Annotated in this window: 45 protein-coding genes, 1 other RNA gene and 2 pseudogenes (2 of these 48 running past the window's edge); 15 read left to right on the top strand and 33 right to left on the bottom strand. The window is 44.1% G+C overall.

The features are described from left to right. From C3V43_RS01160 to C3V43_RS01125, 7 genes are all read right to left on the bottom strand, one after another. A protein-coding gene (locus C3V43_RS01160; protein ID WP_106068249.1) for a biotin/lipoyl-containing protein crosses the window boundary here: on the bottom strand, nt 1-700 show its 5' end (the start). It extends 1,133 nt beyond the left edge of the window; only the first 700 of its 1,833 coding nucleotides appear in the window; the start codon lies at nt 698-700; the stop codon falls past the left edge of the window. Between the two features lie 39 nt (nt 701-739). Further along, the gene (locus C3V43_RS01155; protein ID WP_106068248.1) at nt 740-1,000 is read right to left on the bottom strand and encodes an OadG family protein; all 261 of its coding nucleotides are present in this window, start codon (nt 998-1,000) and stop codon (nt 740-742) included. A gap of 267 nt (nt 1,001-1,267) precedes the next feature. After that, nucleotides 1,268-2,068: a TrmH family RNA methyltransferase gene (locus C3V43_RS01150; RefSeq protein ID WP_106068247.1), complete on the bottom strand. Its 801-nt coding sequence runs from the start codon at nt 2,066-2,068 to the stop codon at nt 1,268-1,270. 99 nt (nt 2,069-2,167) lie between these two features. Continuing rightward, the gene (locus C3V43_RS01145; RefSeq protein ID WP_394336157.1) at nt 2,168-4,801 is read right to left on the bottom strand and encodes a transglutaminase-like domain-containing protein; all 2,634 of its coding nucleotides are present in this window, start codon (nt 4,799-4,801) and stop codon (nt 2,168-2,170) included. 501 nt (nt 4,802-5,302) lie between these two features. Continuing rightward, nucleotides 5,303-5,716: a DUF2141 domain-containing protein gene (locus C3V43_RS01140; protein WP_106070394.1), complete on the bottom strand. Its 414-nt coding sequence runs from the start codon at nt 5,714-5,716 to the stop codon at nt 5,303-5,305. A gap of 56 nt (nt 5,717-5,772) precedes the next feature. Next, nucleotides 5,773-7,698 (bottom strand): TonB-dependent receptor plug domain-containing protein, encoded by a 1,926-nt coding sequence (locus C3V43_RS01135; protein WP_106068246.1) that lies wholly within the window; start codon nt 7,696-7,698, stop codon nt 5,773-5,775. Nucleotides 7,699-7,836: 138 nt separating this feature from the next. Continuing rightward, nucleotides 7,837-8,739, bottom strand: coding sequence for a LytTR family DNA-binding domain-containing protein (locus C3V43_RS01125; RefSeq protein ID WP_106068244.1), 903 nt, complete (start codon nt 8,737-8,739; stop codon nt 7,837-7,839). A 219-nt stretch (nt 8,740-8,958) separates the two neighbouring features. Between C3V43_RS01125 and C3V43_RS14735 the strand changes: the two genes are divergently transcribed. Continuing rightward, nucleotides 8,959-9,099: a hypothetical protein gene (locus C3V43_RS14735; RefSeq protein WP_164996205.1), complete on the top strand. Its 141-nt coding sequence runs from the start codon at nt 8,959-8,961 to the stop codon at nt 9,097-9,099. A gap of 87 nt (nt 9,100-9,186) precedes the next feature. On the opposite strand, the gene C3V43_RS01120 is transcribed toward C3V43_RS14735, so the two are convergent. The 3 genes from C3V43_RS01120 to C3V43_RS01110 all read right to left on the bottom strand — a co-directional run bounded on the left by C3V43_RS01120 (nt 9,187) and on the right by C3V43_RS01110 (nt 11,635). Next, a complete protein-coding gene (locus C3V43_RS01120; protein WP_106068243.1) occupies nt 9,187-9,561 on the bottom strand; it encodes a YccF domain-containing protein in 375 nt (124 codons plus the stop codon). Nucleotides 9,562-9,791: 230 nt separating this feature from the next. Continuing rightward, nucleotides 9,792-10,502, bottom strand: a complete 711-nt coding sequence (locus C3V43_RS01115; protein ID WP_106068242.1) for a murein L,D-transpeptidase catalytic domain family protein — start codon at nt 10,500-10,502, stop codon at nt 9,792-9,794. A gap of 86 nt (nt 10,503-10,588) precedes the next feature. Then, nucleotides 10,589-11,635 (bottom strand): L,D-transpeptidase, encoded by a 1,047-nt coding sequence (locus C3V43_RS01110; RefSeq protein ID WP_106068241.1) that lies wholly within the window; start codon nt 11,633-11,635, stop codon nt 10,589-10,591. Between the two features lie 342 nt (nt 11,636-11,977). Between C3V43_RS01110 and C3V43_RS01105 the strand changes: the two genes are divergently transcribed. After that, nucleotides 11,978-13,918, top strand: a complete 1,941-nt coding sequence (locus C3V43_RS01105; RefSeq protein WP_106070393.1) for a heavy metal translocating P-type ATPase — start codon at nt 11,978-11,980, stop codon at nt 13,916-13,918. 17 nt (nt 13,919-13,935) lie between these two features. Beyond that, complete coding sequence (locus C3V43_RS01100) at nt 13,936-14,382, top strand: Fur family transcriptional regulator (RefSeq protein ID WP_106070392.1); 447 nt, start codon at nt 13,936-13,938, stop codon at nt 14,380-14,382. Between the two features lie 555 nt (nt 14,383-14,937). Here C3V43_RS01100 and C3V43_RS01095 read toward each other — a convergent pair. From C3V43_RS01095 to C3V43_RS01065, 7 genes are read right to left on the bottom strand one after another with little or no spacing between them, the layout of a single operon-like run. Beyond that, complete coding sequence (locus C3V43_RS01095) at nt 14,938-15,252, bottom strand: hypothetical protein (RefSeq protein WP_106068240.1); 315 nt, start codon at nt 15,250-15,252, stop codon at nt 14,938-14,940. Nucleotides 15,253-15,254: 2 nt separating this feature from the next. Next, entirely contained in the window at nt 15,255-18,473 is a 3,219-nt protein-coding gene (locus C3V43_RS01090; protein WP_106068239.1) for an efflux RND transporter permease subunit, read from the bottom strand. 11 nt (nt 18,474-18,484) lie between these two features. Further along, complete coding sequence (locus tag C3V43_RS01085; RefSeq protein WP_106068238.1) at nt 18,485-19,567, bottom strand: efflux RND transporter periplasmic adaptor subunit; 1,083 nt, start codon at nt 19,565-19,567, stop codon at nt 18,485-18,487. Between the two features lie 17 nt (nt 19,568-19,584). Next, nucleotides 19,585-20,895, bottom strand: coding sequence for a TolC family protein (locus C3V43_RS01080; RefSeq protein ID WP_106068237.1), 1,311 nt, complete (start codon nt 20,893-20,895; stop codon nt 19,585-19,587). A gap of 43 nt (nt 20,896-20,938) precedes the next feature. Beyond that, nucleotides 20,939-21,352 (bottom strand): thioredoxin, encoded by a 414-nt coding sequence (gene trxA, locus C3V43_RS01075; RefSeq protein WP_235655873.1) that lies wholly within the window; start codon nt 21,350-21,352, stop codon nt 20,939-20,941. 26 nt (nt 21,353-21,378) lie between these two features. Further along, nucleotides 21,379-21,618 (bottom strand): hypothetical protein, encoded by a 240-nt coding sequence (locus C3V43_RS01070; protein ID WP_106068236.1) that lies wholly within the window; start codon nt 21,616-21,618, stop codon nt 21,379-21,381. Next, entirely contained in the window at nt 21,608-21,814 is a 207-nt protein-coding gene (locus C3V43_RS01065) for a hypothetical protein (protein ID WP_106068235.1), read from the bottom strand. Before C3V43_RS01065 ends, C3V43_RS01070 begins: the two co-directional genes overlap by 11 nt. A gap of 133 nt (nt 21,815-21,947) precedes the next feature. Here C3V43_RS01065 and C3V43_RS01060 point away from each other — a divergent pair. The 9 genes and pseudogenes from C3V43_RS01060 to C3V43_RS01020 all read left to right on the top strand — a co-directional run bounded on the left by C3V43_RS01060 (nt 21,948) and on the right by C3V43_RS01020 (nt 37,998). Continuing rightward, nucleotides 21,948-22,922, top strand: a pseudogene (locus C3V43_RS01060) (IS982 family transposase). A gap of 50 nt (nt 22,923-22,972) precedes the next feature. Further along, entirely contained in the window at nt 22,973-23,869 is an 897-nt protein-coding gene (locus C3V43_RS01055; protein WP_106068234.1) for an IS5 family transposase, read from the top strand. A 147-nt stretch (nt 23,870-24,016) separates the two neighbouring features. After that, complete coding sequence (locus tag C3V43_RS01050) at nt 24,017-24,742, top strand: UpxY family transcription antiterminator (protein ID WP_106068233.1); 726 nt, start codon at nt 24,017-24,019, stop codon at nt 24,740-24,742. Nucleotides 24,743-24,936: 194 nt separating this feature from the next. Continuing rightward, a complete protein-coding gene (locus C3V43_RS01045) occupies nt 24,937-28,053 on the top strand; it encodes a hypothetical protein (RefSeq protein WP_235655872.1) in 3,117 nt (1,038 codons plus the stop codon). A gap of 3 nt (nt 28,054-28,056) precedes the next feature. After that, nucleotides 28,057-34,164, top strand: coding sequence for a DEAD/DEAH box helicase (locus C3V43_RS01040; RefSeq protein WP_106068231.1), 6,108 nt, complete (start codon nt 28,057-28,059; stop codon nt 34,162-34,164). A gap of 113 nt (nt 34,165-34,277) precedes the next feature. Next, nucleotides 34,278-35,846, top strand: a complete 1,569-nt coding sequence (locus C3V43_RS01035; RefSeq protein ID WP_106068230.1) for an RNA-binding domain-containing protein — start codon at nt 34,278-34,280, stop codon at nt 35,844-35,846. Between the two features lie 11 nt (nt 35,847-35,857). Next, complete coding sequence (locus tag C3V43_RS01030; RefSeq protein ID WP_106068229.1) at nt 35,858-36,163, top strand: helix-turn-helix domain-containing protein; 306 nt, start codon at nt 35,858-35,860, stop codon at nt 36,161-36,163. A 197-nt stretch (nt 36,164-36,360) separates the two neighbouring features. Next, nucleotides 36,361-36,757, top strand: a transfer-messenger RNA (tmRNA) gene (gene ssrA, locus C3V43_RS01025). Between the two features lie 185 nt (nt 36,758-36,942). After that, nucleotides 36,943-37,998: an IS5 family transposase gene (locus C3V43_RS01020; RefSeq protein ID WP_106068228.1), complete on the top strand. Its 1,056-nt coding sequence runs from the start codon at nt 36,943-36,945 to the stop codon at nt 37,996-37,998. 142 nt (nt 37,999-38,140) lie between these two features. Here the strand turns inward: C3V43_RS01020 and C3V43_RS14880 are convergent. After that, nucleotides 38,141-38,652, bottom strand: a pseudogene (locus tag C3V43_RS14880) (response regulator transcription factor); the annotation flags it as partial. Nucleotides 38,653-38,656: 4 nt separating this feature from the next. On the opposite strand from C3V43_RS14880, the gene C3V43_RS01005 reads away from it, so the two are divergent. The 3 genes from C3V43_RS01005 (at nt 38,657) to C3V43_RS00995 (ending at nt 41,882) form a co-directional block, all read left to right on the top strand. Next, nucleotides 38,657-39,304, top strand: a complete 648-nt coding sequence (locus C3V43_RS01005; RefSeq protein ID WP_235655893.1) for a chitobiase/beta-hexosaminidase C-terminal domain-containing protein — start codon at nt 38,657-38,659, stop codon at nt 39,302-39,304. Between the two features lie 333 nt (nt 39,305-39,637). Then, nucleotides 39,638-40,759, top strand: coding sequence for a lactonase family protein (locus C3V43_RS01000; RefSeq protein ID WP_106068224.1), 1,122 nt, complete (start codon nt 39,638-39,640; stop codon nt 40,757-40,759). A 73-nt stretch (nt 40,760-40,832) separates the two neighbouring features. Next, on the top strand, nt 40,833-41,882 hold the full coding sequence (locus tag C3V43_RS00995; protein WP_106068223.1) for a DUF4831 family protein: 1,050 nt from the start codon (nt 40,833-40,835) through the stop codon (nt 41,880-41,882). A gap of 1 nt (nt 41,883) precedes the next feature. Here the strand turns inward: C3V43_RS00995 and C3V43_RS00990 are convergent, their stop codons facing one another. The 15 genes from C3V43_RS00990 to C3V43_RS00920 form a co-directional block, all read right to left on the bottom strand. Continuing rightward, a complete protein-coding gene (locus tag C3V43_RS00990; protein WP_235655871.1) occupies nt 41,884-42,246 on the bottom strand; it encodes a PqqD family protein in 363 nt (120 codons plus the stop codon). Nucleotides 42,247-42,250: 4 nt separating this feature from the next. Further along, nucleotides 42,251-43,915 (bottom strand): MFS transporter, encoded by a 1,665-nt coding sequence (locus C3V43_RS00985; RefSeq protein WP_106068222.1) that lies wholly within the window; start codon nt 43,913-43,915, stop codon nt 42,251-42,253. Nucleotides 43,916-44,107: 192 nt separating this feature from the next. Then, nucleotides 44,108-44,467 (bottom strand): preprotein translocase subunit SecG, encoded by a 360-nt coding sequence (gene secG / locus C3V43_RS00980; protein ID WP_106068221.1) that lies wholly within the window; start codon nt 44,465-44,467, stop codon nt 44,108-44,110. Between the two features lie 4 nt (nt 44,468-44,471). Continuing rightward, nucleotides 44,472-45,296: a DUF8458 domain-containing protein gene (locus C3V43_RS00975; protein WP_106070389.1), complete on the bottom strand. Its 825-nt coding sequence runs from the start codon at nt 45,294-45,296 to the stop codon at nt 44,472-44,474. 4 nt (nt 45,297-45,300) lie between these two features. Then, on the bottom strand, nt 45,301-45,825 hold the full coding sequence (locus C3V43_RS00970) for an LptE family protein (RefSeq protein WP_106068220.1): 525 nt from the start codon (nt 45,823-45,825) through the stop codon (nt 45,301-45,303). Next, the gene (locus tag C3V43_RS00965; RefSeq protein ID WP_106068219.1) at nt 45,812-47,062 is read right to left on the bottom strand and encodes a sigma-54 interaction domain-containing protein; all 1,251 of its coding nucleotides are present in this window, start codon (nt 47,060-47,062) and stop codon (nt 45,812-45,814) included. The genes C3V43_RS00970 and C3V43_RS00965 overlap by 14 nt, the downstream gene beginning before the upstream one ends. Before the next feature lies 1 nt (nt 47,063). Next, nucleotides 47,064-48,161 (bottom strand): 4-hydroxythreonine-4-phosphate dehydrogenase PdxA, encoded by a 1,098-nt coding sequence (pdxA, locus tag C3V43_RS00960; RefSeq protein ID WP_106068218.1) that lies wholly within the window; start codon nt 48,159-48,161, stop codon nt 47,064-47,066. A gap of 5 nt (nt 48,162-48,166) precedes the next feature. Beyond that, a complete protein-coding gene (locus C3V43_RS00955; RefSeq protein ID WP_106068217.1) occupies nt 48,167-49,222 on the bottom strand; it encodes a DUF4837 family protein in 1,056 nt (351 codons plus the stop codon). Between the two features lie 69 nt (nt 49,223-49,291). After that, nucleotides 49,292-50,332, bottom strand: a complete 1,041-nt coding sequence (gene rlmN, locus C3V43_RS00950) for a dual-specificity RNA methyltransferase RlmN (protein WP_106068216.1) — start codon at nt 50,330-50,332, stop codon at nt 49,292-49,294. A 295-nt stretch (nt 50,333-50,627) separates the two neighbouring features. After that, the gene (locus tag C3V43_RS00945; protein WP_106068215.1) at nt 50,628-52,766 is read right to left on the bottom strand and encodes a SurA N-terminal domain-containing protein; all 2,139 of its coding nucleotides are present in this window, start codon (nt 52,764-52,766) and stop codon (nt 50,628-50,630) included. Nucleotides 52,767-52,888: 122 nt separating this feature from the next. Next, complete coding sequence (locus C3V43_RS00940; RefSeq protein ID WP_106068214.1) at nt 52,889-54,145, bottom strand: hemolysin family protein; 1,257 nt, start codon at nt 54,143-54,145, stop codon at nt 52,889-52,891. A gap of 12 nt (nt 54,146-54,157) precedes the next feature. Further along, nucleotides 54,158-54,784, bottom strand: a complete 627-nt coding sequence (gene lptC / locus C3V43_RS00935) for an LPS export ABC transporter periplasmic protein LptC (protein ID WP_106068213.1) — start codon at nt 54,782-54,784, stop codon at nt 54,158-54,160. A 4-nt stretch (nt 54,785-54,788) separates the two neighbouring features. Then, complete coding sequence (locus tag C3V43_RS00930) at nt 54,789-56,111, bottom strand: tetratricopeptide repeat protein (RefSeq protein WP_106068212.1); 1,323 nt, start codon at nt 56,109-56,111, stop codon at nt 54,789-54,791. Nucleotides 56,112-56,159: 48 nt separating this feature from the next. Continuing rightward, nucleotides 56,160-57,422, bottom strand: a complete 1,263-nt coding sequence (locus tag C3V43_RS00925) for a BamG family beta-barrel-assembly machinery protein (RefSeq protein ID WP_106068211.1) — start codon at nt 57,420-57,422, stop codon at nt 56,160-56,162. Next, nucleotides 57,409-57,671, bottom strand: the end of a protein-coding gene (locus tag C3V43_RS00920) for a type III pantothenate kinase (protein ID WP_106068210.1). 469 nt of this gene lie beyond the right edge of the window; the window shows 263 of its 732 coding nt (coding positions 470-732); its start codon lies beyond the right edge, outside the window; it ends in the stop codon at nt 57,409-57,411. Before C3V43_RS00920 ends, C3V43_RS00925 begins: the two co-directional genes overlap by 14 nt.

Here is a 57,671-nt window from a genome sequence, read left to right as displayed (position 1 = left end):
GCTCCATGCCAACGTCGATGTAGTCGCAACCGGCCTCGCACACTTCGAGGATGCTTGCCATATTGAAGCCCGGCCCGGCATGGCTGTGATATTGCACGGGGATGTCCTTTATCTGCTTGATGCCTGCCACAATCTTGCCCAACGACACCGGCCGGCCGATGCCTGCCATATCCTTGATGCAGATTTCATCAGCACCCGCTTCAATCAGGGTTTTCGCCATATCTACATAGTATTCCACCGTATGCACCGGAGAGAAAGTGATGCAGAGCGAACATTGCGAAATCATGCCGGCCTCATGAGCATAAGTGATGGACGGAATGATGTTGCGGGTGTCGTTCAATCCGCAGAAAGTACGCGTGATGTCCGTACCCTGAGCTTTCTTTACCTTATAGAACAGTTGACGTACATCAGCAGGCACGGGACTCATGCGGAGTCCGTTCAACGCGCGATCCAGCATGTGCGTCTGTATGCCTGCCTCATGGAACGGCTTCGTCCACTCGCGCACAGCTTTATTCGGGTTCTCTCCAAACAGAAGATTTACTTGTTCAAAACCTCCGCCATTGGTCTCTACACGTGCAAAACAACCCATCTCAATGATGGCGGGAGCCACTTTCACCAGCTGGTCGACGCGGGGCACGTATTTTCCGGCACTTTGCCACATGTCCCTGAATACCAAACTGAACTTAATTTCTCTTTTCATGCTAAATGATTCAGTGTGTTTTATATTATAAGATTATTATCATCGGATTTTCTCTACTTTGGCCACTTTTCCCTTGCCTTGCGTCACCACTGTGACGGCAGCACCAATGGCCGCCAGAATGTTTCCGGAAATGGGAGCAGCTCCGTCAGCCGTAGTCTTGACAGACTGCGCTTCTTCGGGTGCATATTTATTCACAAGTGCAATAAGCCCTTTCCCTAAGTATATAACAATCAACAGGATGGCAAAGACAGTAGCCATACCTATTACCATAAGCAGAAGTGCAATATTCAGGTTTTCCATATATAATAAATTATTAGTTATTCAGTTGTTTTTATAAAAAAACGCTCGAAATTAGCGATAATCAGTGAAAGGAAGGCAGTAAAAAATAATAAAAGATGCTAAAAGAAAAGTTTCTCCTATTTCGGAAAGAGAACAGACATGGGCTTTATTTTCCGATTTCTCTATGAATTGTCGCACATAGGAACTAAAAACAATCGTTTTATCAGCTCCTCATCCCATCATCCGATTGTATTTTTACTCAATTCAGCGTTTCCTCGCCGAACTTCCTTAACGAGCACGCAGTTCCCAAAAAGCCACCGCTGCCGCCGCTGCCACGTTCAGCGAATCGACTCCGTGCGACATGGGAATGCGTACCACGTAGTCGGCTTCGGCTATCCTCGCAGGCGGAAGCCCGTCGCCTTCGTTACCCACTACAATGGCCAGCCGCGATTGAGATGCCAAGATAGGATCGTCAATGGAAATGGATTTGTCCGTAAGAGCCATTGCCGCCGTGCGAAAGCCGAAATCCGCAAGAGTGCCGAGAGGACCGTCCATCCATGTCCAAGGAACAAGGAAAACGGAACCCATCGACACCCTGACGACACGACGGTTGAAGGGATCGCAAGCGTTACGCGCAAGCAGCACGCCATCCATGCCGATAGCGGCTGCCGAGCGGAAGATGGCACCTATATTGGTGCTGTCCGTCACTCCGTCGATGACAACGATACGGCGGGCTCCGCCACAAACCTCCGCAAGGCCGGGCAGAGCAGGTCTGCGCATGGCACAAAGCACTCCTCGCGTCAAGACATACCCCGTGAGACGGGCAAGCAGTTCCCTTTCGCCGGTATAGACAGGCACATCGGCGCAACGTTCAATAATCGCGGCCGCATCACCATCGATATGTCTGCGCTCACATAAAAGGGAAACAGGTTCGTAGCCGGCATCCAAAGCCACTTTTATCACTTTGGGGCTTTCGGCAATGAACATTCCTTTGTCCGGCTCGATGCGGTTGCGCAACTGGGCTTCGGTCAGAGTACTAAAGATTTCCACTCCCGGATGGGACAAAGATGATATTTCAACAATCGGCATATTTCACGTCTACAGAGTCGGTTTAAACTTTATACGGTCTCCTATCGATACTGTTTTAATGCGTCTTTTCATTCTTGTGGAGAGCCGGCTTCCTGTTTCTCACAGGTTTTCGACAGTTTTCATCAGCTGTTCGCCTAATCCGATGGTATATCCTTGCGATACAAAGACCACGCGATTGAACGTATCGGCAATAATGAATATAGGCAATGCCTCCTTGTGTTTCAGCTTCATGTTATTCACAATCTGTTCAGCTATGCCGTCGGTGTCGATGCCATAGCAGATGGTGGAGGGCAGGCCGGGGAAGGAAGCGGGAGCGAACTTTGCGGCTTTGGCCTCATCGGGGAAGAGAAGCACCATCGGGCGCCCCCACTTCTCCAACTTGTCCTTAAAGGCGGCAATGTCGCGCAACGCATGATTGGTGGGTTCTTGATTGACGCCCAAGATGCCTACAACGAAATAACCTCTTCCGCAAGCCTGCAACAGGCTTCGTTTATCTGTTCCGCCATCGCCGGAGCGAGGAGTAAAGAGCGATTCGGAATTGAAGCTCCCGATGACCTGCACCTCATCCTTGCGCTCGCGCATCACCAGTTCAATCTCCGTCGTCTGCCCCGGAACGATACTGAAGAAAACAATCCGGGAAAGCACACCACCGCCGGCAAGGCGCGTGCCTGTCACCAACACATAGCTTCCGGCATCCAATGCCGTGCCGTTTTTCAAAAGGCCGGCCCATGTAGTGCCGCCTCCCATATCCGCATCGCCCTCATCATAAGAGAGTAATTGCAGACGCCCTTGCGAAGTCAGCTTGGAGAGCGTGAAATGGGAGTAATATTTCGGATCGTCCAATGAGGCAACAGAACGGTATCCGGCCACAAGACGGCCTTTTTGCAGCATTTGGCTTTCAGGTTGCACTTGGTCGAAATTCACATCTACAGCACCGTTTGCCGTCATCAGTTGCACTTTTCCGGTCACTTCGTCGATGCGAGCCGGTATCGCCATGCTGCGTGCCATCGAAACGAAGAATATATCGCGACTGTGGGCATCTGCCACTCGAGCCTTCCACACGCCTTCAGGGGTGATGGGCGCTCCTCCCAGATTACACTCTTTCTCTATCCGGATATGCTCGGCCACCCATGCCACCAGTTTCATCGGTTCAGCCTCATAAGCCTCGGCATCGGCTTTCGACACCACATTCTTGAAAAAAGTCTTATAAGACGTAAGCATCTCATTGCTCACGCGCGGATTGCGTACGTACTTGCTGAAAAGGCTGTTATCCTTGCACATGGGAGAGAGCATGTGGTCTATCAGCACCTCTTTACGGACATCGCGAAGGTCTTTGGCCGAAATTTGCTGCAAGAGGTCGAAACCACCACGCTTTGACTTTTCAGAACGCAGCCGGGCCATGAAATCGGATATAACCCGATGATTGCCCCGGGAAGCAACCAACAAGCGGGAAGCAAGTTCTTCATCTAACTTGTAGCGTTTGGCAAACTCACGTGCCGTTTCATCGGTCATAAACGTTGATACATACGCATTTCGGATGGAATCTTCGCGAGCCATGCGGCGGTCGTTCTCAGCCCGTTGTTCGGGAGTCACCTCAGGCAAGTCGGCACTTTCGGGAGGCGGAACGATATCAAAGTCTACGGTATGGGCTTCGCCGGCCACCTTATCTATCTTCACCGTCAGTTCACTCTCCTTGCCGAAAGAAAGTTTGGCATAACCGAACTTGCCGTCTCTGGAAACCCACACCAGCATATCTCCCTTGCCTGCCGTCAGAAAGACTTTTCCTTTCTCATCGGTCTGCTTGCGGGCCACGGTATAAAACTCCGCATAGTTATAGAGCTTGAATTCCACACATGCATCAGTCACCGGATTTCCCTGTTCGTCCTCCACCGTAACGATAGCCTTAGCCGTCGGCGCATAATTTTCCACTACATTGATTTCGGTATAATTGGGTGTGACGGACATCACCTCTTCTGCTCCCTCGTAACGTCCGAATACTTTGGTGTGCATCAGCATGCCACGACTGGCAGGCGCATTGAACCAACCGAGATTCAGCACCGGTTCCGGTTCGCAAGCGCCGAGGAAGTACCATCGTCCGTCGGCCCATGCCTCTACCCAAGCATGGTTGTCGTCCGTATGCGCCCAACGGGGAGTGTAGACCTGACGGGCAGGAATGCCCACCGAACGCAGGGCGGCCACCAGCAAAGTGGACTCTTCGCCGCAACGCCCGTAGGCTGTTCGCACCGTAGCCAAAGGCGAACTGGTACGAGAATCGGAAGGGGTATAGACGGCATTTTCGTGACACCAGTGATTTACTTCCAAAATGGCGTCATATAGGGAAAGAGATTTCACCCGGTTTTTCAGTTCTTCATAAAACACCACCCGTGCGCTGTCCAATTGCTCATTGTTCACCCGCACCGGAAGCACAAAATGGCGGAAAATGTCTTCAGGAATGGTCTTTCCCCAAGGCATCTCCTCTGCCGCCTTCCGAGAGGCACGTATATTCATCAGATGGAACTCGCCGGGATAGTCGGCTATGTCGGCCAAAGGCATGTAAGCATAAAGAAACTCCAAGGCTTCACGCTCATATGCAGGCAAATCCATATCGAACACGGCAAACAAATCGCCTTGCGGCAACATTGCCTTTTTCCGGCTGAAATCCTGTTCCACACGCCGACGATAAGCAGCATCAGTGATGAAAGAACGTCCGCCGCAAGCGGCCAGCAAGCACATCAGTACTAAAAGAAAAGAAAATCGTGTAATTCGCTTCATCATAATCTATTATTAAGGTTGGGTCACAAAAATAGTATAAATCAGGAATAAAATAAAATTTAAAGCCCGCTTATTCTCTTCAATGCAAATTAAAACAACCCTTTAAATAGAAGAATGAACAGCAGAGGAGGAAGCCATAAAAGCAGATTATCCCAAGAAATCCGAGTCTCATCCCACATTGAAAAATCACACCAAAAAGAAAGCATAAACAGATCTTGAAAAGCCAATAAAAAAAGAAAAGCCAAACAGGATCTTATATCGAGGCAAGCTAAGTAATATACTTAGGATACCTAAGTCCTATACTTAGGGCATCTAAGTCGTATACTTAGGTATACCCCCGTCAGAAGCTATTCTGACAAGGGGTATGCGGTCTTTCATTTTCATAGTCGGAAAGGATCTTTGAAAAAGTAAACGAATATTACATCACCAACACCTCTACGACTGAATCATGGAGGCATGCTTCTATCTCAAATGTATCACCAAAGTCGTATCTGCCGAAAAGATGAAACTGCATTTGTCGTATGACGGGGGACCCATAACACCCTCGGCATCATTGCTGAAACCATACTTCTCCGTAGGAATGCCATAAGCTCCGGTATCCAGACTTCCGTTTCCATTTTCATCCTGAAAGAGAGAAACAGCATACGTCCCGACGGGTAGTCCCCGACAGGGAATAGAAAGTATTTTATCTTTCACATCTACCCTGAACGTCGCTATAGGCTTTTTCATAAACGCCTCCTCCGAATTGTAGATGGCTACATAAAGATGCCCCTCCGCCTTTTCAATGTCACGAACCTCAATGGTCAGGTTTTGGGCAAACAACAGTGTCACCGTGCCTTGAAACAGACACACTAAAAAAACAATCATTGCTTTCATTTTCTTCATTCTTTTAACGTTAATACTCGATAATATGTTTTACACTATCTGCTATCTTAAAAATTAGACACATCATAAGCCGCTTTCTTTCCCAAAGTGACATACACGCCCACATAGAAGAAATGGTCTGCCGATGCCAAAATCGCTTTACCGTCCACCTTGCCGAATTCGTTCTTCCTGCACAGAATATTGGTGGCGGAAGCGTGTATAATGACTTTTTTATTTGCCAGAAAAGTCACACCCACATCCAGACTGTTGTAGGGCTTCACTTCATCATTCATCAACCCCGGCAATGCGGGGTTGTGATAAGGCCGCCCACTGCTGAAACGATTGGTAAGGCCTATGATGGAACGCAGTCGGGGCAAAGAATACTTCACAACCAATGCGGCATTGTGCCGGGTGGCATACTGAGGAGTGGTCAGTTCCCGATAAATCCGGTACTTACGCTTGACTATATTATAAGTATAGGATAAGCAGTATTCCAGACTCTTGAATGAAGCCCCGTCGCGAAAGAACAAATCGACACCTTTGCTGTATCCGTAACCACCGGAGATAAGATGCCCGACTCTTGCATCGACACCCGTTTCCTCCAATGCCAACCGGTCGTAATCCTTATAATAAAGCTCTGCTTTACAGAAACGGCCTCCATCCTCATACTGCGCACCCAGATTATACTGCATACACACTTCGGATAACAAATCCTTTCGGCGTATCAGATAACTGTTTTCGGGTAATTGCGTATAACGCCCGATGGTTCCGGACAATATCACATTACCTCCGTAATAGTTCACAGCCAAACGGGGCGAAAAGTTCATCTTCCGATTCAACGACACATATTCCGTACGGAAAGAAAGTTCCGCTTTCCACTGTTCCCACGGATAATAAGTCGCAGAAAAGAACCCGGCGCAAACAACCGGACACAAGTGATTATTTTCTTTTATCTCCCCAAGCAGATATCTATTCTCATAACCACGAATATAACTCTCTACTCCCATATCTATCCGAAACACGGATGACAACCGTTTAGAAGCTTTTGCCTTCAAATGCAATTCCTGTTGGCGCTCCGACCAATTATCTCCCGAAACAACCGCACCATCGATCTTCCGATTATAATAAGAGTAAGCCATCCCTACAAACCGGCTCCATCCACCAGACGTATGCTTGCGATATGTAGCATTGACATAAACATTGTCCTCGCCCAGCGCAAACAAACTGCGGGTATCTCCCTCATAAACGGAGAAGTCCGTCCGGTCATATTGCGCATAGATTTTCAGGAGTCCGGCATCACGAGGAACATAGCGGAATTGGGTAGCTGCTGAAAACATACGGTATGGTTTCTCAAAATCTTTTCTGCCGGAATATATTTCATCATACAGGCCCAAGTTCTGATAATTCAAATCGACAGACAGAGACCCGCCTCCGAAAGTCTTTGTACCCCCTCCGCCTACACCAACCACAGAAGCATTCATTCCCACCTTGTCAACCCTGCTGTAATCTTTCGTTTCGAGTGGCAAGACAGCCGAAAGTGCCTCTCCATATTCTTGTGGAGCACCTCCCGAAGCAAGACTCACCCCACTGAACATAAAAGTGGAGTAGCGGCTACGGGCAGGAGTATTGATGCCGTTCGAAGTATAAGAATTCAGCACATGCATTCCATCTATAAAGGTCTGTGTTTCCCGACTGCTGCCCCCGCGCACCAACAATTCTCCGGTTTCACCCTGCACTTGAGTGCCCGGCAGCGTCTGCAAGGCTTTATATAAATCTCCGTTCGCACCGCCCACAGTGACTAACTCCACAGGGTGGATATCGCTCCAACGGCTGTTGGCAACCGGCGTTTTCCTGCCTTTCACCACCACCTCTTCCAAAGCGATACTGTCTATATGAAATTTCAGACGCACCGTATCGGTCATATACTTCTGCGCAAATAAAGGATGTATCAGGAGCAGCCCGCTCAATACCAAAAAAAATGTTCTACTTCTCATTATTTTGCCATTTATCTCGTTTTCTGCCGCAAACATAAAGGAAGAATACAAGACAAAAAAATATCCGGGACAGACATCCCGGATATGTGACGACCAACAACCTCTTTGTGATGAACTGTATATTTCTGTGACGAACGACTACCTTTTTATACGGTTCTCAATCAGTGCTCTCACCTCTTTGGCATAAGCGCGCGAAACGGGAACTTCCTCTTCACACCCTTCAAGGTTCAACCTATACCCCTGTGAGTTTCCGTCTACTTTCACCACCATCCGTACATTCACAAGAAACGCCCTATGGCAACGTATGATGAAAGGACAAACAGCAACCGACTCCTCCGCCTGCTTCATGGTGGCACGCAACATCTTCTTGACAACCGTTCTTTCTCCATCCGGGCGATAAGCCACTTTCACATAGTTTCCCTCTGCCTCTGCATAAAGGAAATCTTCCGCCGCGACTTCCAATGAATCCTTGCTTCCTCCGGCGAAGGTCAGTATTCCCCTAAAAGAAGTCTTTTCTGCCAGCCTGTTCTCTACGTCTCCTAAAGATATTTCTTTTGAAAGATGGAGATTTATTTCCGTAGCCTCCCTCAGGTTACGGGTCAGTTGCAGGTTTCTGTTCCACATCAGAAAAATGACGATAGGAAACGGGGACAGCAGCAATACCCACATCGAGCAAAGCAAAAACAAACTGATATTCAAAGCAACTCCAAACTGCCAAGAAGAGTATAACCAAATACCAACGGCAACCATAAAACAGGTGATTAAAATATTCAGCAGGTTTTTTCCTAAAGTCCATCTTTCTTCTCTATAATAGGCAGGAAACAGCAAGGGAAACAGATATACTGCCAAAGCCGATGCAAGCAAAGTGACCACCCCATAGCCCAATAGTACAGGAAATTTATTATACTGCATTTCCGAGATTCCAAACGGTTGCAACAAATACAGTATCAGAAAAATAACAGCCGAAGGCAACACCACTGCCTTCCTGCGTTGATACAATATCGGATAGGGGCTTTTCAGGAGTTCCGCCCATTTACTCATAAACATGATAGATACATAGTTACACAGATGCAAAGATATGTAATATATTTGTTATATACAGATTACAAATCACTGTATTCTAAAGATAACAAAGGGAAAATTTCTATTTTTTATGTTATAAAACATGTTTTATCAAAATAAAGTCGTATCTTTGCAACGTGAAAGAAAAGAAGTAAAAACCCGCTTTCCGAAACGCGGAAAGCACAAAAGATGACAATTATGAAAAAGAATGCAAATGAAATTTTGATGTTACAGTACCAAATCAAGCGTTATCAAGCAATGGGAAACGGTACTATGTGCCAGACTCTGAATGGCAAACTGCAAAAGCTGCTCGCAAAGCAGCCTCACTTAACCATGTAAAAAACACTTTTAAAATAAAATGAGCGAAGGGCGGAAGACCGAAATGGTTCTCCGCCCTTCTTCTTTTATGACTTTGTGAATAAGCAATCAGGCTGCAACTATATCTTTTCCGAAAGGCGTCAACGCCAATCCTGCCAATTTAAAATGCTGCATGCCGAAAGGAATGCCGACGATGGTGATACACAGCAACAATCCGAATAGCAAATGCGAAAAGCTGATCCAGATGCCGCCCAAGAATATCCACACCACATTCATCAATACATAAAGACAACCGGCTGAACGCTCTCCGCTACGCACCTCCTTACCAAAAGGCCACAAAGCAAGGCTTGCCAGCTTCAAAGTCTGCATGCCGAAAGGAATACCAATAATGGTAATCATCATCAATAAACTGGCTGCAAGGTATTCCACGGCAGTAATAATACCACCGAACACCAACCACAAAATATTCATTAAACAACCCATACCTTCATTCTCTTAATACATACTCAATGCAACAAATATAGAACATTCTTTATTCATAACCGGTATTTTCTCTCCGTGTCCCGACAACCCTCCTGATAAAAAACATTTCGGGCACTTGCCGGAAATCTTCCGACAGAGAGAACAGATAAAAGACCAAACCATTAAAACCTCCGGAAAACAATTAAAAGAAGAAACGGTTTTAATTCGGCCGACAAGCAGCAAATTGTTCCTCAGAATTGCCCGTCATTCTGCAACACAGAACTTTGAGCCAGATAATCCGGCGCTTCTGCAAAAATGTACATCACGCTCCCTCCCTTGATGGCATCAATAATAGGACGTGAAAGTTGCTGAGGTACAGCCGGACAACCGAAACTCCTTCCTAACCGGCCTCCCTTGCTCACCACCGACGGATTGGCATAGGCGGCTCCATGCATCACAATGGCACGCTCGCGGGCACGGTCGTTGATTCCTTTCTCCAAGCCATCCAGAATAAGTGAATAGCCATTCTTCCCCTGATAAGTGGTTCCGGTGAGATAAAAGCCCAACGAGCTTTTATAAGAGCCGTATTCGTTGGAGAAAGAAGTGGCGTATTTCTCACCGCTGTTCTTTCCGTGAGAAACAACCGAAGAAAAAAGCATCTTGCGCTCTTTCATATCGAAAACAAAAAGACGTTTGTCGGTCGAAGGACGGGAGAAGTCAATCAACGTCAATACATCCCTCTTCCGGTTTTCTATCTTATAATAACCCGCCACAGCTTGCCGAAAAGCCTTCCAATTCACAGTCCCTTCCAACTGCATGGAATGATACAGGTCGGCGCAAAAATCCGTGTCGCCCACACCTGCGGCGGAGGACATACCTTCCTCATTCTCCCATGATTTGCCATTCGTGGACAACACACAGGGGATAAACAAAAAGAGGAAAAATAAAGTAAACCGTCCCATAGAATTCCGCCAGAAAGATAATGGCGGCAAAGTTAGTTTTTTTCTTTCATACAGCTATCAAACAGACAGTTAAAAATCCGTGTGTTCTATTCGATGACTACTACCAAAGACTTTTCAACAGGCGCCCAGTCGAAGATAAACTTAGCGTGCGAAGTTGCGTTTCGGACGCACATGTGCGAACGAGGCGTTGTCCCCAAAGACTGGCTGTATTCAATCAGAGACGTACGCGGCACATTTACCGGCACTCCGTGTATATAAGCGCCATTGGTAAAGCGGCTGGCATAGGGCGCATAGCCTCCCGTGGCAGTAGAGCCGTCCTTTAGAAACACCATACGCGACTTCTTTTGCTGGAGCAGATACATTCCCAACGGTGTCTCTTGGGCATAAGGCGGAGCATAGCGTCCGGTAGTGGCCGGATTCATGCTGCGTATCTTCCACACACCACCGGAAATACGCTCCAAAGTGGTTATATTCTGATCGAGCCGATCTACAAAAATCACGTGATTAAAAAACGTACTGTCTTCCAACTGCTTCAGATAACGAGAGGGTGATAACCATTCTTCTTCAAATGTTACGGGATGTATCAGGCAGAAACTCCCTACCCTGCCTCTGAGATAGGCCAATGTCCCGTCTCGTCCATAACGTTCGGGCACAAGAGTATCGGCAGGCAGATACAAGGGGACGGACTGATAACGTTCCACGCCCAATGTATCGGACACGCGCCGATAGGCATCGCGCACAAACGTACGCACCAACGTAGCTTCTCCATTCAGGTTCTTATAGTTCTGCAACACCACCAACCTTGCCATATCGAGCTGCATGTTCTCTATATAAGCAAGGCAATTGCGAATCACATCCCATTTGAAAGAACGCACAGTGTCTTTATAAGGATAAGTGTCATTCAAGGTATACTTATCGTACAATAAATCTTTAGTAAGGGATATGTCGGCCGCACTCAACCGCTTAGCAGGGAGAGGCAGCCCGACTAAAGGCATATCCGAAGCTGCGGAATCCGTAAAAGCCGAACTCCGGCCTGCTTCCGTCGGCAAAGGCAGTTCTTGCCGGTTATGACAGCCTGCAAGCAGAAAACAGCACAAGACAAACACACCGACAGAAAATGGAAATTGCTTCATAAAGACAAATTGAGGAACAAAGGTATAACATTTTTCAGATTAAATAACGACAAATCCCCGATTATTGTTACTTTTAAAGCAGCCCGCCCCATTTCTGCATCACCCATACAACCTACATACATGCTCCGTATCTGCACCGTACCAAGTCCGTATCAACTCCGCACCAATATAATTATAATACGGAGATGATACGAAGCAGGTACACATTCCTGACACGAAAATAAATCGGAGAACAAAACTATGAGATAGCACAAGTGTGGCAGAATATGGAACTTTGCAACTTGGTTGCATTCTTTTTCTATTATCTTTGTCTCGGAAAAAGATAAAAAAGGAGGAAACGATATGAGCTGCAATTGTTGCTGCACACACAAGCATGCAGTAGAGAACGAAAAAAAGAATAGTTGGCTGAAGGACTATTGGCGAATCGTCCTCTCTGCCCTGCTGCTTTTGGGAGGCATTATCTTGAATTCGACAGACTTTACTCTCTTTCAAGAAAGATATGCGGCATTCTGCTGGTATTTGCTGGCCTATCTGCCGGTAGGGCTACCCGTTCTGAAAGAGGCATGGGAGAATATTGTACGAAAGGATGTCTTCAGTGAATTTACCCTCATGTCCATAGCCACCGTAGGTGCTTTCTATATAGGGGAGTATCCTGAAGGAGTGGCCGTAATGTTGTTCTATTCTTTGGGAGAGCTTTTTCAGGAGAAAGCGGTGGATAGAGCAAAGCACAACATCAGCTCTCTGCTTGACGTACGTCCGGAAACGGCAACGGTAATCAAGGATAATGAATCGGTGGTAGAGGCTCCTCAAACGGTAAAAGTCGGTGAGGTCATCGAAGTGAAAGCAGGAGAACGGGTTCCCCTGGACGGTGTGATGTTGGGTGAAGTGGCAGCCTTCAACACATCTGCCCTGACGGGAGAGAGCGTCCCCCGCAACATTCGGCAAGGTGAAGAAGTGCTTGCCGGAATGATTTCGACCGACAGAGTGGTAAGGATACGGGTGACAAAGACATTCGAGAAAAGTGCATTGTCGAGAATCTTGGAACTGGTGCAGGACGCTTCCGAACGAAAAGCGCCGGCCGAACTGTTCATCCGGAGGTTTGCCCGCATCTATACCCCCATCGTCACCGGATTGGCAGTGCTGATTGTCCTGCTTCCTTACATCTACTCCTTGATAATTCCTGAATATCCGTTCATCTTCAACGACTGGCTGTACAGAGCACTGGTATTTCTGGTCATCTCCTGTCCCTGTGCATTGGTGGTAAGCATTCCACTGGGATATTTCGGCGGCATAGGGGCTGCATCCCGCTTGGGAGTATTGTTTAAAGGAGGAAATTATCTGGATGCCGTCACCCGAATCAACACAGTGATATTCGACAAGACGGGCACACTGACCAAAGGAATCTTCGAGGTGCAGTCCTGCGAAACTCAACCGGACATGTCGGAAGAGAAACTTATACGACTGGTTGCTTCTGTGGAACGCAACAGCACACACCCCATAGCCAAAGCGATTGCAAGTTATGCCGGACAGAAGGGCATAGAGCCGATGGCCGTGTCGGACATTACGGAAATCGCAGGTCATGGTTTGCAGACCTTCATAGACAATGACCGTATTCTGGTAGGAAACACCCGGCTGTTGGATAAATTTCAGGTGAAATATCCCGATAAACTTTCGTCCATCGCCGATACGGTTGTGGTTTGTGCCATCGGAACAACCTACGCCGGACACTTGCTATTGTCGGATACGCTGAAAGAAGATGCCTTCAAAGCCATTGAAGGACTAAAGGCATTGAATATCGACAACATCCAGATACTGTCGGGAGATAAGCAAGGAATTGTCTTTAACTTTGCCCGAAAGCTGGGGGTGGCACAAGCATACGGAGACTTGCTGCCCGACGGGAAAGTGAAACATGTCGAGGAGTTGCGTCGGGATGCAAGAAACAGGATAGCTTTCGTGGGCGATGGCATCAATGACACCCCCGTCCTTGCCCTCAGCCATGTGGGCATTGCCATGGGCGGTTTGGGCAGTGACGCTGCCATAGAAACCGCCGATGTCGTGATTCAGACAGACCATCCGTCCAAGGTAGCCACCGCCATCCATGCCGGCAGACAGACGCGTCGGATAATCTGGCAAAACATCTCTCTGGCATTCGGTGTGAAGCTGCTTGTACTAATCCTCGGCGCCGGCGGTATGGCCACCCTTTGGGAAGCTGTCTTTGCAGATGTGGGAGTTGCCCTCATCGCGATAATCAACGCCACACGCATACAAAAACTGATAAAATAGGAGTTGTAGAAAAGATGATAGAAGAAAAGAGATGCTTAGACCTTTTAGCAAAAAGGGAAATATCGCCTACCGCCATAAGGCTTTTAGTGCTGCAAGCCATGTTGCAAGCAGACCGTTCCGTATCATTGCTCGACTTGGAAAATGCGCTGGATACCGTCGACAAATCTACCATCTTCCGTACCATCATGTTGTTTCTCTCTCACCATCTGATACATAGCATCGACGATGGAACGGGTTCATTCAAATATGCAGTATGCAGCAGCAACTGCTCTTGCGGAGTGGACGACCTGCACACACATTTCCATTGCGAGAAGTGCAACAAGACTTTCTGCTTCACCAACATTCCCACTCCGGTAGTCAACCTGCCTGAAGGTTTTACACTAAACGGCATCAACTATGTGCTGAAAGGGCTTTGTCCGGAATGTGCGGCAACGGCAACAGAAAACAAAGGCTTTCATAAATAACGTGAATTCGGTACAACTTAACCTTAGTTCGGGATAAGAAGCAGGTCGACAGCCTCACCCAAAGACTTGTATTTTAAGATTACAGTTCGTTGGCTATCAAGTATTTACTACTGCCTTGTCAGACACTTGCATCTAACGGCTCAGGCACTTGTGCCTGTCACGTCAAACACAAGTGTCTGTCGGCTTGAACACTTGCCTCTGTCACGACAAAGGATTGTAGCTGTCAAAACAGGGGGGGGAGGTCGGTCGACCTGAAAAGCTCTCTTCTGTCTGACCTCTGTAAACCGGTGCATTCAAGAAATATCTGCCCGACAGGATACAGCCCCTCGCCTTCAGCAAAAGAAACCGCCTGCCCCGAACCCGGGTTATCCCAAAGTTTGAAATAAAGAACTCTCTCCTCCGAACAGGAAGTTTTCTCATGGGAGTTTTCCTTTTTTCTCCCATAGAGAAGGAGTTATCTTTCCATACGCAGGCCGTCTTTTCCTCTTACATCAAACTAAGATTACTTACAGACAGGGTGTCTGCCATTGAACGGCCGTTACACCCTGTTCATAATCAGAAGAATTTAGAATTCTGCTCAACGTCAAGAACAAAAGCATGAACCGGAAAAGGGTTCTGCACCTCTCCATTGCAAGTTTCAACAACACGGATTACGCTTCGGGCAACTTCTTCGGAAGCAAAACTGAAAAACAGAATGGAATTGACTTTCGCTTCTGCCGCCGTGCCAAACCAATTCAATGCTACACGCTCTTTTTTCCGTTTATATCCGGTAATATCCATCAGGCTGAAACGGCTCACCCCGGCTTCATAGAGTAGTTTGATCACTTGCTCCTGATACTCGGTTATACTTAATATCACAATCAGTTTCATTCTTATTTCACTTTATTTTTCAACATCTTAAAGTACAGCAAAGGCACCACTACCAGCGTGAGTACCGTCGAAGTGATGGTTCCGCCCATAAGCGAGATGGCCAGCCCCTGAAAAATAGGGTCGAACAGCATTACGATAGCTCCCAGCACCACACCTCCGGCCGTCAGGATAATCGGAGTGGTGCGCACGGCTCCGGCCTCGATTACGGCTTGTTTCAATGGTATCCCTATTTTGAGACGGATATCGATGAAGTCTATCAGCAATACCGAGTTACGCACCATGATACCGGCCAAGGCAATAAAGCCAATCATGGACGGCGCACTGAAATAAGCCCCCATAATCCAATGCCCCAATACAATGCCTATCAATGACAGCGGTATGGCAGCCAACTGTACAAACGGAGTGACAAAACTTTGAAACCACCCTACGATGAGCATATAAATAATGACAAGAACAAAAAGAAATGCCAAACCTAAATCACGAAATACCTCGTAGGTTATTTTCCATTCGCCATCCCACTTGAGCGAGAAGTTGTCTTCCAACTCCGGTTGCATACTATATTCCTCCTGAAGCGTATAGCCTGCCGGAAGTTCAACCTTAGTCAACTCTTTCGATACGTCCATCATGGCATATACCGGACTTTCCAACTCGCCCGCCACCTCGGCAAGCACGTACACCACCCGCCTCTGGTTTTTACGGTAGATGTTTTTAGGCTTTTCGCTTTCGGTCACGGTCACCAAGTGGCCTATCGGTGTAGACATTCTATGAGGATTGACCACATTCACACTCATCACCTCGTCGATATTCGATCGCTGCTCCTCGGGCAGCTGAAGCACAATACCCACCTGATTGACCGTAGAGGGCTGATGAAGTACCCCCACAGGCATGCCCGACAATGCCGCACGCACATTCTGTACCACTTGCCCACTCGGAATGCCCAACTTCATGGCTTTATCCTTATCCACTTCAAACCGATATTCGGTCTGGTTGCTTTCCACACTCCAATCCACATCCACTACATTTTCGGTTTCAACCAGAAGTCCCTTTACCTGTTCGGCAATCTCAATCTGCTTTGTATAGTCATTTCCGTATATCTCGGCCACAATGGTGGACATGACCGGAGGTCCCGGAGGTACTTCAACCACTTTCACGTTGGCGCCATGTCTTTTACCAATCTCTTGTAAACCGGCACGCATCGACTTGGCGATGTCATGGCTTTGTTCGCTACGTTCGCCCTTGTCAACCAGATTCACCTGAATGTCAGCCACATTGTCTCCACTACGCATGTCGTAATGGCGAACCAATCCATTGAAGCTGATGGGAGCCGATGTGCCTGCATAAATCTGATAGTTGGTCACCAGTTTGTGCCGACTAATGTAGGCACCCAATTCCTGCGCCACGGCAGCAGTGCGTTCCAGCGTTGTCCCCTCCGGCATATCAACCACCACTTGAAACTCGCTTTTGTTATCGAAAGGCAACATCTTAACGGGAACCGATTTGGTATAAAACAAAACAAGCGACCCAAGCAGCACAACCGTCAGCCCGATCATAAAAACCCAGCGCTTCTTCCGGCTGTCAAGAAAAGGAGTGGTAATGGCTGAATAAACCTTATAGATGCGTGTCTGCCGCACCTCTGCGCCCTCATCTTCAACAGTACTGTCATCATCTGTCCCCCTTTCATTTTTCCCTTTATACCTGAGGAAAAGGAAACCGAAATAGGGTGTGAGCGTAAGCGCCAGCAGAAGTGAGAAAATCATGGCGATGGACGAGCCTATCGGCATCGGGCTCATATAAGGCCCCATCATGCCCGACACGAATGCCATGGGCAATACTGCGGCTATGACGGTCAGCGTAGCCAATATCGTAGGATTTCCCACCTCGTTAATGGCATGAAGAGCAGCCTGCATCGGCGGCAATTTCCTCATTTTAAAGTGGCGATACATGTTTTCGGCTATGATAATCGAGTCGTCCGTCACGATACCTGTCACAAAAACAAGAGCGAACAGCGTTATCCGGTTCAACGTATAACCCAGAAAATAGTATGCAAACAACGTCAGGGCAAATGTGATGGGCACCGATAGGAATACGACCAAGCCCCCCCTCCATCCCATGGCCAGCATCACAAACAGTGTAACGATGACAATGGCAATCGTGAGGTGCCAAAGCAATTCGGAAACCTTGTGCGAGGCAGTAAGGCCATAGTTGCGGGTCACCTCTACATTCAAATCGTCCGTAATAAGGTCTTTCTTCAGATGCTCCACCTTATTTATAATGACATCTGCCAGCTTCATTGCATCCGCACCTTTCTTCTTAGAGATAGAAACGGTTACGGCATCATATTCGTCGGGATGTTCGTTCTGTTTTTTCGGACTGGCGGCACCATAACCAAAGGAGACATAGGTATCGGGCAATTTCGGCCCGTCATTCACTGTCGCAATCTGATAGAGATAGACGGGGTGGCCGTCCTTGGTTCCCACAATGGCATTCTTTACTTCTTCCACATTGGCGAAGAAATTGCCGGTCTGCACAGAATAAACGACATCACCGGTCACCATATTGCCGCTTTGCATGTGGGCATTATTGGCTTCCAGCGAACGGGAAATCATGCTGAAATCCACTCTGCTTTCCGCCATCTTGTCCTTATCAAGCCAAACGTTCAGCTGGCGGCTTTGCCCACCCGATATATTGACCTGCGCCACATCCGGTATTTTCTTGATTTCATTGGATACCACCTCGGCTATCTGCCTGATTTGATAACCACCCATCCGGTCGCTCCACAACGTGAATGACAGAACCGGAACGTCATCTATCGAACGCGTCTTGGCCAGCGGCACGGTGACACCCTGCGGCATCCGGTCAAGGTTTTTCATCAGTTCATTGTACAGCTTCACTAACGAGCGCTCCACATCCTCACCCACATAGAATTGCACCGTAAGCATGGCCATGCCGTTCATTGAAGTGGAATAAACGTCTTCCACCCCTTTTATATTCGAAAGGAGTTTCTCAACCGGCTGCACCACGGCAGTTTCCATCTCCTCCGGACTTGCTCCGGGATAGCCTATCATTATATCGGCCATAGGCACTTCAATCTGAGGCTCTTCTTCGCGCGGAATGGAGTAGATGCTGAATAGTCCGAGCAGCACAAAAGCAATCATCAGCAGGAGGCTCAGCTTGGACTTGATAAAAACCCTTGCTATTCTTCCCGATATTCCTTGTTCCATAGTTGTTCGTTTTATTTTTGTACACTGATTTTCTTTCCATTATATAACTTGCCTTCGGCATGGCGGATAATTCTGTCGTCCGCCTTCAGTCCGGATAAAACCTCCACTTGCCCGCCAATCTCTTTGCCAAGCCTCACCCAGCGAAGCAGGGCATAGTTATCGGCAGTAGCCACATATACACCGGTCAACTGGTCGCGCATTATAATGGAAGAAGCGTCTATCCAAACATTTTTCGTGCTTTCCCTGCCCGTTTTTCCAAGGATGTAAATGCCGGCATACATACCGGCACGAAGGTTTTCTTTCTCCCCGGGAGCAATTGCAATCTTCATGGCATACTGTCCGCCACTGAGTGCAGAAGACGGACTGATTTCACTAACTTTCCCATCCAGATGTTTGCCAAGCGATTTAATATCCACTTTGACGGGATTGCCCACTTTTATGTAGGACACATGGTTTTCGGGCACTGAAGCTTTAATCTCCAGTTCACCCGATTGTTCCATGCTCAATAGAGGCATGCCCGAAGTGGCAGTACTTCCCTCGTCAATCATCCGTTGTGTGACTATGCCGGAGAAAGGCGCACGGATATCGGTATAAGCCAGCATGGCATTTACTTCGTTGTGCGCCTGACGCGCCATTTGCAATTTGGCATTGACAGAGGTTTGATTCAACTCCATGTTTTCAAACTCTTTCAGTGAAACACTCTTCCGTTCGTACAAGGCTTTGTAGCGTTCATAGTCCCGATTCGCATTTTTTGAGGCAGCTTCAGCCTCGGCCACCATAGCCTCAGCCTGTGCTTTTTTTGCTTTCAGGTCATCACTATTGATTACAAGCAACAATTGCCCTTGTCTTACTGCGTCTCCCTGCTTCACGTATACTTTATCAACAAACCCCATTACCCGGGTACTTATCATGGCTGTTTGCTTGGCCGACACCATTCCGCTTACAAAAAAGCCATTTTCATGCGAAGCGGTCGGCAAATAGGTTTCTACTGCAACAACAGTTTCTTCTGCTCTTTCATCGGTAGTCGATGAGCAAGCGGATAATGCAGCAATAAGTATAATCTCTGAAAAAAATATTTTTATAAATGTTGTCATAGTGATTTCTATCTTACTTATTTGACGGATGTCAGTAACTCTTGATAATAATAAGTGACATTATAACTCATCACAGCCTGAGCCAGCGAGAGCTTCTGCTGAGAAAATTGAGCCTGTGAAGCAAGCAAATCCGTTGTACTGGCCAAGCCTTCTTTATAACGGTTGTTCATTATGCGCAAAGCCTCATCCGCTTGCTCCACACTGGCCTGATGTTTCCTGATTTCCTGTTTCAGGTCTTGCAAATCCCGTGCGGTCTTATTCACCTCCATACGGCTTTTGTCCTTGTATTCCTCCAAATCCAGTTTCAGCTTATCCCGCCGGAGTATATCCGAACGCAACTTACTTGCATTTCTGTTTCCCGAAAAGATGGTCCAAGTCAAACTGACACCTGCCAGATAAGAATTATTATCAAATCCGAAAAACTTGGTATCGTTAAACTGATAACTGCCGAAAGCATTGACTTTAGGAAGGAACTTCATTACGGATGATTTCACCATGGCATTGGAGGCATCCACGACCCTCTGCATGGCAAGCACATCCGACCTCATCGGCGAAAATGAAGCAGCAATCCCGGTTTCCTCCTTCAACACCAACGAATCCGTCAGAAAAACATTGCCGCCTTCCACTTGTTCCATGCCGAGCAACAGTTTCAACCCGTCAGAAGCATTGGATATACTGCTTTCCGCTTTGGTAAGCGCACTTTCTATGGTGTTCACTTGTACTTGGGCATTCAGCACATCCGACTTCTGAACCAGACCCTGCTCATAGAAGTTTTGCACAGACCGAAGAATCTGCTCCACGTCCGATAAGGTTGCCCTTAACACCGCCCGTGCTTGATAAGCAAATTGCAGCCGGGTATATGCTTTCTGCACTTCGAATTTTATATAATCTACGGTATATTGCGCTTTATGCTTATATACGTCCTTCTGTATTTTTGCTCCCTGACGGGCATATATCATATCCGGATTGAATAAAGGCATTTGCACATCGACGCTTGCTCCATAATTCCGTGTAATGCCCGGATGATTCAGTTTTGCCGGATCAAAGTCCTGCGCCGCCACCCTCTCTTGCTGAAGCAAGAAACCAAAGGCGTTCAACGGGTTATTTGTCACTACCGCTTGGTAGCCCGTCGACAACTGGGGCAGAAAAAGGGCGTCAGTCTGATGGAAATCAGCATTAGCCATTCTATGCTCCAACTCAGCCATCCGGATATTTTTATTGTTCTGCACCGCCATCAGCAAAGCATCGTCAACCGACAGGTAGGTGTCCTGCTGGGCTTTTAGCGGCAAAACAACAGCCAAGAAGCATAGTCCCACTATTAAAAACATATTCCTACGATTCATATGCTACAAACTTGCAATTATTCCGTTACTATCCCTTTAAATTCTTGCCAGCTTCACCCCCAAGCAACACCTCTTTGATGGCACGTTTAAAGTCAGCCTTCGACATGGCTCCCATAGCCATTTGAGGACTCTCGTTCATCGGGATGAACAAAAGCGAAGGAATAGAACGAATGCCGAAAGCCGCCGATAATTCAGGCTCTTCTTCCGTGTTTATCTTATAAATGTAAATAGAATCGCCATATTCGGCAGCAAGCTCTTCCAGAATAGGAGCCACCATCTTACAAGGGCCGCACCAGTCCGCATAGAAGTCTACAATAGCAGGTTTATCACCCAAATATTTCCACTCGGAGGGATTTGTCTCATAATCCGCCACTCTTCTCAAAAACTCACCTTTTGTCAATTGAATTGTTTTCATCTTATCCTTATTTTTTATATTATTCATTTTCAGTTTCTATAATCACTCATTTTTCATTTCCGATTTCCAGATTGATAAGGCTTTATCACATCTCCATAAACACGCTTCCGACTATTTGCAGTGGGGCAGCCACTTCCTCCGCAAGTGAGGTTCAGGGCAGCTTGCAACAGAAATGCCACAGCCGGTAGAAGAAACACGTAATCGGCCGAATACAAGGCATAAAAGCCAATGCCGATGCCGGCAACCAATCGTACAAGACGTATGGCGTCCCAGCTTTTCAGACTACGACTCATCTTTCGGTGCTTTTTGAAAAGAGTTAAACGCCAATCCTCCCAACAAACCACCCCACATACTACTATAAACAGGCGATGATGTGATCGGACAACTTCCGGTAGAACAGCCTACAAATCTCCAATAGAGATAACCTGCCAATACTCCCAGCAAAATGCCAAGCAGGGTGGGTCGATACTTTTTCCACATTTTTTCCATTCCAGTACAATTTTAACTGATTTATATTCCAATAAAACTATTTTCCATAAGAAAACAAATAAGGAATACAAATGTTTTCCATAAGAACATATTTTTATAAACCTGTTGGCGGAATTAAATTGATAAAAGATTTATGTATAAAAAGTTGTGCATATTGTTGATATTTAGTAAATTAAAGGTGGTCAAACTTTTAATAGACAAATATCGTATGCACAACCTATATGCAATATTCGCAAAATTCCTAAACATATGCAAGCAAGTATCCGGCAATTTAGTCAATGAATCAGGGAATATGCCAAGAAAAGGAGTGGTTCCCAGATTCTCTGACCTTGAAATAGTGGCATTGAACATGACATCAGAGGCTGTCGGTATTGACAGTGAGTCACTGTTGTTTGCAAAGCTACAGGAATATAGAGTTGAAATTCCCAATCTTATATCCCGCTGACAATACAATGACAGACGTAAAATTACTTCTTCCCTATGCAATGCAATCCGGGAAAGAATGGTTTCAGAAATGGATGGTGGCGAAGATTATTTCTGCGTTGATTCGAATCCGATAGAAGTATGTCGTATTGCCCGTTACAAGCGTTGCTGTATGGGAAAGAAGGATTTTGAGAAAGCACCGTCAATCGGATACTGCGCATCACAAGGCATATTTTATTACGGGTATAAACTCCACGCGCTCTGCGGGTTAAGTGGAGTCATCCATTCCTTTGACCTTACCAAGGCAAGTGTGCATGACATTCATTACCTGAAGGATGTAAAGGCGGACTATAGTAATTGCACAGTCATAGGGGACAGAGGATATATAAGTGCTCAAGTACAATTGGATCTTTTTGAAACAGCCAATATCAGATTGGAGGTACCATACAGGTGTAACCGGAAAGAATGGAAGCCTACATTTCCAGCTTTTGCCAAAGCGAGAAAAAGAATCGAAACCCTATTCTCGCAACTGTGTGACCAGTTTATGATTATGAGGAATTATGCGAAAGATACAGACGGATTGTTTGCCCGGATTGTCGGGAAGATTAGCGCACTTACAATCCTCCAATATATTAACTACAAAAACAATAAACCCATTGGCAGAGTTAAATATGCGCTATTTTAATTCCGCCAACGGGTTTTTATAAGAAGAAGTGATTTAAACTAATTGATCAAATGATAAACAACGTACTAATAGCTAAAATTGTTATATTATGGGTGAGCAAACTCATTCATAACAACATCCCCATGTACGCTGTGTTGGACAAAGATACAATAAAAAGTGAAATATTGCCTCATTTATGTGTGGCCAAACGTGGTTTCGTAACTCAAAGTAGTCTTGTTGAAATCGTAAATGCCATTCTTTATAAACTGAAAACAGGGTGTCAGTGGAAATATTTACCTGTAGATTCCCTGTTCAGTGACAAGGTTCTGACCTATGGTGCGGTATTCCATCATTATAACAAATGGAGTAAAAAAGGTGAATGGAAGTCTCTTTGGCTTCATCTTTTGAATAAGCACCGTACAAAGTTTGATATGTCAAGTGTAGACCTTGACGGAAGTCATACGGTAGCTATGCGTGGTGGAGAGGAGGTTGGTTATCAGGGTAGAAAAAAGCGCAAGACAACCAACGCTCTTTATATTACAGACCGGCAAGGCATACCGGTTATCATGTCTTCGCCTAAAAGCGGCGAACATCATGATACTCATGACATAAAAAACGTAATCCGCTCCATGATACATGACCTTGGGATTGCAAAAGTCAGAACAGATGGTCTTTTCTTGAATGCGGATGCCGGATTTGACTGTAAAGCTCTTCGAAGTGTACTTGGCTGTCATGGAGTAGTCGCCAATATCTGCATCAATAAAAGAAACGGGACTCCCAATAATACCGTTGTGGACGAACTGTTGTATGCTGAACGTTATGCTATTGAGAGGACCAATGCATGGATGGACAGTTACAGGACTGTTTTAAATCGATTTGAAACAACGGTTAGGAATTGGGAATCATGGAACTATATTGCATTTATGGTAATTCTGCTAAGGAAATATTTGAGAAAAAGAAAAGTTTAAATCACTTCAAATTTAAAAACTCCACAACACAAATATTTTCCTTGTTTTCTTTTTTTAATCTTGTTTAGTTTTCATATTTTTGTAGTCAAATTATGACAATTCTATCAAGAATAAGTCTATTGGTTTTAATCTAACCTCTGAACAACATTGGAAGATACTACCAACCTGTCTCCAAAGGCAGACGCTTCATTGTATAATGGGCAGCCATCCGACACTGGCTTTTCGTGTCCAAGTGCAGGACTTACCTCCCGCACACCCTCCATTTCTGATGATGTCAGGAATGGGGTGTCGGTAGAGAATGTGCCTGACGGAAACAAGCAATGGTTCGTACTAAGGGTTTCGTATGGACGCATTGACAAAGCAAAGACCTTTGTTGAGGCTAAAGGACTCGAATGTTATGTTCCTTTGCGATATAAAGAGGTAAGTAAGCAAGGCAAAAAACGAATCATCACCGAACCACTCCTCCCCTCCTTAATATTCGTCCATGCATCAGCAGAACAAGTTGAAACTTTGCTCCACGACAACAAGGTTGTGGCAAATGAAAACAGACCGTTGCTCAGTTACTACTTTGACCATACCATCCATCTTCAAAACAATCCCGACCGCAATCCACCGTTAACAATCCGAGATGAAGCCATGAACAACTTCATCCGCCTCACCTCCATCAAGAATCCGCATATCATTCCCGTCACTTCTAACAACATACAGTTTAAACTTGGTGATAACGTTGTTGTAACAGAAGGTGAATTCAAGGGTGTTCATGGCAGAGTGGCGAGGATTGCAGGACAACAACGCGTGATAGTAGAGCTGTTTGATGGATGCTTGGTGGCTACGGCGTATGTGCCGAAGGAGGCGATGAGGATATACAATTGAAGTTTATTTTAAAATAATTTTTCAACTTGTCATTTTAAACGAGACACCAACAATATTCATGTCTTATCGAACTCACATTAAATACAATAAATCTCATGTATAGGGACTATTTAGCATACAATCATACTGCATTATTTCAAATATTGCAAGCTCGCAATTTGCAAGACATAGAAGAAAACATGCCATTATGGAAGTTGAAACTGACAGGAGAAGAGTATGATTCTCTTAAACAAACCTTAGTCGAAAATTACTTTGACTTGGAAGAATATGGTATGGAAGCCGCTCTCTGTTATGCAGAATGGTGGAGAAGAGATTACCGTGGAAACATTCCATCTAAAGAAAGCGTTGCCATGGGGATTGGTATAGAAATCGGAAGAAGTGAAGAACTGTATATTGCTGCTCGTAAAGCCTTAAAGCGACATGGTTATTCATTTATCCACACAAGCCATGGAACCCAATATTTTCGGACACTCCTTAATCAAGGAGGTCTGCCTGTCAACTACATTAAGAAGAGTGAGAACCTTGGAAGTTTTACACTTTTTCTAAAAGGATTAGTTTGCGAATTGTCTTCTATAAATTACGATTGGAACTCTGAAGATTTTTCGGTTGTTGATCAATTGAATTGTACTTCATATTTAGGAAAGACCTTTAAGAACGAAAACATATATGATGTAGCTATGCAAATAGCACATGCCATAGTAATGGGTGACAATTCTCTCTTGCCTTATGATGACACAGACTCATCTCTTGCTGCGTTGACTCAAGCATTAAAAAAAGAATATTCAAGGGCAAAGAATGATCACAGGACACATCCTTTTTCTCTTCATTGGAAATTGTATACATCTGATGATGGAACAGGTACTCTGTACGTTAACATGGATATTGTAAAAGATGTGTCATCTTTGTCAATACCAGGATTAAACTTTTCCACATGCTATTCGTTTGACGTTTTTGTTGCAGGTATACTTGTCGGTAAATATGTAAGAAAAGGTTTGGAAAGAGACGAGGATGGCAATGTTTTATATGCAATATACACCCGTATTACAGTCGGATTGGGACAGGATATAAAATGGAATGGAGAGCCTGTTGTTGAGGTCAAAGTGAGATGTGACAATGATGATAGAATCTTTATGACTATAGCGGGATGCTACCCTCCTAACTTTGATTATCCTCAAATTTTTCAGATGCTTGAGGACAATCAGTATCGTTTTGGCGAAACTGCAAACACAGAACATAATATTGCGATATTTACACAGAACTGGAAAGTGGAAGGGGCTAAGCCGATAGTTATTTGTGGAAAAGAATTATATTGCCACGATTTTACGAAAGATCTGGTATTGTATGAAGAACAAACTAACGAGTGTGTAAAATTAACCAATACTTTTACTCCATATATAGCCGAATTTTCAGACAACTACATTTCATGGGTAGAAGAATCCAACTTTAAACTGTTGTCCAAAATACCTATTGTCCGTGTATATGACAAAGAAAGAAAACGTGTGCCTAATTGCATGGTAAAATATAGATTTAGAAATGAATGCAACACCGTTTGGCACAAGCTCAATACATCATGTGTATTTCCATGTGGTGTAGTTGATATTTGCGTAGATTTTCCTGACGGACATTCGACAACTGAAAGTTTCTATTCAATCGGTAATCTCAAATTCAATTCTGATAACGAAGACGTATTCTCGACTGATATTATCTGTTTATGTGACAATTCTATGTTCCCAGAGATGGAGTTAGATAACAACATTGAAATCAACAGACTTCTTGAGAATAAATGGAGAATTTCTCGTAGCAAAGATGCTACAATTTGTCCAACTGTGTGTAAATTCAAATTATATAAAGCTAGCAATCCTGTATTACGAATCTCTGTTGCAATACCATTTGATGGGATATCCATTACTGACATACAAGGAAATATTGTGCCCAATGGGAAAATTATATCACTTACGAATCTCACAAGCTTTAGTGTTGTAAGTCATGGTGGGTTTGGTAAAAAAAGACATGTTGACGTATCATATGTATCAGATAAAATAGACGATTATGACAAACTAATACACTTAAAAAGTAACGTTGTTGATGGACTTATCTCTCTTGCAGATTACACAAACCTAATTATGCGAATGTTCTATCTATATGGAGAAAATAGTTTTGATCGCTCAAGTTCTGTTGCTCTAAATATTTCTTATACCAAATTATTTATCAGAAAATTTGTATTAGACTCAACTCTTGAAAATGGAAGAATACGCATCATTGACAACACAGAAGAAGACACAACCGACTTTATCTATGATGACGATATATATGCTTTCCCCGTTGGGGACGACTTACCTTTGAACGAATTCAATGTGATTAAGTTGGAACACGTTAATAATTCCGACAACAAATTCTCGTTTCCAGAAGACTTTACTCAAAAAGAAGTTGTTGTCTTCTCTAGTCCAAAAGCCACAAGAAGAATAGTCCCGAAATATTACAATAGATTGGAATATGACTATGACAAAGATGAAAGAACTACACAATCTGTAATAAATACTAGGAAGTGGCATGACGATCTGAACGATGAAAATGTTATGACAGGCAAGCATTGGCAAGAAGTATGTAAAGCATTTGATATTTGTAGCCGTTATTATTTGCCATTTACCACTTATAATGGATTGAAAACAATTAGCCGTGAGCCTATGCTGTTGGCTAAGTTCGTAATAGCCATGTGGCTCAATGAGTATAAAGATATATTGACTCAAGATGTTGATAGATTTGAGCAAGAGATGGTTATAGCCTTTCATTGGATTCCTGCAGAAATATGGGAAACATGCATTTGTGATCTTATGCAAAATATACCTGAAACTTTGGTGTCTATGATTTCTGAAAAATTACCGACGCTTGTCAATCTACTGCAAGACATTTTTGATGCGACCATGTCCACAGAGATTGCACAAAAGTTTGCTGCATACCTCATTTCTGGAAGCATAGAAAAAGGCAACTCTTTTACAATTTCTGATATAAACAACTATTGCACAAGAATTCATGGATTGTCAGATAATAACAAAGACTTGCCTATTTTAAATTTCAACCTCACAGACAAATATTATAATAATAGACAAAGATTATTGCCTTATTATCGAGTGATGATAGAGTCTGCGATGTGTGCTGCCGAAAATACATGTAATAAACAAGGGGGCATTAATCTTTTTTCTCATGAAAATAAAGAGTATGCTAGAATCGTAAACTTTTATAGAAAATATTTCAAGGAAACTTATAGTGATATTTTCTTTAAGACAATAAGATACATAACAGCTTCAAAATAAAATATGAATTACGCAAAATTCTATACATCCGCCGAAAAAACGCTCGTAGATTCTTTAGTTTCTATATGGTTCAGGGGAAAGGCTAAAGAACAAACTTATATGCGCTATATTCTCTCAAAAGAAGAACCTTTGATGGCTGAGCCTGTTTTCCAGTCTATCTTCCCATGGGAAAGCAGCAAGGAAACATTTGGCGATCACGCTTCTAAATTGAAGATACTATCGACCTCATTTGTAGAGGCACTTAGTAATGAAGGTGTTGACGAAGAGCAACGATTCCCTATTGATCGTCACCCATATAAACATCAAACAAAGAGTTGGAAAACGATGTTATCGGGTGAAGACAAGACCATAGTTGTTACTTCTGGTACTGGTTCTGGTAAGACAGAATGCTTCATGATACCTGTACTTCAGGATATCGCAAATAGGAATGAAAAAAATTGTGTGCAAGCAATCTTTCTCTATCCGCTCAATGCCTTAATGAAAAGTCAACAGAAACGTATACACGCCTGGTGTAATGCTCTGCCCAATAAAATTACCTATGCAATTTATAACGGCGATACAGAGAAATCAAAAAAGAATAAAAATTTCACAGAACAATATTACCCACAGTTGATAACACGTCCGCAGATTCGTGAAACACCACCACAAATACTCTTCACAAACCCAACAATGCTCAATTATATGTTGGTGCGTTCTGAAGATAAAGAAATATTGGAGAAATCGCAGGGTAAATTGAAATGGATTTTACTTGATGAAGCTCACACCTATACAGGTTCGTCAGCAGCAGAATTATCATTGCAATTGCGCCGTGTATTGAATGCTTTCGGTGTAACAATTGATCAAGTAAACTTCGCTGTTACATCTGCAACAATAGGTGATGAAAAAGATCCTAATGCAGATATAAAACTAAAAACATTTGTCTCTCAACTTACTGGCAAGCCAATAGACCGTATTGTTATTATAGGAGGAAAACGTATTATTCCTGAAATAGACAATGATAAGGCACAAAAGGCATTAGACAAACTAAACATACATTTTGGTACAAATGCAACAATTTCTGATATAGAAAGACTACGGAAAAGACTAAACACCAATCCTGTTCTATCAACAAAGGAGATAATAAAACAAATTGCACCAATCTTCAATAAAGATGTTGTCAAGTCGCTTGAAATCATAGATACACTAGGAGAAAAAATAGACGGGCTTGATAAGAATAATGGTATATCCGCAGCATTGTTACCTACAAGAATCCATTATTTTATCAGATCGATCAATGGGGTTTATGCTTGTGTAAATCCGGAATGTAACAGACACAAGAAGATTCGACTAGGCATTGGAAGTTTGACGACTTACCAAAATAACAATTGTCCTGTATGCAAATCACAAATGCTGGAAGTTGCAACATGTCCATCATGTGGAGGACTTATTGTCGTTGGTGAAACCAGTACGTCAAAAGGTTTTAGAATGCATATAAATGCTATCGATTTGGACAATAATATTTTCTTTGACACCGAGGAAAACCTTATAGAATCAGAAGAAGTCATAGATGACCACATAAGTACAGAACATGAACAAGATGGATTCACGCCATTTTATTTTGGCAAGCCTGATGCTCCATGTTTGAGACATCACACTCGCGAGGACAAACATGTGTTTAATCATGTCTTGAAGAAAATTGAAATTGCTAAAGACGATTCAGATAATAAAATAGTATATAAGTCTTTACGACATTCTGAGAACAATGGTGACCTATGTCCCTATTGTGGAAACAGCCTTGGACATCTTAACTATTTAAGAGCAAGTGCTACACAAATGGGACGTATTCTTGCAACTATTATTCTTGATAATGCGGAAGGAACAAATAAAAACGATTCTGAAGTTCTGTATGATGGTAAAAAATATATCACTTTTACTGATAACCGACAAGGCTCTGCCCGTAATGCTATGGGATTGAATCAAGACGTTGAACGTGCTTGGATTCGCTCTGCTATTTTTCATAAGATGGCTGATATGAGACTTGACAAAATAGAACCGTCAGGATTAACTCAGCAAGAAGAAGAAACATATGAATATCTAAAGAAAATGCCCAAAGGATCATTGCCTCCAATGCTTCAATCTGAATTGGAAAGGATGGAAGCAAAGAAATCTGGCAGCAGTACTATCCCAAAAGCACCTGAGGTTTCTTGGAGCGAAGTAAGTAGGACTTTGGAAAACAACACTGATTTTAGAAAACTTTATAAGCATCTTAATGAGGCACGTGGCTTTAGAGGTAACGAAAATACGACTGCGTATCTTAAAGCGTTGTTGATTGATCAATTTGGATGGATTCCTAAACGAGCAAACTCTTTAGAGACTATGGGATTTGTAAGAATGTCATATCCTGCCCTAAAAAAAGCCAAATGCCCTGAGCTACTTTTGCCTATAGGATGCAAAGACTCAGACTGGCAAGATTTTTTAAAAATTAGTTTAGACTATGTGATTAGGGGTGGCAGACACTATATGGTATCAGGAGAGAACAAACCTTTCCTTACTCAAAATACCTACATGACAGAGATATATCCAAAGAATTCGGATAAACGTGTTAAGGGAAATCCAGTTAGCAAATGGCCAGTGGTTAAAGTAACTGTTGGAGGAAAGGTCATGGACGACCAACATCGGCTGGTTCTTCTCCTATGTGCAGCTCTTGGATATAACAATACAGATGACTTCAATGAAGAAAAAGTAGCTATTATTAATAGCATTCTTGATAAAGCATGGGGATTTTTGACATCTAACGTCCTTGAACTTGTTGACAATGACGGAAAGGGGTATATGCTTGACTTAATTGGAGACAAGGTAAAACTACAATTAATGGATATAGGATATTTATGCCCTGTAGATAATGTTGTAATTGATACTACTTTTCGTGGTTATAGTCCTCGAATGAATGGATACATCGGAAAGAACAACTTTGACCGTTTCAAAGTTGTAACCAAATTAGATTATCCATATTTCCCTTTCAAATCATCAGAAATAAAAGAAGATATATTAAAAGAATGGATAGAAAAAGAACTGTTGTCACAAAAAGATAATGGAGTGTTTACAGACTTACACGAAAGGGTGTATGCACAAAAACCGATCTTCATATCTGCTGAACATTCAGCTCAACAATCTCGAGAAGATTTGGATAAATATGAGAAGGAATTTAACGAGGGACATTTGAATGTTTTATCATGTTCAACAACAATGGAAATGGGTGTAGACATTGGAGGCATAAGCGAAGTTGTCATGAATAATGTACCTCCCAAATCAGCCAATTATCTACAGCGTGCAGGTAGAGCAGGTCGCAGAAATGAATCAAAAGCATTGGCGCTAACTTTTTGCGCACCAAATCCTATAGGAACAAATACATGGCAACATCCTGACTATCCGATAACACATATCACCGAGACTCCAATGTTGAAATTGGAAAGTCGACAATTGATACAACGCCATATTAACGCTCTAGTATTTGCTGACTTTGTTTCGCAAAAAGGTGGAATTAAGGTTACAGCACATCTTATAGATTTTTTCATATCTACGGATGATTTTACTTTTTATGATATGTTCATCAATCATATTGATGCCATTATTTCAGGACAAAGAATAATTCTTGATGAACCCTACAAAAGTCTTGTTCGTGGTACCGCATTGAATAACATCCCGTTAGGAGATGCTGTCTTCACTACTAAAAAAGATATTATATCTGTACATGAGATATTCCAAGCTCGTATGGATAACCTTAATAAATCAATAAAAATAATAGAAGAAGAAAATGGAAGCTGTGCTGCATTAAGATCCATCCAACATCAAATAGATAATTTTCTGAAAACATCTCTCTTGACATATCTTGCAGAAAATTCATTCCTGCCAAGTGCTGGTATTCCTACTGGTCTTGTAGAATGCTTACTGAATACAAGAAACGAAGCTAGTTACCCCACTATGCACTTAAGTCAAGCAATTTCTGCATATGCACCAGGAAAACAGGTAGTAAAGAATGAATGGGTATACGAACCTGCAGGCATCTTAATGAAAAATATGTATGATGACTCTACAGTAAGATACGTTATACAAAATTGCAACCATTGTGGATATACCACTATTAATCATGGTAGTGCTATGAATGATTGTCCCAGATGTGGTGCAAAAGATTCAATGCATGGCATAAAAGGTATGAGTCTTTCTACAGAACAAAGATTTACAGAAGTTGTTGAACCTGCTGCTTTTAGTGTTGCTTTTGGAGCTAAGCCAACGCGAAAAGTCAACACACAAGGAGCAATGAATCTCATTCAGCCAGTACTCCTTGAAATGAATCCATGGCAAGAGAGAAATTCTTCTGCAAAAATGATTGTACGGTGCTCAACAACAACATCAGAAATATTATTCTTTAATCGAGGTCGAAGTGGATTTGGCTTTGCCTTTTGTCCTTATTGTGGAAGAATGGTATCTGAATCAGAGCCAGATATTTCAAAGAAAGCTCTTTCTGGACATAAACATCTGTCGACAGGTCTTCCTTGTCCTGGTGGCGAAATGAATGGCAAAAACATCAGAAGACATGTCCTTCTTGTAGGTCGTTACCAGACAGATTTCGTTGAGGTAAAGTTCTATAAATCAAACAACACTCTTGAAATAGATGCAGAAACTTTATATTCACTGGGGGTCATTCTAAGCAGAAAACTTACAGAATTGTTAGGAATCAACGATGGAGAAATTGATTTTGGATACGATGGTTCAAATCACTCTATATTCATTTATGATACAGCATTGGGAGGAGCTGGCTATTCTCTTCTGTTCAGAGAATATAAAGATATCGTACTTGACAAAGCTTATAAAACTCTGTCAGATTGTTCTTGTGAACGTGCTTGCACAAAATGTCTCATAGACAGAAAATCCCAGTGGTATCTAAACTATTTGAATCGCCAAAAGGCATTAGAATGGTTGGAAATGGAGCGTAAATCAAGAATTGCCCCAAGGAATATTATAGACTTGGTTCCGAATGCATCTACTATCACGACAGACTTTTCCACGGAATTCTACCAACTCATTAGGAATAAAAACGTTTCTACAATAAAGATATGTGTTGACAATGAATATTCTAATTGGCAAGTTGACGAATTTCCATATAAGAAGTTAATTGGAGAACTTACATTATCAGGAGTTGATGTGTCTTTTGTTACAGACAAGGCAATTGATATAAATAGTTGTTCAATACAGGTAAAGTCAATATTAACAGCTGCATTATTTAAACACAAGTTCCAATACAGCAATGGAACATTACCACCTAACTTAAGACCTTTAATGACTGTTGTATTCAACGATGGAAGGATGAAGACTTATTTTGGAGAAAATATTGACAACTCCTTGTCTGCCTCTTGGGGAAATGGTGATGTCTTCTCTACAATGAGTGATTTCAATCTGAAATTCTTCGACATTAACCAGTCGGACATATTAAAGCAAATGGCAAATGCCAATGGAACAGTAATGTTTGATACCAGAATTATGGAGGATTGCTATATATACAACCTGCTAGACAAACTCATTGAACCACATAAAGATAAATGGGAACAATTCATTCCGTTGATAAAAGGTAAAAATGTATCATTGGATTATTCCGATAGGTATTTGTCTACTCCCCTTGGTTGTATGCTGTTATCACATTTCATAAAAGAACTCCAACAAAGATTGGATGTTACAATCAAAAACATCTGCATTTCGGTAAAAGCATTGTATAAAGACAAAGGTGACATGCACGAGACAAACATCAATAGCGACTATAAGTGTAACGAGGCTAGAAATAAGTTCTTGAAAGATGCTATATCAGAATTGGTTGGAATAACTCCACTTATTAATAATAATGGCTACATTGAACATGAGCGTTGTATGACAATCAAATCTATTGATGCAGAACTATGTATTAGGCCAGATGCAGGTATCGCACACGGTTGGGTACCTTTTGGACATGACTTTTCAGAATGCACGGATGAAGATTTTCGCTATAACTGGGATTTAAACATTCGCCTTTATAACCAAAAGCAAAATTTCTCTGGAATTTTATATACTATTTCGTTTGATAAGCATACATCGAACAGATAATCATCCTATTTTTATAGATTCATGCCATTTGTTTTAGACATGGGCAGCTTATTCACATGGTTATAAATAATAAAAATCCGAAGAACTTATTTAAAATACAACAAGCGTAAGTTATGGCACTCGCAATAAACATAAACGATCTGCTCAACAAGCAGAAGATTGAATCCAACCGCATTGAGTTTAAGAAAGGTTGGAATCCTGGGAGCATATATCACAGTATATGTGCTTTCGCTAATGATTTCGATGACCTTGGTGGTGGATATATCATCGTTGGTGTAGATACCGACGATAAGACAGGTATGGCAATTCGTCCTGTAGAAGGGGTGCCAATTGAAAAGATTGATGGCATCTTGCAGGAGATGGTTGCGTACAATAACAAGATGGCTCCATACTATTTGCCTCGTACCTCCGTGGAAGAGGTGGACGGCAAACAAGTAATTGTAATTTGGTGTCCAGCAGGTAGTTATCGCCCTTATTCCGTACCAGTAAATGTTACAGCAAAAGGCACAAAGGAGTTTTTCTACATCCGTAGTGGGACAAGCAGCATAGAGGCAAGAGGTGAAGTGCTCGTTGAACTGCGAGAGTTGGCCAACCGTATGCCTTTTGACGAACGAGGAAATAGCGACATTCAGTTGGAAGACATCTCATTGGTACTTCTTCGTGATTATCTTGTCAAAGTGGGTAGCAAGTTGGCTGATGAGGTGATAACAACCCCGCTTGCTACGATTCTTGACCAAATGGAACTATACACTGGCCCGAAAGAGAATCGTTTGCTTCGTAACGTGGCAGCCATGATGTTCTGCGAGAACCCAAACAAGTTCTTCCCATACACTCAGATTGATGTGGTGACATTCCCTAACGGAAAGATGAAAGACCCCAACAATTTTACCGAAGTAACATTCAAGGGCAGTGTTCCGCAGATGATAAAGCAGACAATGGATTACATCAAGAGCAATGTACTCAAAGAGCATGTGCGTAAAGTGTCGGGCAGACAGGAAGCAGAACGCTTTTGGAACTATCCATACGATGCTATTGAAGAAGCTGTCGTAAACTCCGTATATCATAGAGATTTCTTACAGCATGAACCAATAGAGATAACCATTGAACCGAGCGGAATATCTATACTCAACTGTCCTGGACCAGATAGAAGTATCTCCAAAGAAGATATTGCAAAAGGCGATATGCTGAAAAGCCGTCGCTACCGAAATCGAAGGTTAGGCGACTTCTTGAAAGGACTCGACCTTACAGAAGGTCGCTCAACCGGTGTTCCAACAATTCAAGCGAAACTGGCAGAGAACGGGTCGCCACGCGCCATCTTTGAAACGACAGATGATCGCTTGACTTTCTTGGTTACTATTCCGATACATGAAGAATGTTCAGATAGTTCGGAAACAAAGTCGGAAAGTTCGGGAACTCAACTCAAAAGTTCGGGAACTAAGCCAGAAAGTTCGGGAACTCAACTTAAAAGTTCGGGAACACGTCAGAAAACATCTGACAAAATTATAGAAATGATAAAGAAAGATCCCCAAATAACCGCTCCACAAATTGCAATGGAGTTGGGTATCTCTACACGAGGAGTTGAAAAGAACCTACGTCAACTAAGAGAAACTGGTACTCTAAAAAGAGTTGGTTCACCCACTTTTGGTGGCTGTTGGGAAATCATAAATTTGGACAACGACTAAAATAGTAGGATATGTTATTCGGAAACAAGATAAGAACACTTAGAGACGAGCAAGGCGTATTGCAGCGCCAGTTGGCTGCATACTTAGAAATAGACACGCCCATGTTCAGCAAGATTGAGCGTGGGGACAGACGAGCAAAGCGTAGTCAGGTGATAATGTTGGCAGAATACTTTCATGTGGATGAAAAGGAAATGCTAACATTGTGGCTTGCTGACAAGATATTGGATGCGCTTGAGGGGGAAAATGAATTGGGACTTGATGCCATTGAAACCGCAAAATCAAAGTTGACGGATATCCTCCCTAAAGTATCGCGCTAAAAAAGTTGTCCACACATTGTCCACACGCATGCAAAATATTGGCGTTTTATTTTGCGGTTTCATGCATTTGTACTAATTTTGCAATAGGAAATCGCTTGAAATGGGGATAATAATCAAGGATTTATGTCCACACATTGTCCACACGATGGGGTTTCTTAGTACGCAAAGCACTGAATTTCAGTGTGGTACAACATCTCGGGGTTGACTGGATTTGACAGCGGGCAGAAATGGTAAGTAAGCATGCAGTGCGTCGTTGATTTGCACTTAAATCTCAGTCTTCAAAATTTTATCTGGCGAAACTAATTACGCTCTTGCTGCTTAATCGAATCATAGTAGATTAGCTTAATCCCGGCACAAGGTGCCGGGACGAGACATTACTCGGAAGCTGTTGCTCCGAAGCATTCCGGTTCAGTGGTGCAGTCACATCGGGGATAGTTCGTGCCAGCCTCGTGGCGCGAATGAAAATTTAGAGGATAAGACTGCGATTGATGGCTTTGGTTCTGTCGCAGCACGAAAACCCAGGCAAAGATAAGCATGTAGAAAGCTTATGATTTCCTCGTTTGGACGAGGGTTCGATTCCCTCCAGCTCCACAAATGAAATGAAGGTGTGTTAAAGGACAACTTTAAGATTGGCTTTCAAGCACGGATTTTACGGATTCACGGACAACATCAAAGTTCGTGTCCCTCGTAAAGTCCGTGCTTGTATCATATATGGAGACCTCTGCAAAACTCATTGTTCAAGATTTGTTCATTTCATCATATTTTTGTAGCTTTATAGTATGAAACAACGTCCTTCTTCTCCGAGTTTTGCTGACCTAATAGTTGGTCATCGTAAGGTTAAACAGACCTTTTTCTTTCAAATCAATCAGATAATCGACTGGAATCCCATTCGTGGACTTATTGAAATTGCTTACACCAAAGGCAACCGTCCCACCGGTCGTCCAAGCTATGACAGCCTTGTGTTGTTCAAGACCGAACTTCTTCGTACATGGTATGGCTTGAGTGACGGCGAGGTCGAAGAGCAGGTAAATGACCGTCTGTCCTTCAGTCGCTTTGTCGGTTTAGGCTTGGGTGACTGCGCTCCAGATAGTACAACTGTATGCCGTTTCCGTAACATTTTGGTTGAAGCCGACCTTTACGACAATGTGCTGCAAGAGATAAATCGCCAGTTAGAGTTGGCTGGTGTTTTGGTTAAGCGTGGTGCTATCGTTGATGCAAGTATCACGGATAGTCCCCGTCGGCCTCGCGGCCGTAAGGAATACGAAGTAGTTGAGGATCGCAATGAGGAATCAGGCGGGGATGTAGCAGAAAACGCAGTGGTTAAAGAGATCGTTAAGCCCAATGTTGATGGTGAAGCACGTTGGGTAAAGAAGATGGGGAAGCTACACTTCGGTTACAAGCGACATTCGGTTACAGATGAGAACGGTTTGGTGATAGCCGAGGAAACCACACCGGCTAACGAAAGTGACATCAAACATTTGGAAAAGCCATTAGAAAAAGCTAAACTTCCACAAGGTACACCTGTTTATGCCGACAAGGGTTATGATTCTACAGCAAACAGGGATGTACTTAAACGTATGAAGCTCAAGAGTCGTATCATGTACAAAGGAGTAAGGGGACGTAAGCTAACGGAAAGAGAGCAGCGTGTTAATGTAGCAATCAGCAAGACACGGTACAAAGTGGAACGTACCTTTGGATCTATTCACAGATGGTTTCATGGTGGGATAGCCAGATATGTAGGTTTAGCTAAGACTCACGCACAACACATCATGGAGGCTATTGCCTACAATTTATATCGAACTCCAGGGATAATTGTGGCTAATTCTCTCAAATAAGGGGAGAGTATGAGATGAAATAGAGCATATACAGCCTAAAAATCAAAAATAGAGACTGCAGGTGAGCCAATATTGCTCAAAAACAAGAATGATAGAGAATGGGGTAAGGTTTTGCAGAGGTCTCATATGATGCAAATCTCTTTCACTGCCTTATCTTTTTCTTATATTGTGTCGGCGTCTCTCCCGTATATTGTTTGAAAGCAGTACTGAAATAAGAAGAGGTGGTGAAGCCCACTTTCTCGGCAATGTCGGAAAATATCATGTCAGTAGAGTGGATTAACAGTATAGCCCTTTCCATCCGGAATTTATTAATATACTCATTGGCGCTCATATCTGTCAGCACTTTCAGTTTATTGTAGAGAGAAGCGCGACTCATTCCCATCTCTTTTTATAGCCGTCTTTCTGGCTTTGCTCATCGTGGCGGGCAGTAAGCAATATGACCGGAATGTGACTGACATCAACATTCTTCTTGATCTCCATACAAAGTTGATAGCCGTTCATGCGTGGCATCATCACATCGCTCACAATGACGCCGGGCACATGTGTCTTCATTAATTGCAGGGCCTCTACACCATCAGCAGCCGTAATGACCTGTTTGAAAAACTCTTTCAGTGATTTCTTCAAGAAGTCTGTCATGTCCGGATGGTCATCTACCGACATGGTTTATACCACAGATGGTACCGAACCAACAGCCCGATCAGCCCGTTATGAAAGCCCCATCAGCTTCAGTACAAACGGAACACTGAAAATCGCCACTTTACTGCCTTCGGGCAAGTTGAGTAGAGTGCGCACTATCCTCATTGAGAAACAGACACCGATGCCTGCCATCAGAGCCGAAAATCTAAAACAAGGACTGACTGTCGAAATGACTTACGGCTACTATCTCAATATAAATGAACTGAATGCTTCCGCTAAAACTCCCGATGTCATAAAAGAAATAAAGCAACTCAACGAATTGACTTCCCAAGAGAAGTATGACGAGTCGATGCGCAGTGTCAAGCAATATGCTGCCGTGGGCACCGGTTTCCTGGAAATTCCCGCCGATGGGGTCTATTTCCTTTCGTCCGACTTAGAAGAAGTCTGGTTAGACGATAAGCTACTAATAAACAATAGTGGTGAAGTTAAACGCCATTCTCGTAAAGACACCTCTATTGCTTTAGCCAAAGGCCTTCATAAACTAAAAACCGTATTTCTGGGACATATTATTGGCGGATGGCCTTCCAACTGGAACGATGGAAGCATAAAGCTTCGCCGAAGCGATGAGGCTGAGCTCAAACCGGTAACAGGAAATATGCTGTGGCATTAAGCAATATATGGCAGTACAATGTATGCATATAGAAAGCCTCTTGAATCCATAGAATAAAATCGTTTGCTGTAAACAGTAAACTTGTTCGAAGCTTGGATAATTCTCTGTTCGTGCCGTGCGTTTTTGTATCCGCACGGCGCGGACAGACATCCGCAACGTGCGAACGTATAACCGCGCACTGCGAACAAAGATTCAAGCATAAAAAGTGAAGAGAGTATCGTAAGTTGAAATACCGCGCATTTGCATTTGTCACTTTAAATGCCTAATATTGCGTGCTTATCGGTCATTACACAGACCGATGGGATATTTTCCTCATTTTTTAACAGCTTCTGCATGAAAACATTTCTTTTTTGTATGCTCGGATTAAGCATCTCTGCTTGTACGCCAAAGAAGGCAAGCAATAATCAAGACGAACTCGCCATGCTGGTAGGAACTTATACCAATGGAACAAGCAAAGGAATTTATACCTTTCGCTTCAACCAAGAAACGGGCATGGCCACTCCTCTCGACTCCATAGGGTTAGCCAATCCCTCCTACCTCACTCCATCCGAAGATGGGAAGCTGGTCTATGCCGTAAGCGAAATGAACGACGGCACAGCCGCCCTCAACACCCTCTCTTTCGATAAAGAAACGGGAAGCATGTGCCTGCTGAACACGGAACTCACGCTGGGAGGTGATCCCTGCTATGTGGCTGCAAATGGAAGCAAGGTAGTGACAGCCAACTATAGTGGTGGAAACATGTCCGTATTCTCCTTACGTAAAAATGGAACAGCAACTCCTATAGACACTCTCTTTGAAGGTACTGCCACAGGTCCCGACACCATACGCCAAAACACCCCACACATCCATTGTGCTGTCTTCTCGCCGGATGGAAAATATATCTTTGCCACCGACTTCAGCTCCGATCGCATCCTGCGTTTTGTTCTGCACCCCAATGCGGCCACTCCTCATCCCTCAATGGAAACAACTGACATTGAAGCTGACTCAGGGCCACGTCATCTGACTTTCAGCCCCAACGGTAAATATGCTTATCTCATCACCGAGTTGTCAGGCAAAGTCATAGCCTTCAGCTACGACGATGGCCGTCTTAATCAGATACAAACCATCACCGCCGATACATTGGCCGCCCGCGGAAGCGCAGACATACACCTCAGTCCGGACGGCAAATATCTCTATGCCAGCAATCGCCTGAAGGGAGACGGCATTGCCATATTCTCCGTTAATCCCCAAAATGGGAACTTAGCCAAAGTCGGGTATCAGCAAACAGGCATCCACCCACGTAACTTTAACATCACTCCTAATGGAAAGTTTCTGCTCGTTGCCTGCCGTGACAGCAATATCATTCAAGTGTTTCAACGTGACGAGCACACCGGGTTGCTGAGCGACATCCACCGGGATATCACATTGGACAAACCCGTATGCATACAATTCACCAATTCAGTTAATAATCCCTAAACCACGTCCGGACAACGATATCTTGATTAACTTTGTTCTCAAACAAGGTTTATCCAAACGAACGTATGCATTTATGAAGAAAAATATATTGATATTATCTGCCCTGCTACTGACCACTACTTCCATGGCTCAAACAGAAGTTACAACCGGTGTAATGCGTGGAAAAGATTACGGAGTGACCTATCTGTTGCCCAAAACGGAAATAGAAATTGTATTACAAACCACCAAACACAGCTATACTCCTGGAGAGTTTTGCAGATATGCCGACCGCTACCTCCGTCTCAACAACGTATCTGCCGAACCGGAAACATATTGGACATTGGACAAAGTGGAAAGCCGTGTAATCGGCCTACCGGACAAGGACAACGTGTATTTCGTCAAGATGAAAGACAAAACCGTGGCTCCTCTCATGGAGCTCACAGAAGACGGTATTGTCCGCTCCATCAACATTCCTTTCAGCGGCCGACAAAATACCAAGACACCTGAAGCGACGACTTCCGAAAGCAGCATTGACCCACGTAGTTTCCTGACGGAAGAAATTCTGATGTCAAATTCCACAGCCAAAATGGCCGAATTGGTAGCCAAAGAGATTTACAGCATACGCGAGAGCAAAAATGCCCTGCTGCGTGGCGAAGCAGACAATATGCCAAAGGACGGTGCCCAACTCAAACTCATGCTTGATAACCTGAATCAGCAAGAACGTGCTATGACAGAGATGTTCTCAGGTAAAGTGGAAAAGGAGTCCAAAACGTTTGTTATCCGCCTAACGCCCGAAGAAATGCAAAACGTAGTTGCTTTCCGCTTTTCCAAGAAGTTGGGCGTAGTAGCCGACACCGATTTAGCCGGTGAACCGTATTACCTCACGATTGCCGACCTCAAAACACCGGATATCTCTGCAACCGAAGAAAGCAAAAAGAAGGTAGATGGCATAGCCTACAACCTCCCGGGAAAAGCACAGCTAACCCTTGTATACAACAATAAAAAACTGCTTGACGAATCACTTCCTGTTACCCAATTCGGCACAGTAGAGTATCTTGCACCCGTATTGTTCAATAAAAATTCAACGATCAAAGTGCTGTTCGACACAGCAACAGGGGGACTAATAAAAGTAGATAGGGAGTAATTCAGGACTTGACTGTTAATCGGATAAAACCGTCCTTACGCAACTGCATCACATAGGCAGTGACACGCGTAGCATAGTTGCTTTCATCTTTAAAATGTCCGGCAAGCAGGGAAACAATTTTACTTACAGAGTGCTTTCCATCTATCAGTTGCCAAACGGCTGTTCCATGCTCTTCGAGTGTCACACGAATATTGGGCGACATACCTTTCGACAACAAAAATCGACACACCCATCTGTATTTAAACCGAGGATAGGTGAGCACAGCACACTCACCTTCCCACTCGGTCATTATATGTTCGCAGCGCACCGGAACAGCATCTAACAGACTAATCTTTCCTTGAGACGCTCTATATTCATCTGCCACAGGTTTATTCTTTAATATTAGGCTCTTCCAATCCAAGGCCCTTCTTTCTATCTACCACTTTCAGAACAAAACCCAGCACCAAAGCGGCAACACCCAAACATGCCAACATCACCAACGGAACTGTATAATCATACGACACAGCTGCTTCTTCAAGCGTAATCAGTCCATTCTTCAAGTCCTCCACCAACTGTGGATTGGTTTTGTCAAGCACCTTACCTATCAACAATGGGAAAAGCCACAAACCAATATTCTGAATCCAGAAAATCAATGCATACGCACTCCCTATAATCTTAGCATCAACCAGCTTGGGCACACTGGGCCACAAGGAAGCCGGCACCAGCGAGAAACTGGCTCCAAGTACAAGAATCGTGAGATAAGCTATGAATATGCCGCCCACTGCATTGTCCTTGAACAACGGTAGTACAAACGCAAAGGTCAGATGGCATAAAATCAGCAATACAGAGCCTATCACGAGCATGGAAGCAGCCTTACCTTTATGGTCTACGTAATTACCCAATATCGGTGTGATGCCGACAGCCAACAAAGGAAATACGGCAAACACCGTTTCAGCACTCTGACGCATATAGCCCATGTAGCAGAACAACACCAATGCCACACCTGCCACCACCAGCAGGCCATACTTCATGTTGGCCTTCTTGGAGAAATTACTTGCAAAAGCCGCCGCTGCCACCACCAGCATGATGCCATACTGAATAATAGTTACAGTATTGGTAGCCCAAAAAGATTCAGGAGAAACCTCCGTGAATACCAAATTACATTGCAACATGTTCACCGCATATTTCTGGAAAGGGAAAATGGCAGAATAATAAAGCACACACAAAAGAGCCACCACCCAGAAGCCTCCGCTGGAAAGAATTTTTCCAAGATCACTGATTTTAAACGGGTCATCCTTTTCTTCCGCCTCACCGGTCTGCTCATCGAGCTTCTTGTCCATAAAGAAATAGACAATAAACATGATGAGTGCAATGAACAACAAGACAACACCGAATGCCACTGAGCGCGATACATCTATCACCCCACCCAACTTGGCAAACATAGGAGAGAATATCATACAGGTGGCCACACCCAAACGGGCAAGCGCCATCTCCGAACCCATGGCAAGCGCCATTTCGCGCCCTTTAAACCATTTTACAATACCGCGTGAAACAGTGATTCCGGCCATTTCCACACCGCAGCCGAAAATCATGAAACCCACTGCGGCAAACTTGGCCGATGCAGGCATACCCTTATAGAAAGGCGAGATTCCCAACTCATCAAAACCGGGAATATAATTCAGATTGTTATTAAACCAAGCTTCAAGTCCGCTTCCCTGAAAAGCCTCAGTCACGGCATACCAGTTGATAGTAGCGCCAACCAGCATCACCACTCCCGAAAGCAATGCCGTAAAACGCACCCCCATCTTATCGAGGATAATACCGGCAAAAATAAGAAAAAAGACAAATACATTGAGGAAAGTTTCAGACCCTTGCATCGTACCGAATGCGGTAGAATCCCATCCGCAAGTAGATTGCATCAAGTCCTTGATGGGTGATAAGATGTCCATAAAGATGTATGAACAAAACATGGCGAAAGCCAAAAACAATAATACCATCCAGCGCATTCCTGCAGAATCGCGCAATGTCTGATGAATTTTGTCCGTAGTAGTCATTTTTCTTGTATTGCTATAAAGTTAATAATTAAAAGCTCCGGATTACCCCTCTTTATAAAAGAGGGCGCGAATTACACGGCATTCACGAACTTATTTCTCTATCCGTGCTGTCCTGTGCAATCCGCGTCCCGCAAAAAGAGAGTGCACCGTTCAGACACACCCTCTTATATAAAGAATGTAAAATTCCTATTATCAGTTAGCCGCAGAATCGGTTTCAGCAGCAGGAGTTTCCGCTTGCGGAGCTGCCGTACCCACGGGCATATTATAAGGATTTGTTTTCTCTTCTTGCTGTGCCTGTTCCATAATAACATCGCCACCTTTACCGGAAGAAGAAGGTATTGTGTATGCAGATACAATACTGAAAACTACCATTGCGCATGCTAATGCCCAAGTTGCCTTTTCCAAAAAGTCGGTAGTTTTGCGCACACCCATAATCTGATTGGATGATGAGAAGCCTGATGCCAGACCACCTCCTTTAGAGTTTTGAATCAACACAATGAAACACATCAAAACCGATGCTATCAGCATAAAGATAATTAATAATAAGTACATTTTGTTATTTCGATTTAGCGTTAATAATCAATTTTTCCAAAAATCTAATTTGGTCTGCAAAGTAAGCATTTTTTTTTGGATAATTCAAACTTAATTTTTTAATAATTTCGAGTGCTTTGTCATATCTCTGCTGTTTGATATAGATTTTAGCCAAGGTTTCTGTAAAACAGCTGTCATCCAGTTCGTCTGTTACAGGAGTCGTTTTCCTCTTCTCCTCTTCATCAAAAAAATCCCCATTTTCACCCGAAGCCACTCCTACATCACCCGCTGTCTCTTCATCGCCCTGAGAAAGGGATTGCACCTCAAGCAGAGGTATAGTTTCCGACTCACTCTTACGAATAAAGCCATCTATCAGTTCATGCCCGCGTAAAGGAGGTACTTCAATTTCTTTTTCCAAATGTTCTTCAGAGGATTCGTCCTCCTCAATCAGGTAAGCAGTATAGTCCATGGCATAATCCAACTCAGAACTCTGAGAGTGCTCTTCGGGGATAGTGGCCAGGAAAGCATCGATCAAAGAAAGAGTACGATCCACGCTCGGTTCTGTCTCCAGCTCCTCGGAAAAGACAGAAGAGATCTTGCCAGGTTTCAAAGAAAAACGTTCACCCTCTATGAGATAGAACAATGCACGCCGGTCTGCCACATACAATACAGACTTGCGTAATTCTGCCCCAAAGCTGATGTCATGTAGCAAATAAAGATTTTTCAGATACAGCAAACGGAGTGACTGGAAATAAGGATAACGGGCTACCAATGTGCGAAGTTCGTACAAAGTATCCTTGTTTAATGTATCAGGATGCTCAATCCATTTTTGTAAATGAGTAAAGGTCATCATTCTACCAATTAGCTACAGTCGCATTGAAGATTTGTTCCGTAATATCTTTCACCATCACAGCAATCAACTGATCCTGCACCTCTGTGAGTAATCGCGAAGAATCGTATGTCTGAAAAGCCGAAAACTGTTGCTCGAAGTCTTCTTCATGATTTGTATTATTGACATAACGCACATTGACCGTCAGCGTCACTTTCACCTTCGATGAGTAGCCACTGGCATCCACAGCTTCATTGTATTGGTTATAACCCACTATTTCGCCGTCTATATCAAGATCACCGCCGGAGTTGACCAATTTCAAACGAGTCTGCTGTATAAACATGTCTTTCATTTTCTGGTTAAACTCCGTAGCCAAAGGTGCATATACATATTCTGCCCGATTCTGAAAATCGGCAATGGAAATCGATTTCACCCTTGTATAATCGATGGAGCTAATGGGCGCAAGGCCAAACTTCATCTGACAGGAATTTACCAGTAACAACAAGCTTATCAACAATGCGGCAGACGCCATTTTCTTAATCCAATCCATACTCTTTTATCTTTCTGTATAAGGTCCGCTCGGAAATATTCAAGTCCTGAGCTGCACTTTTACGCTTCCCACGGTGCCTTTCAAGCGCCTTGCGTATCATTTCTTTCTCCACTTCATCCAACGAAAGCGTCTCTTCCACATACTCTTCCGTGTCCAGAATGTCGTCATCTATCGAAGTCATGGGTTTCACCGAGGGATGTATGATAGTAGGCACAACGGATGCTACCGGAGGAACCACAGCCGAAGGAGCCGACGTATAGTAAGCAGAAGCAGAAGCGACGGAGTTAGGCATCGTTCCACGTTCGGCCATGATATCATGCACCAACTTCTTCAATTCGGTCACATCCTGACGCATATCAAACAGCACCTGATAAAGAATTTCCCTCTCACTGCCAAAGCCCTTGTTCTCTCTCACTCCGAACAAAGCAGGCAGACGTTGTATATTGTTTTGCTCGGGCAGATAGCCTTTCAAGATGGCTGCATTGATTTCACGATTGGTTTCAATGATCGAGATTTGCTCGGTAATATTCTTTAACTGACGCACATTTCCTGGCCATGGATATGTCAGTAACATCTGCTTACCATCTTCCGTCAACTGAATGGCAGGCATACGATACTTCTCCGCAAAATCCGAAGCAAACTTGCGGAAGAGCAGTACTACATCTTCGCCACGCTCGCGCAACGGTGGAACTTGAACAGGAACTGTATTCAAGCGATAATATAAATCTTCACGAAAACGCCCTTCGGCAATGGCTTGCACCAGGTTCACATTGGTAGCGGCAACTATCCGCACATCCGTTTTCTCCACTTTAGAGGATCCTACCTTAATGAACTCTCCACTCTCGAGCACACGCAACAAACGAGCTTGGGTAGGCAAAGGCAACTCTCCTACTTCGTCAAGGAATATCGTCCCGCCGTTGGCCTCTCCGAAATACCCCTTTCTCTCTCCAATGGCACCGGTAAAAGCACCCTTCTCATGCCCGAACAGTTCGGAGTCAATCGTTCCTTCCGGAATGGCACCACAGTTCACAGCAATGTATTGCCCATGCTTACGCCGGCTGTATTGATGGATAATCTGCGGAAAACTTTCCTTTCCCACTCCACTCTCTCCAGTAATCAATACAGACAAGTCGGTAGGCGCCACTTGGATGGCGATGTCGATGGCACGCATCAGCACTTCGTTATTGCCAATGATACCAAAACGTAATTTCACTTGTTGTATCTCTGCTTTCGTCATTCTATAAATCCTCTTCTACACTATCAAGCTTCAGCTTGTCACTGTCATCACGTTTCTCGTAATATTGCTTGCGCAACGGATTGGCACGCGTCGCACTCTCACGTACACGGTTGCGAAATACATCTATCGCCACATAGATGGCCTGTCGAAATGAATCTTCTGAGGCAAGCCCTTTTCCGGCAATATCATACGCCGTGCCATGAGCCGGCGAAGTGCGCACCACCGGCAATCCCGCCGTATAATTCACCCCTTCGTCCATTGCTAATGCCTTGAATGGAGCCAATCCCTGATCGTGATACATTGCCAAAATGCCATCGAAATGAGTATAATTATCCGAGCCCATGAATCCGTCTGCCGGATAAGGCCCATAACAAAGCACACCCTGAGCAGCCATCTCACGAATGGCGGGAATTATCACTTCCTGCTCCTCAGTTCCCAACAAACCATTATCTCCTGCATGCGGATTAAGCGACAGGACAGCAATACGAGGTGCGTCAAGGGCAAAATCACGCTTCAAGGAGTGATTGAAAATCCTCAGTTTCTCCTCTATCAACTCCTTCGTGATAGTCGCAGCAATCTCTTTCACCGGCAGATGTCCGGTCACCAATGCGATTCTGAAATCATCTTTCATCAAAATCATCAGCGCCTTTTCACCATTTCCCAGTTTTTGTTCGATGTATTCCGTATGTCCGGGAAAAGCGAATTCCTCCGACTGAATGGTATGTTTATTGATAGGAGCAGTGACAAGCACGTCTATCAAGCCCTTTTCATATTCCTCGATGGCTTTTTCCAATGCTCCCAGCGCAGCCTTACCGGCTTCGGGGTCGGGTTTGGAAAACTCCACCTTCACCTCATCATCGGTACAGTTCACTACACTCAACCGATTATGAATGGCTTCGGATGCAGAGTTGACTATGCTGAAGTTAGTGGGCAAATCCAATGATTTACGATGGTAGGCTGCCACCTTGGGTGAACCGTAGATAATGGGAGTACACAACTCCAACATGGCAGGTTCTGCAAAAGTCTTCAAAATAACCTCATACCCCACTCCGTTGATGTCGCCCTGCGTAATGCCGACTCTTATTTTGTTATCTTCCATTTTTATTACTTATTGTTTATTGTATCTTTCGAAACCGTGTTGAGTTGAATAGCCATTCCTTCCTGCTTGCTACCGGGCAACTTCAGCGTATAGAGTGAAGCTTCCATCTGACGAACCAAATTCCGTTTCAGTTTATCAGGTGAGTAGATAAAGATCTCCGACACAATGATGCGCTGATTGGCTTTATCCAAGCGTGTATGAGAGACAAAAGGGCCACCCATGAAATCACCTTTCACACGCCATAAGCCACGAGCTTCCAGCGCATATTCACCCTGCACGCTGATGGGACGCACATCGGTCATCAAGGAATCCGTCATCATATACATTCCTTCTCTGGCACCCGGGATATTGGCTTTCATCACAGAATCGCGTTTGTGCACAAAATACTCCTTGGTAAACGTCTCTTTATCCGTATAAGGATAAGAATAAATTACGAAGTTCTGGTCACCGGTAGCTGCATTCGTTCCTGCCCAGAAGAAGCCCTCACCCTGCTTGGTAGAGGTCAGTTCGCCGGGAACCCACACATCGCAATCGAACATGCTTTTCACCTTTGTAGAGATATAGTCACTATGTTTATCCTCCAAGACCGAAATCTGCCGGTTCATTTCCGCATGGGTAAAGAAGTCGATGATGACCTGACTGTTCTCTTCCACGAATTGGGCAAACGACGGTTCATCAGGCGCCTGAATAGTTAGGATAGATTGCGGAGCAGCATAGACGTTCTTTGCCGACTTGAATTTGGGCTGAGTGTACTGGCTTTTGTTCACATCTACAACGATGATGTTGCGAATCATTTTCAACGTAGCATCATAATTAGCCGGATCGGTATACATGATACGGAATGAACGTTCCGACTGCGGCAATCCGGGTACATCCGAATCAAGCACATCGAACAAGGCTCTACCGGCAGGACGTTCCCACAATCCAGCGTTGACTACCACCAGAACTTCATACGCACGACCACTGGAAGTTGGTGTAAACACTCCCTTCTTGTCCTTTCCGCATGCAGCAAAAAGCATCAACACAAGAGCCATACTTACATAAAACAGGTGTTTTTTCATATCTCTGTCAATTTAGTTTTCACAAAGCTAAGAAGAATGCACAATATCCTTTCTACCAAAGCTAATAATTTATATTAATTTGCCCTTATTCTCCTCTTGCTTGGCAGTAGAAAGCATACCACACGCCGCAAAAATATCTTCACCGCGCGAAGAGCGTATGGTGGTGAACAATCCGTGCGACGTCAGATAATCGCGGAAAGCAGTCATCGTTTCCATATCGGCTCCTTCGAGATCCACACCCGGTATGGCATGGAAACGGATCAGATTAATCCTACAATCTACCCCACGCAACAACTTCAGCAATTCCTTGGCATATGTCAGTGAGTCGTTCACTCCTTTAAAGACAATGTACTCGAAAGATAGCCTGCGTTGCTTACTGAAATCATAGTTTCTTAGCAACTCCACAATCTCCGTGATGGAGAAAGCCTTTTCGGCAGGCATCAGATCCCTGCGCTGTAGAGGCACGGGCGAATGCAGACTGATGGCCAAATGACAGTCGGATTCTTCTATAAAGCGCTTCAATCCTTTCCGCAATCCCACGGAAGAGAGGGTGATACGTTTAGGACTCCATCCATACCCATAGGAGGCGGTCATAACCTCCAGTGCTTTCAGTACCTCATCCAGATTATCAAGCGGTTCGCCCATTCCCATCATCACCACATTAGTCAGCTTCTCTCTTTCGGGCAAAGAACTGATTTGATTGATAATCTGATGGGCAGTTAGATTGGCAGCGAATCCTTGCTTACCTGTCATGCAGAACTTACAGTTCATCTTGCATCCCACTTGAGAGGAGACACAAAGTGTGGCACGATCTTCTTCAGGAATATAAACCGCTTCCACAAAATGTTCCTCCCCCGTCCGATAGAGATATTTCACCGTACCATCTACCGAGCGCATGGCATCCATCGGAGCTTCGGCACCAACCTCATAAATCTCCTTCAACAACCCGCGATGCTTCAACGAAAGATTGCTCATATCATCGATGGAAGTCACTTTCTTATCGTACAGCCAAGAAGCTATCTGCTTGGCCGAAAAACCAGGCATCCCCAGATTCTTCACCACGTTTTGTAATTCAGCCAGGGTCAGCCCCAATAAAGGTCGTTTCTGCATTTTGTAGTTTTTTATTAAGAGGAACTTCCCGCCGAAAAACAACAAGCTTCATATAAGAGAACGTCCACTTCTCCCACCGGAATGCCCGACCTGTCGCAAAGACACAAATATTCCTCTGACAATGCAAAGGTAGCAATAAAGTTACATAAATTCAATGGAGCAAATGGAAAAAGGCACGGATTTCATGAAACCACACGGTTGTTATATAACCCATCCGTGCACTCCGTGAAATCCATGCCTATAGAGGTTCGAGATGCGTTGCAGCGCCTCTGAGCCTATCAGATTTCTACTTGTTTTAGAAGAACAAGTAGCGTTTATCCTTAACTTCTGCCTTCAAATACAAGTCATTGATGAATTGGCTTGCCATACGTGCATGCATATTCTTCAAGGCAACCTCTTCTGTCTCCTTGTTAAAGGTTTCATTCTGCTTTTCTTTTGCATAAGCCTGCAGAACGAAAACGCCGCCATTACCCTTGATGGGGGCGCTCAACTTATTCAGTTCGGCTACCGAGGCATAAGCACTTACCAACGGCTCACTGCTGCGAAGAGCTGCAACATAAGCAGGAGCACCGAAAGTAACATGCTTCACAGAGTCGCTGACAGCGTTCGTCAGGTTCTTATATTGGTCGAATGAAACGGCATTGGCAGCCTTCATGTCGGCCATGATCTTCTCAGCTTTCTTATCACGGAGGATTTCAGCTCTCAGTTGTTCTTTTACCAAAGCCAATGGACGATAGCCTTCCGGTACAATGCTTGCCACACCTACCACCATCATGCGGTCGCTTTCGCCACACTCATACAGTCCTGAAACCTCACCGGCTTTGGCTTCAAATGCCCACTTCAATGCATCTTTGGTTCCTCTCACACCATCTATTCCGTGCTCCGAGCTATATAGATCGGTTCTGTCCAGCAATTTGTATCCTGCATCTTCCGCATTGGCAACCATCTTCTCCAACGTGTTATTGGCTGCTATGAATTGGCTGAACTCATTGTAAGCCTTACTATAAGTCTCCTTGCTGAAGTCCACCGGACGCTTGATAACAGCTACTTTATATTTATCTTTCACTGCTTTTTTGGCAGTCACCTGCAAAATAACATTTGCTTGCCCCAAGGTCAGATTAGTCAATTCATTCTGTGCCAAAGTAGTGACTGCAATGATATATTTCAGGTTATCACCCTCTACTTGAGCACCTTCATAGTTAGTTGAAGAAATCCATGCAGGCTCACCGGTCTGACCATACTTTTTGGCAACCTCTGCAAAATCGGCACCACCTTTAATGGCGTTGTAAATGCTGTCGGCCAATGTCTTAGTCTTCGCAGCATCTTCGGCAACCACCTGAATCTGGCGGAACTCAATAGAGTCCGGCATAGAGGCAAAAGCCAACTTCTTGAAAGAGTTGATGGTATTGTCTTCTACATTATAATATGGGCCAAATACACCGCCTACTGAAACAGAATCCAGACGAGCAACCACGTCAGCCGGCAAAGAACGTGTAGTGTAGAATAAGTCAGCGTAGGAAACCTCCGAACCGGTAGAGCGGATAAAGGAAGCATAATCTGTCGGAGTACCGGCAAGCTGTTCCGTATATTCCTCCATTTCTTTCTGGAGAGCGGCCTTGTCCTCAGCACTTGCAGTAACCTGCACGTCGATGAACTTGATGTTACGGGTTTCGGTATATTGCTTGAATTGTTCTTTCTTTTTGTCATAAGCAGCCTTCAGATCGGCATCCTTCACCACAATAGTAGAATCAACAATGGAAGAATAAGGCACGGCAGCCAACAGCAAATCCGCCTGATTTACTCTGGCATCGAATGCACCCTGTGCTTCCACCGGATTAGAGAACAGAGATTTCGTGATCAAAGCCTGATATTTCTCCTGCAAACGACCTTGTATAAGTGACTTTTCGAGGAAAGACCAAAATTTATACATCGACTCATAATATTCCACATACTGAGAAGGCATCTGCGCCTTGTCCATCTTGGAATAATCCACCAAAAATTTCTTCAGCATATCTTTGTCGAATACTCCGGTTTGCGGATTGCGAAAAGGTGTTTGTTGCAGCATCGGGTGCACGCCGGCATCGATGATGGCCTGAACTTCTGCTTTTGTCACGGTCAGTCCCAGTTTTTTGGCTTCTCTCTCAATCAGTTTATTATTGATGTATGTTCTCCACACCTCATCCTTGATCTGATTGGTCTGTTCATCGTTCAATGCGCTGTTGCCACTGGAAAACTTAATCACTTCCGTGTACTCTTCTACCAATGCCTGATAATCCTGAGCAGAAATGCTCTCTCCGTTCACCTCACCTACATCTTGCGACTGGTGTGGCTGAAGTACTTTCCAAGCATCGCCTGCAATGAAAGCAAACAGCGCCAAACCAATAACAATCACCAATAAAGGTCCTTTTGACCGAATGTTTTGTAATGTTGCCATTTTAGTTAGTATGATTTATTTGTTTATTATTATTCTCTATCCAATTCCTTTTTAGCGCACGAAGATACAAAAAATGCTAATATACATCTATTTATTGCGTAAAAAAATACGCTTATACGGAATTATTCCACGACTTTCAGCTTTACCAATTCTATTTTCGTAGCCGTGACTTTGATTATTTTGAACAGATAGTTATCCACGGCAATCACCTCATGCAGTTTCGGGAAGCTCTGATAGCGACTCAAGATCAATCCGCCCACCGTCAGATACTCATCCGATTCGGGTAAGTCCAAACCGAATGTTTCATTCACTTTTTCTATTTCCAACCGTGCCGAGAGCACATACTCATGCTCAGAAATCTGCTTGCAGATATAAGAAGAATTGTCGTGCTCATCCTCGATGTCCCCGAATATTTCTTCCACCAAATCTTCCAGCGAGACAATACCTGCCGTACCGCCAAACTCATCCACCACCACGGCAATGGTCCTTTTCTGCTGCATAAACAGTTTCATCAGCTTATGCGCCGACATGGTCTCGGGAACGATAGGCATTTCCTTGATATTATTTCTCCAATCTGTCGGATTCCGAAACATTTCCGACGAATGGATATAGCCTACCACATTATCTATATTCCCATCATATACGATGATCTTCGAGATACCCGACTCAACAAAAAGGTTCTTCAGCTCTTCCAGCTGCGCAGTGCGATCCACCGCCACCACTTCCGTACGCGGCACAATGCAGTCGCGTATCTTTATATTAGAGAAGTCCAGCGCATTCTGAAAAATTTTTACTTCCGTATCCAGCTCCTCTTCATTGCCGGCATTCTCTATGCTCGTCTGTATGAAGTAGTCCAGATCCACTTTGCCGAAAGCCTTATCGGAAGCTTCCTTGTTTATCTTCACCCCGAACAACCGCAGGAACAGATATGATAATCCGGAAGCCAGTTTCGAGACGGGGAACAAGACAACGTAGCAAACAAAGAGAGGAAGCGCGCAGAAGCGCAGCATCAGGTTGGGGTTAATCTTGAACAAGGCCTTGGGAAGGAATTCTCCCGTCACCAAGATAATAAGCGTAGAGATAATGGTCTGCACCAGCACCATGACAAAATGGTTGGAGATGATACCTGCCAGCAGATTCACCTCTATAATCTGTGCCATCAGGATACCGTAGATGACGAGCGCAATGTTGTTACCGACCAACATGGTTGAAATGAAGTTGTTGGGATTGCGCAGGAAATAAGAGATGATGCCTGAAGTGACGCCTGATTTCTTTTCCATTTCAAAGCGAAGCTTATCCACAGAGACAAAGGCAATCTCCATTCCCGAAAAGAAAGCCGAGAAAGCCATTGTGATCAATAAAAAAATGACGGTATCCATCTTTGTATCTTTTCAGTTTATGCTATCGGTTTGCAGGCTGTCCCCTGCCAATGCCTCTTCGTCAATATAAAAGACGCCTTCCGGCTTATGGATCTTATAGACAGTCATCTGCTGATTTGACTCAAATCCACGCCCGGTGATGATTCTGTCCGGCTGTTCTATACGGATAAACCTGTCGGAATAAATTCTCTGCTCCCGTTGATTCCAATACAGCAATTCAGTGGAGAAACGTTCGCCTTTCAGGTTCTTGATGTCTACGTGCCCCATCAGTTTCCATAATTCATCTTTATTATAGTAGTAGGCCGTATCGGCTTTGATGCTGGCTTCCACTTGAAAAATGGAGTCGAATTTCTCCAGATACACCCCTCTTTCAAAAGCCCAGTGAGGAGGATCTTTACGGTCGAAGACCAGCCACTCTTCCGTATGGATACGATAGCGTGTCACGCCTGAATCGGAAATGAGCGAAGTCACACCGCGAGTATCGAGTATAGGCAAAGAATCGCGTTCGGTAATGGCCTTACCCAATGCCTTCTCCCTGTGCGAACAAGCCGAAAATAAAAGAAACATAACCATCGCCCCAAGGACAATGGTTATGCTAAAAAATCTATAATAGATCGCGCTTACGAAACGAAACAACATGATTTTATCTGATAGTTGTAGTCTCACCTATCCACCCACCGATGGTGATACGATCACCGGCCTTATACCCCAACATGAAGAGGTCTTTGGCCTGAGGTGTGTGGCGTGAGAAAGAAGCGATCAATTCATTGGCTCTTTCGGCAACGGAAGGATCCACTGCCTTAGCCCTCTGTAGCTTATCTATTGCCAAGAAATAAGTACACTTATTCAAAGCCGGCTCATCATTCCAATTCGGGTTAGAAGCATACAGCTGTGCCAACAGGATATAAGGTTCACCATAATTCTCCTTATAGCTGATCGCTTTCTGGCAATACATTCTCGATTGTGACAATCTCTTGGCCTGCATCAAGGAAGCTGCTGTGAGATAAGCCATTTCAGCCTTTCTTCCATTATCCGTTTCCATATCCAGCGCTTCATCGAAGTATTTCACGGCCACGTTATAATCGCCTTTCTTGTAATACATATAAGCCACACCTACGGCTGCATCGGCCGTCGGGTTAACTCGATACAGATAATCGGAAGCCTTGAAATAAACCTCGCTTTCGTTACACTTCATCATCTTCAAGATGGCAACGGTCTTAGCCAGGAAAGCAGAGTCGGTCTTATACTCTTCCACTTTCGGACCATAGATATTTTGCAAAGATTCGCAGTCAGCAACGCCACTTTGCACGAACATAGCCACCAGATTGTCCTTGATGGTCTGCAGCACAGCTTTCTTCTGTTCGTTCGTTTCAGCGGCAATCGCATCGTCGGCTGATTTGGAGGCATCGATGTAGTCTTGGAAGAACAAATCGGTATGATTACTATCGGCTTTCACTTTGTTCATGGACGTTTCCAAGAAATAGTGAAGAATGGCGCCATCCGGATCATCGGCTGTTCCCTGGACGGCTTCCTTCAACCATTTGTAAGCTTGTTCGTTATCCGGATTCGCAGCATATTGAATATAATCGATAGCTTTCTTACCCAATTCCTTAGCAGGACTCATCGGAGTCTTTAGACTTCTGTTGAGGTCCGGTAAATACTGTAATTCCTGATCATAGACCTGCATCAGTTCGTCGAAATATTTCTTGTAGTCCGCAGAATTACGGTCTTTAATGTCGCCAAGAAAAGCTCTCAAAATTTTAATAGCATCCAAATAGGTATAAAATCTCAACGTCGGGCAATTCTTCAGCACCTCCATACATGGAGCATACGCATCTTTAAAATTTCCCGCTCTTACAGCCTCGTGCGAGATACTGCTCTGAGCTTTGCAATTGTCTGTCTGTGCAAAAGCGCCGGTCACTCCACCCGAAAGGAGCAAGACAGCTACAAGCGTCTTCATTTTCATTGTATTCTAATTTTTAGTCGTTATTATAATCAAAAACCTTCATTCCCATTAATTCACCTTCCGTTTAAAGAACCAGCGTTCATTGAAAGTGACTCCGACGGAAACACGCAACACGTTTTCATTCAAGAATTCCGCACGGGAGCCATTCACCCTCGCATATTGTGCCGAAAGGCTCAGCATAGAACGTGTTCGCGGTATAGGCAATCCGAAGCCGGCTGTCACGCCATATTCATCGGCAGCACGTACACCATCTATCTTATAGTAAGGTTTGGAGTAGTAAGCTCCCAACCGGTACTTCACATGAGAGAGATAACTTCTTCCCACAGGATTGGGCAGATATTCTGCACCGACCGACAATCTTGTACGGTCGCAAAGTGCCGAACAGTCATTCATAAAAGTCACATCGCTCCACTTTTGGGTCAGCAGGTCCATACCCAGTGTCAGCCGTCCGTCGTACACATACGTCACACCCACGCCCAAACTTGCCGGAAGGCCGCAAGTGAGAAGGGTATCTTTCGTGGTAGTACTCACCCCGGTGGTGGAGTTACCCAATTGAGTCACCCTGTAAGCATCGTTATTCAAATCCTGCTTCGGCGAGAAGACCACTCCCAAAGTGGCGACATGCTTCTTTCCAAACCGATGGGTATATTGCGCTCCCAAGTCAATCTTATAACTTTTTATCGCCACATTCAGCTGCTTCTTATAGGGAAACACGGACGAAGCGGATGTAAAATTCATCTCCGAGGTTCTCGTTATGTCTCCCCAAAAATAGGAAACATTGGCACCCACGGAAAAGTTCTTAAGGACTTTAAAGCCTGCTCCCAAGAACAACTGATGCAAACCGCCTTCACCCGAATAGGTCACAGAGTTGGAATTGTCGGGATACTCCGTATTCTCGCGATATTCTCCCATGTTGTATCCCACGTTCGAATAGGGTAATAATCCCAAGCTAACGGCAGCCCACTTACCGGCGCGGAACTGCATCGTGATATAGTCGAAGCTGGAATTCTTGGCATTCCGTTTCACACTTCCGATACCGAAATTCACATTCTGGAAAGAAACCCCTCCATCGAAAATGAAAGTCAGCGAATCCACGGCCGTATAAGATGCCGGATTGGCAAAGTTGACCTGTGAATTATCGCGCAAACCATAAGCAACGCCCCCCATAGCCCTGCTGTTGCCTGAACCATGTTCCGCCAGCTGTCCGTATCCGTATCGCGTATAGGGAGAATTCGTATTATTTTGAGCGACTGTCGCTCCGGATAATATCATGAGCAAAAGCACCAAAGGTGTTTGTTTATAGCTTGCCATTATTATAGTTTAAAATTCTATTTAATCCTTTCAATACTAAAAATCTGTCTGCAAAGATGATATTTTTTAAGTTTGTATCAAAAGAAAAATCATCCCCGCCCGTTAAAAAAACCAAAAGTTCAGGATATTTATACTTCATAGCCTTTATGTAGCCGGCTATTTCGTATTCTATTCCTTTCAGCACTCCTGCACGGATGGCGGTATCGGTATCTTTGCCCATCGGAGGCAAAGCCCCCTCGGCAGACACCA

Origin of the sequence: Prevotella heparinolytica (assembly GCF_002998535.1) — a bacterium.
Taxonomy (GTDB): domain Bacteria; phylum Bacteroidota; class Bacteroidia; order Bacteroidales; family Bacteroidaceae; genus Bacteroides; species Bacteroides heparinolyticus.
The sequence above is the reverse complement of the archived record's forward strand: the minus strand, read 5'-3'. Positions and strand labels throughout refer to the sequence as shown.

Excerpts from the sequence above, each read along its gene's own strand:
- C3V43_RS14735 (WP_164996205.1), top strand. The coding sequence starts at position 8,959 with ATGAAAAAGAATGCAAATGAAATTTTGATGTTACAGTACCAAATCAAG.
- pdxA (WP_106068218.1), bottom strand. The coding sequence starts at position 48,161 with ATGGAAGATAACAAAATAAGAGTCGGCATTACGCAGGGCGACATCAAC.
- C3V43_RS01155 (WP_106068248.1), bottom strand. The coding sequence starts at position 1,000 with ATGGAAAACCTGAATATTGCACTTCTGCTTATGGTAATAGGTATGGCT.
- C3V43_RS01135 (WP_106068246.1), bottom strand. The coding sequence starts at position 7,698 with ATGAGAAGTAGAACATTTTTTTTGGTATTGAGCGGGCTGCTCCTGATA.
- C3V43_RS00965 (WP_106068219.1), bottom strand. The coding sequence starts at position 47,062 with ATGACGAAAGCAGAGATACAACAAGTGAAATTACGTTTTGGTATCATT.
- C3V43_RS01085 (WP_106068238.1), bottom strand. The coding sequence starts at position 19,567 with ATGACAACATTTATAAAAATATTTTTTTCAGAGATTATACTTATTGCT.
- C3V43_RS00955 (WP_106068217.1), bottom strand. The coding sequence starts at position 49,222 with ATGAAAAAACACCTGTTTTATGTAAGTATGGCTCTTGTGTTGATGCTT.
- C3V43_RS00970 (WP_106068220.1), bottom strand. The coding sequence starts at position 45,825 with ATGGATTGGATTAAGAAAATGGCGTCTGCCGCATTGTTGATAAGCTTG.
- C3V43_RS01030 (WP_106068229.1), top strand. The coding sequence starts at position 35,858 with ATGTTATTCGGAAACAAGATAAGAACACTTAGAGACGAGCAAGGCGTA.
- C3V43_RS01125 (WP_106068244.1), bottom strand. The coding sequence starts at position 8,739 with ATGAGTAAATGGGCGGAACTCCTGAAAAGCCCCTATCCGATATTGTAT.
- C3V43_RS01090 (WP_106068239.1), bottom strand. The coding sequence starts at position 18,473 with ATGGAACAAGGAATATCGGGAAGAATAGCAAGGGTTTTTATCAAGTCC.
- C3V43_RS01140 (WP_106070394.1), bottom strand. The coding sequence starts at position 5,716 with ATGAAAGCAATGATTGTTTTTTTAGTGTGTCTGTTTCAAGGCACGGTG.
- C3V43_RS01080 (WP_106068237.1), bottom strand. The coding sequence starts at position 20,895 with ATGTTTTTAATAGTGGGACTATGCTTCTTGGCTGTTGTTTTGCCGCTA.
- C3V43_RS01020 (WP_106068228.1), top strand. The coding sequence starts at position 36,943 with ATGAAACAACGTCCTTCTTCTCCGAGTTTTGCTGACCTAATAGTTGGT.
- C3V43_RS01105 (WP_106070393.1), top strand. The coding sequence starts at position 11,978 with ATGAGCTGCAATTGTTGCTGCACACACAAGCATGCAGTAGAGAACGAA.
- secG (WP_106068221.1), bottom strand. The coding sequence starts at position 44,467 with ATGTACTTATTATTAATTATCTTTATGCTGATAGCATCGGTTTTGATG.
- rlmN (WP_106068216.1), bottom strand. The coding sequence starts at position 50,332 with ATGCAGAAACGACCTTTATTGGGGCTGACCCTGGCTGAATTACAAAAC.
- C3V43_RS00940 (WP_106068214.1), bottom strand. The coding sequence starts at position 54,145 with ATGGATACCGTCATTTTTTTATTGATCACAATGGCTTTCTCGGCTTTC.
- C3V43_RS00985 (WP_106068222.1), bottom strand. The coding sequence starts at position 43,915 with ATGACTACTACGGACAAAATTCATCAGACATTGCGCGATTCTGCAGGA.
- C3V43_RS00975 (WP_106070389.1), bottom strand. The coding sequence starts at position 45,296 with ATGACCTTTACTCATTTACAAAAATGGATTGAGCATCCTGATACATTA.
- C3V43_RS01145 (WP_394336157.1), bottom strand. The coding sequence starts at position 4,801 with ATGTGCTTGCTGGCCGCTTGCGGCGGACGTTCTTTCATCACTGATGCT.
- C3V43_RS01150 (WP_106068247.1), bottom strand. The coding sequence starts at position 2,068 with ATGCCGATTGTTGAAATATCATCTTTGTCCCATCCGGGAGTGGAAATC.
- C3V43_RS01035 (WP_106068230.1), top strand. The coding sequence starts at position 34,278 with ATGGCACTCGCAATAAACATAAACGATCTGCTCAACAAGCAGAAGATT.
- C3V43_RS01120 (WP_106068243.1), bottom strand. The coding sequence starts at position 9,561 with ATGGGTTGTTTAATGAATATTTTGTGGTTGGTGTTCGGTGGTATTATT.
- C3V43_RS01070 (WP_106068236.1), bottom strand. The coding sequence starts at position 21,618 with ATGAGTCGTAGTCTGAAAAGCTGGGACGCCATACGTCTTGTACGATTG.
- C3V43_RS00930 (WP_106068212.1), bottom strand. The coding sequence starts at position 56,111 with ATGAAAATGAAGACGCTTGTAGCTGTCTTGCTCCTTTCGGGTGGAGTG.
- C3V43_RS00995 (WP_106068223.1), top strand. The coding sequence starts at position 40,833 with ATGAAGAAAAATATATTGATATTATCTGCCCTGCTACTGACCACTACT.
- C3V43_RS00925 (WP_106068211.1), bottom strand. The coding sequence starts at position 57,422 with ATGGCAAGCTATAAACAAACACCTTTGGTGCTTTTGCTCATGATATTA.
- C3V43_RS01040 (WP_106068231.1), top strand. The coding sequence starts at position 28,057 with ATGAATTACGCAAAATTCTATACATCCGCCGAAAAAACGCTCGTAGAT.
- C3V43_RS00945 (WP_106068215.1), bottom strand. The coding sequence starts at position 52,766 with ATGGCAACATTACAAAACATTCGGTCAAAAGGACCTTTATTGGTGATT.
- C3V43_RS01065 (WP_106068235.1), bottom strand. The coding sequence starts at position 21,814 with ATGGAAAAAATGTGGAAAAAGTATCGACCCACCCTGCTTGGCATTTTG.
- C3V43_RS01000 (WP_106068224.1), top strand. The coding sequence starts at position 39,638 with ATGAAAACATTTCTTTTTTGTATGCTCGGATTAAGCATCTCTGCTTGT.
- C3V43_RS01005 (WP_235655893.1), top strand. The coding sequence starts at position 38,657 with ATGGTTTATACCACAGATGGTACCGAACCAACAGCCCGATCAGCCCGT.
- lptC (WP_106068213.1), bottom strand. The coding sequence starts at position 54,784 with ATGTTGTTTCGTTTCGTAAGCGCGATCTATTATAGATTTTTTAGCATA.
- C3V43_RS01110 (WP_106068241.1), bottom strand. The coding sequence starts at position 11,635 with ATGAAGCAATTTCCATTTTCTGTCGGTGTGTTTGTCTTGTGCTGTTTT.
- C3V43_RS01095 (WP_106068240.1), bottom strand. The coding sequence starts at position 15,252 with ATGAAACTGATTGTGATATTAAGTATAACCGAGTATCAGGAGCAAGTG.
- C3V43_RS01055 (WP_106068234.1), top strand. The coding sequence starts at position 22,973 with ATGATAAACAACGTACTAATAGCTAAAATTGTTATATTATGGGTGAGC.
- trxA (WP_235655873.1), bottom strand. The coding sequence starts at position 21,352 with ATGAATAATATAAAAAATAAGGATAAGATGAAAACAATTCAATTGACA.
- C3V43_RS01115 (WP_106068242.1), bottom strand. The coding sequence starts at position 10,502 with ATGGGACGGTTTACTTTATTTTTCCTCTTTTTGTTTATCCCCTGTGTG.